Annotated in this window: 47 protein-coding genes and 1 pseudogene (1 of these 48 cut by a window edge); 12 read left to right on the top strand and 36 right to left on the bottom strand. The window is 69.0% G+C overall.

Annotated features, from left to right (window positions below):
- The 4 genes and pseudogenes from BMY22_RS23720 to BMY22_RS07695 form a co-directional block, all read left to right on the top strand.
- Positions 1-106: pseudogene (locus tag BMY22_RS23720) on the top strand (catechol 2,3-dioxygenase); the annotation flags it as partial.
- A 25-nt stretch (positions 107-131) separates the two neighbouring features.
- Positions 132-1592 (top strand): 2-hydroxymuconic semialdehyde dehydrogenase, encoded by a 1461-nt coding sequence (locus BMY22_RS07685; RefSeq protein WP_090620906.1) that lies wholly within the window; start codon positions 132-134, stop codon positions 1590-1592.
- 199 nt (positions 1593-1791) lie between these two features.
- Positions 1792-2841, top strand: a complete 1050-nt coding sequence (gene dmpG, locus BMY22_RS07690) for a 4-hydroxy-2-oxovalerate aldolase (RefSeq protein WP_090620908.1) — start codon at positions 1792-1794, stop codon at positions 2839-2841.
- Positions 2842-2938: 97 nt separating this feature from the next.
- Positions 2939-3388: a GlcG/HbpS family heme-binding protein gene (locus tag BMY22_RS07695; protein WP_090620910.1), complete on the top strand. Its 450-nt coding sequence runs from the start codon at positions 2939-2941 to the stop codon at positions 3386-3388.
- Between the two features lie 53 nt (positions 3389-3441).
- Here the strand turns inward: BMY22_RS07695 and arfA are convergent, their stop codons facing one another.
- From arfA to leuS, 4 genes are all read right to left on the bottom strand, one after another.
- The gene (gene arfA, locus BMY22_RS07700) at positions 3442-3603 is read right to left on the bottom strand and encodes an alternative ribosome rescue factor ArfA (protein WP_090620911.1); all 162 of its coding nucleotides are present in this window, start codon (positions 3601-3603) and stop codon (positions 3442-3444) included.
- A gap of 83 nt (positions 3604-3686) precedes the next feature.
- Positions 3687-4727 carry a DNA polymerase III subunit delta gene (gene holA, locus BMY22_RS07705; protein ID WP_090620913.1) on the bottom strand — a complete coding sequence of 347 codons (1041 nt, stop codon included), beginning with the start codon at positions 4725-4727 and terminating at the stop codon, positions 3687-3689.
- A 40-nt stretch (positions 4728-4767) separates the two neighbouring features.
- Positions 4768-5394 (bottom strand): LPS-assembly lipoprotein LptE, encoded by a 627-nt coding sequence (locus BMY22_RS07710; RefSeq protein WP_090620914.1) that lies wholly within the window; start codon positions 5392-5394, stop codon positions 4768-4770.
- 49 nt (positions 5395-5443) lie between these two features.
- Positions 5444-8101, bottom strand: coding sequence for a leucine--tRNA ligase (gene leuS, locus BMY22_RS07715; protein ID WP_090620916.1), 2658 nt, complete (start codon positions 8099-8101; stop codon positions 5444-5446).
- Between the two features lie 208 nt (positions 8102-8309).
- Between leuS and BMY22_RS07720 the strand changes: the two genes are divergently transcribed.
- Positions 8310-8717 carry a hypothetical protein gene (locus tag BMY22_RS07720; RefSeq protein ID WP_425265964.1) on the top strand — a complete coding sequence of 136 codons (408 nt, stop codon included), beginning with the start codon at positions 8310-8312 and terminating at the stop codon, positions 8715-8717.
- Positions 8718-8743: 26 nt separating this feature from the next.
- The gene (locus tag BMY22_RS07725) at positions 8744-9505 is read left to right on the top strand and encodes a YdcF family protein (RefSeq protein WP_090620919.1); all 762 of its coding nucleotides are present in this window, start codon (positions 8744-8746) and stop codon (positions 9503-9505) included.
- Here the strand turns inward: BMY22_RS07725 and lnt are convergent.
- The 5 genes from lnt to miaB all read right to left on the bottom strand — a co-directional run bounded on the left by lnt (position 9496) and on the right by miaB (position 14969).
- Positions 9496-11049, bottom strand: a complete 1554-nt coding sequence (gene lnt / locus BMY22_RS07730) for an apolipoprotein N-acyltransferase (protein ID WP_090620920.1) — start codon at positions 11047-11049, stop codon at positions 9496-9498. The genes BMY22_RS07725 and lnt overlap by 10 nt on opposite strands.
- Before the next feature lie 118 nt (positions 11050-11167).
- Entirely contained in the window at positions 11168-12010 is an 843-nt protein-coding gene (locus BMY22_RS07735; protein WP_090620922.1) for an HlyC/CorC family transporter, read from the bottom strand.
- A complete protein-coding gene (gene ybeY / locus BMY22_RS07740) occupies positions 12007-12498 on the bottom strand; it encodes an rRNA maturation RNase YbeY (RefSeq protein ID WP_090620923.1) in 492 nt (163 codons plus the stop codon). The genes BMY22_RS07735 and ybeY overlap by 4 nt, the downstream gene beginning before the upstream one ends.
- The gene (locus BMY22_RS07745; protein WP_090620925.1) at positions 12491-13504 is read right to left on the bottom strand and encodes a PhoH family protein; all 1014 of its coding nucleotides are present in this window, start codon (positions 13502-13504) and stop codon (positions 12491-12493) included. Before BMY22_RS07745 ends, ybeY begins: the two co-directional genes overlap by 8 nt.
- Before the next feature lie 136 nt (positions 13505-13640).
- Positions 13641-14969: a tRNA (N6-isopentenyl adenosine(37)-C2)-methylthiotransferase MiaB gene (gene miaB / locus BMY22_RS07750; RefSeq protein ID WP_090620926.1), complete on the bottom strand. Its 1329-nt coding sequence runs from the start codon at positions 14967-14969 to the stop codon at positions 13641-13643.
- 863 nt (positions 14970-15832) lie between these two features.
- Here miaB and BMY22_RS07755 point away from each other — a divergent pair.
- Both BMY22_RS07755 and BMY22_RS07760 read left to right on the top strand, forming a co-directional pair.
- A complete protein-coding gene (locus tag BMY22_RS07755) occupies positions 15833-17578 on the top strand; it encodes a fatty acyl-AMP ligase (RefSeq protein WP_090620928.1) in 1746 nt (581 codons plus the stop codon).
- A 565-nt stretch (positions 17579-18143) separates the two neighbouring features.
- Positions 18144-18404: an acyl carrier protein gene (locus BMY22_RS07760; protein WP_090620929.1), complete on the top strand. Its 261-nt coding sequence runs from the start codon at positions 18144-18146 to the stop codon at positions 18402-18404.
- A gap of 282 nt (positions 18405-18686) precedes the next feature.
- Here BMY22_RS07760 and BMY22_RS07765 read toward each other — a convergent pair whose 3' ends face one another.
- The 4 genes from BMY22_RS07765 to BMY22_RS07780 all read right to left on the bottom strand — a co-directional run bounded on the left by BMY22_RS07765 (position 18687) and on the right by BMY22_RS07780 (position 22266).
- Positions 18687-19232 (bottom strand): tetratricopeptide repeat protein, encoded by a 546-nt coding sequence (locus BMY22_RS07765; RefSeq protein WP_090620931.1) that lies wholly within the window; start codon positions 19230-19232, stop codon positions 18687-18689.
- Between the two features lie 154 nt (positions 19233-19386).
- Positions 19387-20676 carry a glutamate-1-semialdehyde 2,1-aminomutase gene (hemL, locus tag BMY22_RS07770; RefSeq protein ID WP_090620932.1) on the bottom strand — a complete coding sequence of 430 codons (1290 nt, stop codon included), beginning with the start codon at positions 20674-20676 and terminating at the stop codon, positions 19387-19389.
- Between the two features lie 59 nt (positions 20677-20735).
- Positions 20736-21365 carry a thiamine phosphate synthase gene (thiE, locus tag BMY22_RS07775; protein WP_090620934.1) on the bottom strand — a complete coding sequence of 210 codons (630 nt, stop codon included), beginning with the start codon at positions 21363-21365 and terminating at the stop codon, positions 20736-20738.
- Positions 21366-21468: 103 nt separating this feature from the next.
- On the bottom strand, positions 21469-22266 hold the full coding sequence (locus BMY22_RS07780; RefSeq protein ID WP_425265965.1) for a bifunctional hydroxymethylpyrimidine kinase/phosphomethylpyrimidine kinase: 798 nt from the start codon (positions 22264-22266) through the stop codon (positions 21469-21471).
- Between the two features lie 112 nt (positions 22267-22378).
- Here BMY22_RS07780 and BMY22_RS07785 point away from each other — a divergent pair, with 112 nt between their 5' ends.
- A complete protein-coding gene (locus BMY22_RS07785) occupies positions 22379-24022 on the top strand; it encodes an acyl-CoA dehydrogenase family protein (RefSeq protein WP_090620937.1) in 1644 nt (547 codons plus the stop codon).
- Here BMY22_RS07785 and BMY22_RS07790 read toward each other — a convergent pair.
- From BMY22_RS07790 to BMY22_RS07850, 13 genes are all read right to left on the bottom strand, one after another.
- Positions 24019-25035, bottom strand: coding sequence for a family 8 glycosyl hydrolase (locus BMY22_RS07790; RefSeq protein WP_090620939.1), 1017 nt, complete (start codon positions 25033-25035; stop codon positions 24019-24021). The genes BMY22_RS07785 and BMY22_RS07790 overlap by 4 nt on opposite strands.
- On the bottom strand, positions 25025-25495 hold the full coding sequence (gene bcsD / locus BMY22_RS07795) for a cellulose biosynthesis protein BcsD (RefSeq protein ID WP_090620940.1): 471 nt from the start codon (positions 25493-25495) through the stop codon (positions 25025-25027). Before bcsD ends, BMY22_RS07790 begins: the two co-directional genes overlap by 11 nt.
- A complete protein-coding gene (locus BMY22_RS07800) occupies positions 25492-29478 on the bottom strand; it encodes a cellulose biosynthesis protein BcsC (RefSeq protein ID WP_090620942.1) in 3987 nt (1328 codons plus the stop codon). Before BMY22_RS07800 ends, bcsD begins: the two co-directional genes overlap by 4 nt.
- A gap of 13 nt (positions 29479-29491) precedes the next feature.
- On the bottom strand, positions 29492-33871 hold the full coding sequence (bcsA, locus tag BMY22_RS07805) for a UDP-forming cellulose synthase catalytic subunit (protein WP_090620943.1): 4380 nt from the start codon (positions 33869-33871) through the stop codon (positions 29492-29494).
- 28 nt (positions 33872-33899) lie between these two features.
- Positions 33900-34694 carry a cellulose biosynthesis protein BcsQ gene (bcsQ, locus tag BMY22_RS07810; protein WP_090620945.1) on the bottom strand — a complete coding sequence of 265 codons (795 nt, stop codon included), beginning with the start codon at positions 34692-34694 and terminating at the stop codon, positions 33900-33902.
- Positions 34685-35131 carry a hypothetical protein gene (locus BMY22_RS07815; protein ID WP_244158824.1) on the bottom strand — a complete coding sequence of 149 codons (447 nt, stop codon included), beginning with the start codon at positions 35129-35131 and terminating at the stop codon, positions 34685-34687. Before BMY22_RS07815 ends, bcsQ begins: the two co-directional genes overlap by 10 nt.
- 315 nt (positions 35132-35446) lie before the next feature.
- The gene (locus BMY22_RS07820; RefSeq protein WP_090620946.1) at positions 35447-36637 is read right to left on the bottom strand and encodes a type III PLP-dependent enzyme; all 1191 of its coding nucleotides are present in this window, start codon (positions 36635-36637) and stop codon (positions 35447-35449) included.
- Positions 36628-38388, bottom strand: a complete 1761-nt coding sequence (locus BMY22_RS07825) for an IucA/IucC family protein (RefSeq protein ID WP_090620948.1) — start codon at positions 38386-38388, stop codon at positions 36628-36630. The genes BMY22_RS07820 and BMY22_RS07825 overlap by 10 nt, the downstream gene beginning before the upstream one ends.
- The gene (locus BMY22_RS07830; RefSeq protein WP_090620949.1) at positions 38385-39527 is read right to left on the bottom strand and encodes an MFS transporter; all 1143 of its coding nucleotides are present in this window, start codon (positions 39525-39527) and stop codon (positions 38385-38387) included. Before BMY22_RS07830 ends, BMY22_RS07825 begins: the two co-directional genes overlap by 4 nt.
- Complete coding sequence (locus BMY22_RS07835) at positions 39512-41290, bottom strand: IucA/IucC family protein (protein ID WP_090620951.1); 1779 nt, start codon at positions 41288-41290, stop codon at positions 39512-39514. The genes BMY22_RS07830 and BMY22_RS07835 overlap by 16 nt, the downstream gene beginning before the upstream one ends.
- A complete protein-coding gene (locus BMY22_RS07840) occupies positions 41287-42486 on the bottom strand; it encodes an ATP-grasp domain-containing protein (protein WP_090620952.1) in 1200 nt (399 codons plus the stop codon). The genes BMY22_RS07835 and BMY22_RS07840 overlap by 4 nt, the downstream gene beginning before the upstream one ends.
- Before the next feature lie 80 nt (positions 42487-42566).
- A complete protein-coding gene (locus tag BMY22_RS07845; protein ID WP_090620954.1) occupies positions 42567-44693 on the bottom strand; it encodes a TonB-dependent receptor family protein in 2127 nt (708 codons plus the stop codon).
- A 6-nt stretch (positions 44694-44699) separates the two neighbouring features.
- Positions 44700-45476 carry an HpcH/HpaI aldolase family protein gene (locus tag BMY22_RS07850; RefSeq protein ID WP_090620955.1) on the bottom strand — a complete coding sequence of 259 codons (777 nt, stop codon included), beginning with the start codon at positions 45474-45476 and terminating at the stop codon, positions 44700-44702.
- Between the two features lie 190 nt (positions 45477-45666).
- Between BMY22_RS07850 and amn the strand changes: the two genes are divergently transcribed.
- On the top strand, positions 45667-47139 hold the full coding sequence (gene amn / locus BMY22_RS07855) for an AMP nucleosidase (protein ID WP_090620956.1): 1473 nt from the start codon (positions 45667-45669) through the stop codon (positions 47137-47139).
- Positions 47140-47269: 130 nt separating this feature from the next.
- Here the strand turns inward: amn and ureG are convergent, their stop codons facing one another.
- The 3 genes from ureG to ureE are packed head-to-tail and all read right to left on the bottom strand — an operon-like array spanning position 47270 to position 49071.
- Complete coding sequence (gene ureG / locus BMY22_RS07860; RefSeq protein WP_090620957.1) at positions 47270-47884, bottom strand: urease accessory protein UreG; 615 nt, start codon at positions 47882-47884, stop codon at positions 47270-47272.
- A 15-nt stretch (positions 47885-47899) separates the two neighbouring features.
- Positions 47900-48574, bottom strand: a complete 675-nt coding sequence (locus BMY22_RS07865) for an urease accessory protein UreF (RefSeq protein ID WP_090620959.1) — start codon at positions 48572-48574, stop codon at positions 47900-47902.
- Complete coding sequence (gene ureE, locus BMY22_RS07870; RefSeq protein WP_090620961.1) at positions 48571-49071, bottom strand: urease accessory protein UreE; 501 nt, start codon at positions 49069-49071, stop codon at positions 48571-48573. The genes BMY22_RS07865 and ureE overlap by 4 nt, the downstream gene beginning before the upstream one ends.
- 225 nt (positions 49072-49296) lie before the next feature.
- Between ureE and BMY22_RS07875 the strand changes: the two genes are divergently transcribed.
- A complete protein-coding gene (locus tag BMY22_RS07875; protein WP_167363710.1) occupies positions 49297-50160 on the top strand; it encodes a DMT family transporter in 864 nt (287 codons plus the stop codon).
- A gap of 31 nt (positions 50161-50191) precedes the next feature.
- On the opposite strand, the gene BMY22_RS07880 is transcribed toward BMY22_RS07875, so the two are convergent.
- The 7 genes from BMY22_RS07880 to BMY22_RS07910 form a co-directional block, all read right to left on the bottom strand.
- Positions 50192-50641: a tellurite resistance TerB family protein gene (locus BMY22_RS07880; RefSeq protein ID WP_090620962.1), complete on the bottom strand. Its 450-nt coding sequence runs from the start codon at positions 50639-50641 to the stop codon at positions 50192-50194.
- A gap of 204 nt (positions 50642-50845) precedes the next feature.
- Positions 50846-51334, bottom strand: a complete 489-nt coding sequence (locus BMY22_RS07885; RefSeq protein WP_090620964.1) for a YMGG-like glycine zipper-containing protein — start codon at positions 51332-51334, stop codon at positions 50846-50848.
- A 280-nt stretch (positions 51335-51614) separates the two neighbouring features.
- The gene (locus BMY22_RS07890; RefSeq protein WP_090620965.1) at positions 51615-52562 is read right to left on the bottom strand and encodes a lysylphosphatidylglycerol synthase transmembrane domain-containing protein; all 948 of its coding nucleotides are present in this window, start codon (positions 52560-52562) and stop codon (positions 51615-51617) included.
- A 421-nt stretch (positions 52563-52983) separates the two neighbouring features.
- Positions 52984-54684 (bottom strand): urease subunit alpha, encoded by a 1701-nt coding sequence (gene ureC, locus BMY22_RS07895; protein ID WP_090620967.1) that lies wholly within the window; start codon positions 54682-54684, stop codon positions 52984-52986.
- Positions 54685-54781: 97 nt separating this feature from the next.
- The gene (locus BMY22_RS07900) at positions 54782-55087 is read right to left on the bottom strand and encodes an urease subunit beta (protein ID WP_090620968.1); all 306 of its coding nucleotides are present in this window, start codon (positions 55085-55087) and stop codon (positions 54782-54784) included.
- 10 nt (positions 55088-55097) lie between these two features.
- Positions 55098-55400: an urease subunit gamma gene (gene ureA, locus BMY22_RS07905; protein ID WP_090620970.1), complete on the bottom strand. Its 303-nt coding sequence runs from the start codon at positions 55398-55400 to the stop codon at positions 55098-55100.
- Positions 55401-56240, bottom strand: a complete 840-nt coding sequence (locus tag BMY22_RS07910) for an urease accessory protein UreD (RefSeq protein WP_090620972.1) — start codon at positions 56238-56240, stop codon at positions 55401-55403. It lies immediately after the preceding gene.
- A gap of 174 nt (positions 56241-56414) precedes the next feature.
- Here BMY22_RS07910 and BMY22_RS07915 point away from each other — a divergent pair, with 174 nt between their 5' ends.
- Positions 56415-56890, top strand: partial view of an ethanolamine ammonia-lyase subunit EutB gene (locus tag BMY22_RS07915; protein ID WP_090620974.1) — the start only. The gene runs 919 nt beyond the window's last position; 476 of the gene's 1395 nt are visible here — the first part of the coding sequence; its start codon is at positions 56415-56417; the stop codon falls past the right edge of the window.

Below are 56890 nucleotides of genomic sequence, written 5' to 3' on the forward strand. Positions count from 1 at the left end.
CTACCCGGACCATCCGCCGGTGACCTGGACCGCCGACCAGCTGGGCAAGGCGATCTTCTACCACGACCGCCAGCTCAACGAACGCTTCCTCACCGTCCTGACCTGATTCCAGATTTCACGAGATTGAGCCCATGAAAGAGATCAAGCACTTCATCAACGGCCAGTACGTCGGCTCCGCCAGCGGCAAGCTGTTCGACAACGTCAACCCGGCCAACGGCCAGGTGATCGCCAAGGTCCACGAAGCCGGCGAGGCCGAGGTCGACGCCGCGGTCAAGGCCGCCCGCGCCGCCCTCAAAGGCCCCTGGGGCAAGATGAGCGTGGCCGAGCGCACCGAGATCCTGCACCGCGTCGCCGCCGGCATCACCGCGCGCTTCGACGATTTTCTCGAGGCCGAGTGCCAGGACACTGGCAAGCCGAAATCGCTGGCCAGCCACATCGACATCCCGCGCGGCGCGGCCAACTTCTCGGTGTTCGCCGACCTGGTGAAGAACGTGCCCACCGAGGCCTTCGAGATGGCCACCCCGGACGGCAGCGGCGCGCTCAACTACGGCGTGCGCCGGCCCAAGGGCGTGATCGGCGTGATCAGCCCGTGGAACCTGCCGCTGCTCTTGATGACCTGGAAGGTCGGCCCGGCGCTGGCCTGCGGCAACACCGTGGTGGTCAAGCCGTCCGAGGAAACCCCGAGCACCACCGCGCTGCTCGGCGAGGTGATGAACGCCGCCGGCGTGCCGGCCGGCGTCTACAACGTGGTGCACGGCTTCGGCGGCGATTCGGCCGGCGCCTTCCTCACCGCCCACCCGGACGTCGACGGCATCACCTTCACCGGCGAAACCGGTACCGGCGAAACCATCATGCGTGCCGCCGCCAAGGGCGTGCGCCAGGTGTCCCTGGAGCTGGGCGGCAAGAACGCCGGCATCGTCTTCGCCGACGCCGATCTGGACAAGGCCATCGAGGGCACCCTGCGCTCGGCCTTCGCCAACTGCGGCCAGGTCTGCCTGGGCACCGAGCGGGTCTACGTCCAGCGGCCGATCTTCGACGAATTCGTCGCCCGCCTGAAGGCCGGTGCCGAGGCACTGACGATCGGCGAGCCGAACGATCCGAAGGCCAACTTCGGCCCGCTGGTCAGCCACAAGCACCGCGAGAAGGTGCTCTCCTACTACCAGAAGGCCCAGGACGAGGGCGCTACCATCGTTACCGGCGGCGGCGTGCCGGAGATGCCGGCACACCTGGCCGACGGCGCCTGGGTGCAGCCGACCATCTGGACCGGCCTGTCGGACGACTCGCCGGTGGTCACCGAGGAAATCTTCGGGCCCTGCTGCCACATCCGCCCGTTCGATACCGAAGAGGAAGCCGTCGAGCTGGCCAACAGCCTGCCCTACGGCCTGGCCTCGGCGATCTGGACCGAGAACGCCTCGCGCGCCCACCGCGTCGCCGGGCAGATCGAGGCCGGCATCGTCTGGGTCAACAGCTGGTTCCTGCGCGACCTGCGCACCGCCTTCGGCGGCGCCAAGCAGTCGGGCATCGGCCGCGAGGGCGGGGTGCACTCGCTGGAGTTCTACACCGAGCTGAAGAACGTCTGCGTGAAGCTGTAAGAACCTGTTCACGATCTCGCGAGCTAGAGATGAACGGTGGCGAAAACGGCCGAGGAAGCGGAGTTTACGAGGTGTAAATGAGCATTCCGAGGTCGTTTTCAACGCCGTTTAGCCGACGCGCAGCAGGTCGTGGACAGGTTCTGAGGCAGTTACCCGTCAAAGAAAGCGGCGCCCGTGGCGCCGCCCGAGGAGAGCCAAGATGACTTTCGATCCGAACAAGAAGCTGTACATCTCCGACGTGACCCTGCGCGACGGCAGCCACGCCGTGCGTCACCAGTACTCGATCAAGAACGTCCAGGACATCGCCCGCGCGCTGGACAAGGCGAAAGTGGATTCCATCGAGGTCGCCCACGGCGACGGCCTGCAGGGCTCGAGCTTCAACTACGGCTTCGGCGCCCACAGCGATCTCGAATGGATCGAAGCGGTGGCCGAGGTGGTGACGCACGCGAAGATCGCCACCCTGCTGCTGCCCGGCATCGGCACCGTCCACCATCTCAAGGAAGCCTACGAAGCCGGCGCCCGCGTGGTCCGGGTGGCGACCCACTGCACCGAGGCCGACGTCTCCCGGCAGCACATCGAGTACGCCCGCGAACTGGGCATGGACACCGTGGGCTTCCTGATGATGAGCCACATGACCACCCCGCAGAACCTCGCCGTCGAGGCGAAGAAGATGGAAAGCTACGGCGCCACCTGCATCTACGTGGTCGACTCCGGCGGCGCGCTGAGCATGAGCGACGTGCGCGACCGTTTCCGCGCGGTCAAGGACGTGCTCGACCCTTCGACCCAGACCGGCATGCACGCCCACCACAACCTGTCGCTCGGGGTGGCCAACTCCATCGTCGCGGTGGAGGAGGGCTGCGACCGCATCGACGCGAGCCTCGCCGGGATGGGCGCCGGCGCCGGCAACGCGCCGCTGGAGGTGTTCATCGCTGCGGCCGAGCGCCTGGGCTGGAACCACGGCACCGACCTCTACACCCTGATGGACGCCGCCGACGAGATCGTCCGTCCGCTGCAGGACCGCCCGGTGCGGGTCGACCGCGAGACCCTGGCCCTCGGCTATGCCGGCGTCTACTCGAGCTTCCTGCGCCATGCCGAGGTGGCGGCGAGCAAGTATGGTCTGAGCACCGTGGACATCCTCGTCGAGTTGGGCAAGCGGCGCATGGTCGGCGGCCAGGAAGACATGATCGTCGACGTGGCGCTGGATCTGCTGCGCCAGCAGGGCGAGGCTGCCCGCCAGGCTTCGGCGTAACACGCCAACCGGTCCGCCCGGCTTGGCTGTGGCGGTTTTTGAGCCTGGGGGCGGTTTCGCTCCCGGGCTTTTTTTGCCGAGACAGGACGCGAACCCGATGAAACCTTCTCTCCGCCGTACCGATAGCATCAACCTGGCCCTGGCCATGCAGGCCCTGCAGGCGGCGCTCGATCAGGCCGCGGCGCTGTCGGTGCGGGTCAGCATCGCGGTGGTCGACGCGGCAGGGCTGCCGATCCACACCGCACACATGGACGGCGCGCCGCTGCAATGCCGCGACATCGCCCTGAACAAGGCGCTGACCGCCGTCGGTTTCGCGGCGCCGACGCGGGTCTGGGAAGAGCGCCTGGCCGGAATGTCCGACGCCGTCCGCCAGGGCCTGCCGCTGCAGCCGCGCATGGCACTGTTCGGCGGCGGCGAACCCTTCCTGTTCGAGGGGACGGCGGTGGGCGCCATCGGCATCTCGGGCGCTTCCGAACAGCAGGACGAGCAATGCGCCCAGGCGGCGGTGCGCGCCGTGCAGCAGGTGCTGAAGGCATTTTCGGCGTAGCGGCGAGGGCGATGGAGCGGGGCGAAGAGGGGGGAGCGCGGGGCGGTGGTTTTTTAGGCCGCCAGAAAGACAAAAGCCTCCCGGTCGTCGGACCGGAAGGCTTCGCGGCGGTAGCTGCCCTTGCCTTTCTTCGCTGCTTCCTGGCGGCAGCGGAACAGCGGTTGCGCGACCAGGGATTTGGCCTTGTTCGGCCGGGAGCGGGATTTCTTGCCCATCGGATTCCTCCTGCGAGGCCTGCCCCGTGCAGGCGCGGGCATCATGCGCGGCTGTTCAAAAGATGTCCAGTCGCTCCGGCACTTCAGGCTTCCGGCGGCAGCTGCAGGCGCTGACCGGCGATGGCCAGGGTCAGCCGGGCGAGGCCGCTCCACGGCTCGCCTTCGGCTTGGCCCTTGATCTGCGCGTCGATCAGCTGGGCGTCGCGCAGCAGCTGGTTCCAGCGCGCCGCCGGGTGGCGCTGCAGGGCCTTGGCGAGCAGCGGGCGGCGCTTTTCCCAGACCGGCGGGCGCGCCTGCGCGAAAGCCTTCTCCAGCGGCACGCCCTGGGCGTACTGCTGGGCGAGCGTGGCCAGCAGGCGCAGTTCGCGAGCCAGCGCCCAGAGGATCACCGGGGTTTCCGCGCCTTCGCCGCGCAGCCCCGCGAGCATGCGCAGGGCATGGGCGGCCTGGCCGGCGAGGGCGGCGTCGAGCAGGCCGAAGACGTCGAAGCGGGCGCTGTCGGCCACTGCGGCCTGCACGGTGTCGACCGTGACCTGCTGGTCCTCGGCGAGCAGCTTGAGTTTCTCGATCTCCTGGGCGGCGGCCAGCAGGTTGCCCTCCACGCGGGCGGCGATCAGCTCCACCGCCTCCTGGCTGGCGGCCAGCCCGGCCTGGGCCAGGCGCTGGCGGATCCACTGCGGCAGCTGGGCGGCATCGACCGGCCAGACCTGCACGAACTGCACCTGCGGGGCGTCGAGCAGCGCTTTGGCCCACTTGCTCTTCTGGGTGGCGGCGTCGAGCTTGGGCAGGCCGATCAGCAGCAGGCTGTCCTCGGCGGGACGGGCGAGGTATTCGAGGATCGCCGCGGCGCCCTTGTCGCCGGGTTTACCATTGGGAATGCGCAGTTCCAGCAGGCGCTTCTCGGCGAACAGCGACAGGCTGGCGCCGGCCTCGTAGAGCTTGTTCCAGTCGAAGTTGGCGTCGGCGTCGAACACCTGGCGTTCGCTGAAACCCTGGGCGCGCGCGGCGCCGCGGATGGCGTCGCAGGCTTCCTGGCAGAGCAGCGGCTCGTCGCCGCTGACCACGTAGACCGGCGCCAGGACGTCCTTGAGCTGCTTGGGCAGTTGGGCGGAGGAGAGTTTCATGCGGCGGGAAGGGGCGGGACCGTGGCCCCGCCCGGCGACCTCAGGGGGTTTCGGTGGGTAGATCGAGCGGCGACTGCTGCGGCTCGTTCTGCTGCTCTTCCTGGGCGCGTTGGGCCGCCTCCGCGGCCTGCGCTTCGGCCCGGGCGCGTTCCTGGGCCTGCTGCTCCATCTGGGCGAGGCGCTCCGGGGTGAGCTGCTGCAGGCGCAGGATCAACTGCTGGACCATCTCGCGGCGCATTTCCTCGCGCAGCTGCAGGGCTTCCTGGGTCGAGCCGGTGATGTTGTTCTGGTCGTGGACGTAGACCTTCTGCACCGTCAGCTCGTTGCTGCCGAGCTGCAGCTTGCGGGTATCGAGCAGCTCGTATTCGAGGGTGGTGCTCAGCTCGTATTCCATGCTGCGCGAGGTGCTGGTGTAGCTGGCGGTGCGGCGTTTCTCGGTCTCGCGGGTCAGGACCAGCTCGTAGGGCGCGCCGGCGTATACCTTGACGCCGTTGGCCTCGAGCTGGCTGCGCAGCAGCCGCTGGGTCTCGCCGTAGGCGTTGCGGGCGGTCAGGTTGAGTTCGCTGAGGGCGATGCGCGTGCTCTCGCCGCCGGTGCCGCGCAGATGGAAGCCGCAGGCGCCGAGCAGGCCGGTCAGGGCGACGAGCGCGAGGCTCCGTTTGATCATCTGGTTTCCCCTTCGGTGACCGGCGGCCTCTTGCCGCCGGGACGGCGCATCAATTGGCGACGATGTTGACCAGCTTGCCCGGCACCACGATGACCTTGCGGATGGCGAGGCCTTCGGTGAAGCGCAGCACGTTCTCGTTGGCGCGGGCGGTGGCCTCGACCTCCTCGCGGGAGGCGGCGGCCGGCACCTGGATTTCCCCGCGCAGCTTGCCGTTGACCTGCACCACCAGGGTCAGGGTGTCCTGCACCAGGGCCGACTCGTCCACCGCCGGCCAGGCGGCGTCGATGATCAGGCCGTCCTTGCCGAGCGCTTCCCACAGCGCGTGGCAGATGTGCGGGGTGATCGGCGCCAGCAGCAGGGCCACGGTTTCCAGGCCCTCCTGGAGCAGGGCGCGGTCCTGTTCGCTTTCGGCCTTCGCCTTCTCCAGCACGTTCATCAGGGTCATCACCTGGGCGATGGCGGTGTTGAACTTGTGGTGCTGGCCGACATCCTGGCTGGCCTGCTTGATGGCCAGGTGGATGGCGCGGCGGATCTCTTTCTGCGCGTCGTTCAGGCTGCCGGTATCCAGTGCGCCCGGCAGGCCGGCGCTCACATGGCTCTGGGCCAGACGCCAGACCCGGCGCAGGAAGCGGCTGGCGCCCTCGACGCCGGCGTCGGACCATTCCAGGGAGAGTTCCGGCGGAGCGGCGAACATCATGAACAGGCGGCAGGTGTCGGCGCCGTAGGCATCGATCATCGCCTGCGGGTCGACGCCGTTGTTCTTCGACTTGGACATCTTCTCGGTGCCGCCGATCTCCACCGGCAGGCCGTCGGACTTGAGCTTGGCGCCGATCACCTTGGCCTTGGCGTCGCGCTCGACTTCCACGTCGGCCGGGTTGAACCAGTCCTTGCCGCCGTTTGCCAGGGGGCGGTAGTAGGTCTCGGCGACCACCATGCCCTGGGTCAAGAGGTTCTTGAACGGCTCGTTGGAGGACACCAGGCCCTCGTCGCGCATCAGCTTGTGGAAGAAGCGCGCGTAGAGCAGGTGCAGGATGGCGTGCTCGATGCCGCCGATGTACTGGTCCACCGGCAGCCAGTGGTTGGCCGCCTGCGGGTCGACCATGCCCTGCTCATAGGTCGGCGAGGCGTAGCGGGCGTAGTACCAGGACGACTCGACGAAGGTGTCCATGGTGTCGGTTTCGCGCTTGGCCGGTTTGCCGCATTTCGGGCAGCTGCATTCGTAGAATTCCGGCATCTTCGCCAGCGGCGAGCCGGCGCCGTCCGGGACCACGTCCTCGGGCAGCGTCACCGGCAACTGGTCTTCCGGCACCGGCACGTCGCCGCAGCTGTCGCAGTGGACGATCGGGATCGGGCAGCCCCAGTAGCGCTGGCGGCTGATGCCCCAGTCGCGCAGGCGGAACTGGGTCTTGCGGGCACCGTGGTCGCCGGCTTCCAGATCGGCGACGATGGCATCGAAGGCGCCATCAAAGTAGAGGTCGTTGTACTTGCCGCTATTGATGGTCACCAAGTGTTCTTTCCATGCGTACCACTCTTGCCACTGAGCGGGATCCACATGTTCTTCTTGATCTTCAGGATTACGCTCTCCGCGGGGCTGATCCTTGATGAAGATCTTCTTGTAGACCGGCTTGATCGGCAGGCCGTACTTGTTGGCGAACTCGAAGTCGCGCTCGTCGTGGGCCGGTACGGCCATCACGGCGCCCTCGCCGTAGCCCCACAGCACGTAGTTGGCGACGAACACCGGGAGCAGGGCGCCGGTCAGCGGGTGGACGACGAACTGGCCGGTGGCCAGGCCCTTCTTCTCCATGGTGGCCATGTCGGCCTCGGCCACCGAGCCGGCCTTGCACTCGGCGATAAAGGCCTGCAACTCGGGATTGTTCGCGGCGGCGCGCTGAGCCAGCGGGTGTTCGGCGGCGACGGCGACGTAGGTGGCGCCCATCAGGGTGTCCGGACGGGTCGAGTAGACCTTCAGCTGGCCGGCCTCGCCGACGCTGGCTTCGTCGTAGTCGAAGACGATGTCGGCGCCGAAGCTCTTGCCGATCCAGTTGCGCTGCATGGTCTTGACCTGCTCGGGCCAGCCGGTCAGCTCGTCGAGGCTCTGCAGCAGTTCTTCCGCGTAGGCGGTGATGCGGAAGTAGTACATCGGGATCTCGCGCTTCTCGACCAGTGCGCCGGAACGCCAGCCGCGCCCGTCGATGACCTGCTCGTTGGCCAGCACGGTCTGGTCCACCGGGTCCCAGTTGACGGTGCCGTTCTTGCGGTAGATCACGCCCTTCTCGAACAGCCGGGTGAACAGCCACTGCTCCCAGCGATAGTAGTCCGGCTTGCAGGTGGTGACTTCGCGCGACCAGTCGATGCCCAGGCCCAGGCTTTTCAGCTGGGATTTCATGTAGGCGATGTTCTCGTAGGTCCATTTGGCCGGCGCCACCTGGTTCTTCATCGCGGCGTTTTCCGCCGGCATGCCGAAGGCGTCCCAGCCCATCGGCTGCAGCACGTTCTTGCCCTGCATGCGCTGGTAGCGGGCGATCACGTCGCCGATGGTGTAGTTGCGCACGTGCCCCATATGCAGCTTGCCGCTGGGGTAGGGGAACATCGACAGGCAGTAGAAGGTGTCCTTGCCGGGCTGCTCGCGCACCTCAAAGGACTTCTGGGCATCCCAGAGGGACTGCGCGGCGGCTTCGATCTCGCGGGGCTGATACTGTTCGTGCATGGTCTGCTGGCGCTGGAAAAGAGGGCTTTGGAAGACCCGTTAGCATACATGAGGGGCCGCGGCCATGGGAAACGCCGGGCCGGTGCGGAACGGCCGCCGCTGGTCGCGGCGGCAGGCTGCGGCGGGGACGGGGGCTAAGCTCAGGGGAAGGGTGTCGTTTCTCCCGGTGTCGAGGTGTGGGATGGGCGAGGCGAGAGCGGGTGGCGGATTGTACCGGCGACTGATCGAGCGGATCGCCTGCGCCCTCGCCGGAGCCGAGGCCGTGCGCTGGCGCGGCGGGGCGGAGCCGGGCGTGCTGGAGTTGCACGATCTGTCGCCCGCCGAGCGGGCGCTGATCCGCGCTTGGCTGCGCCAGGACCTGCAGTGGCTGCGCGGCTGGCAGGCGGCGGCCGAGGAACTGGCGCTGATCGAGCGCCAGGAGCGTGCCGCCCGCGCCTTCGTGCCGGTCGACAGCCTGGCCGGATCGCGCAGGCTTCGCCCGTTGGGTCATCCCCGGCTGTTCTGCGCGCTGTGCGGACGGGCCGTGCGGCAGCGCCGCGCGGGCTGCATTGCGGCCTGTCCGGCGTGCGCTTCGCGGTTGTTCCTGGTCGGCCGGCGGCGCCGACCGATCTGCTAGGCTGCATGCCTCCTGCTGAGGTATTCATGCCGCTTCGCTACCTGTTCAAACACCTCCTGCTGCCGCCGTCCGGGCTGTTGCTCCTGCTGGCGCTCGGCTGGTGGTTGCGCCGCCGCGCGCCGCGGGCGGCCGGGCTGTGCTTCGCCGTCGGGCTGGGCGGGCTGTGGCTGCTCAGTCTGCCGGTGACGGTGGAGTGGGCGGCGCGGGCCCTCGAGCGCGAGCCGGCCCTGGCCGAAGTGCAGTGGCCGCAGCTGGCGCAGCGCGCCGAGGCCATCGTGGTGCTGGGGGGCGGGCGCGAGCGCGGCGATCCGGCCTGGGGCGGCGACCAGCCGAGCCCGCTGGCGCTCGAGCGGCTGCGCTACGCCGCCCGTCTGGCGCGGGCCTCGGGCCTGCCGCTGCTGGCCAGCGGCGGCCTGCATTTCGGCGCGCCGCCCAGCGAGGCGGCGCTGCTCGGCGAGGTGCTGGAGCGCGACCATGGCTTGGCGCTGCGCTGGCGCGAGGAGCGCAGCCGGACGACCTGGGAAAACGCCCGCTACAGCGCCGAGCTGCTGCAGCGCGAGGGTATCCGCCGGGTGGTGCTGGTGACCCAGGCCTGGCACATGTCGCGGGCCCGCTGGTGCTTCGAGCGGGCCGGCTTCGCGGTGCTGCCCGCTCCGGCGGGCTTTCTCGGCGTGCCCAACGCTCGTCCGCTGGGCGGCTGGCTGCCCGAGGGGCGGGCGCTGTGGCAGAGCGGCCTGCTGCTCAACGAGGCGCTGGGGCAGCTGCTCTATCCGTTGCTCTACCGCTGAGCCTCGACGGCCGGTCCGCTTGCCGCGGACTGCTCGGTGCGCCGGCGCAGCAGCGCCCAGCCGAGCAGCAGGACGGCGAGGGTCGCCAGCGGCCAGACGCGCCACTGCAGGTAGGGGGTGAGTCCCTGCATCGGCGTCACTTCGCCGTAGAGCACGGCGCGCTGGAACTGCGGCAGCTGCTGGGTGACCCGCCCGAAGGGGTCGATCAGCGCGGTGATACCGTTGTTGGTGGTGCGGATCATCCAGCGGCCGGCTTCCAGGGCGCGCATCCGCGCCATCTGCAGGTGCTGCAGGGGGCCGATGGAGGTGCCGAACCAGGCGTCGTTGCTGATGGTGAGCAAGAGGTCGCTCTGTGCGGCCAGGCCGGCGGCGAATTCCGGGTAGACCACCTCGTAGCAGATGTAGGGGGCGATCCGCCAGCCGCGGGCCTGCAGCGGCGGCTGGTCGGCCGGGCCGCGGGCGAAGTCGGACATCGGCAGGTCGAAGAAGGCGATCAGCCCGCGCAGCAGCTCCTGCAGCGGCACGTATTCGCCGAAGGGCACCAGTTTTTGCTTCAGGTAGGTGCCCGAGCCTTCGCCAGCCACGACGATGCCGTTGTAATAGCGCGGCTCGCCCTGGGCGTTGCGCTGGCGAATCGGTACCCCGGTGAGCAGCGCGAGGTGGCGCGGGCGGGCGTAGCGGTCGAGGCCGGCGAGGTAGTCCTCGGCGTACTCCTTGAGAATCGGCACGGCGGTTTCCGGCCAGACCACCAGGTCGACCGCGGCGGCGCGCTGCAGGGTGAGGTCGCGGTAGAGCATCAGTTGGGCGCTGAGCTGTTCCGGGTCCCACTTGAGGCTCTGCGACACGTTGCCCTGCACCGCGGCGATCTTCAGCGGCGCGTCGGCGGGGTGGGTCCAAGCATGGCCCTGGAGCGCCAGGCCGAGTCCCCAGGGGGCGAGCAGCAGGCCGAGGGCGCCGGCCAGCGCCAGCGGCCGGCGGATCAGGCGCGGCAGGTTGATCGAAAGCGCCGCGGACAGCGCCAGGACGAAGGAGAGCAGCCAGACCCCGCCCAGCGGCGCCAGCCCGGCGAGCGGCCCCTCGGTTTGGCTGTAACCGGCGTAGAGCCAGGGAAAGCCGGTGAGGAACCAGCCGCGAAAGCCCTCCAGGGCCAGCCAGAGGGCGGCAAAACCCAGGGCGTCGGCCAGCGGCGCGGCGTCCCGGCGCAGCCAGCGGCTCCATAGCCAGGCGGGCAGGGCGAAGAAGAGCGCCAGGGCGAGCATCAGGGCGAAGGTGAGCAGGCCGGCCAGCGGCACCGAGGCGGCGCCGTAGTCGTGGATGCTGATGTAGATCCAGCCGGTGCCGGCGGCGTAGAGGCCGAAGCCGTAGCACCAGCCGCGCCACAGCGCGGCCCGCGGCGCCAGCTCGCGCAGGCCCAGGTAGAACAGGGCGATCGACAGCAGCGCCAGCGGCCAGAGGTCGAACGGTGCCTGGGCGAGAGGGGTCAGGGCGCCGGCGGCCAGGGCCAGCAGATTGCCCGGCCAGCCGGGGCGGGTGATCCAGCGCATCGGGAATCCTTGCTTGAAAAGAGGCGGCGCAAGCTTAATGGAGCGGCTCGCGGCATGCCATGGCGGTCCGTTGAGAGGGCCGGGCACGGCGCGCACCGCGCCGTGCCCGGCCGAGGGCTCAGTGGCGCGGGAGGGTCAGGCGCAGCAGGTGGATGCGCCGGCTGTCGGCGTTCAGCACGCGGAAGCGGAAGTCGCCGATGTCGATGGTCTCGTTGCGCTTGGGCAGGTGGCCGAAGGCATTGGCCACCAGGCCGCCGAGGGTGTCGAACTCGCTGTCGGAGAGTTCGCTGTCGAAGTGTTCGTTGAAGTCCTCGATCGGCATCAGCGCCTTGATCACGAAGTCGCCGCTGGGCAGCTCCTTGATGTAGCTGTCCTCCTCGACGTCGTGCTCGTCCTCGATATCGCCGACGATTTGCTCGAGCACGTCCTCGATGGTCACCAGGCCGGCGACGCCGCCGTACTCGTCGATGACGATGGCCATGTGGTTGTGGGTGCTGCGGAGTTCCCGCAGCAGCACGTTGAGGCGCTTGGATTCGGGGACGAAGGTCGCCGGGCGCAGCAACTGCTTGAGCTCGCAGGCACAGCTCTCGCCGGTGTTGCGCAGCAGCAGCGGCAGCAGGTCCTTGGCGAGCAGGACGCCGACGATGTCGTCGAGGCTTTCGCCGATCACCGGATAGCGCGAGTGGGCGGCGTCGATGATCGTCGGCAGGAATTCCTGGGGTGTCTGGCCAGCCTTGACGGTGATCATCTGCGAGCGCGGGACCATGATGTCGCGCACCTGCAGGTCGGCGACCTGGATGGCGCCCTCCACGATGGTCAGCGCCTCGCTGTCGAGCAGCTCGTTCTCGTGCGCTTCGTGGAGGATTTCCAGCAGTTCCTGGCGGTTGCGGGGTTCGTGGGCAAAGGCCTGGGTGAGCTTGCTCAGCCAGGATTGCCCATTGCTCGATCGATCTTCGCTCATCTTCCTTCGCTCGTGGTGCCCACGGGATCGGGCAGGTCGTCGCTGTCGTAGGGGTCGGGGTAGCCCAGTTCAGCCAGCAAGTCCCGTTCCAGGTTCTCCATTTCCTCGGCCTCCTCGTCCTCGAGGTGGTCGTAGCCGAGCAGGTGCAGGCAGCCGTGGATCGTCAGGTGGGCCCAGTGGGCATCCAGCGGCTTGCCCTGTTCGGCGGCCTCGCGCTCGACCACTGGTACGCAGATCACCAGGTCGCCGAGCAGCGGGATGTCGAGCAGCCCGTCGGGAATCTCGGCGGGGAAGGACAGCACGTTGGTCGGGTAGTCCTTGTGCCGCCAGGTGCGGTTCAGCTCGCGGCCTTCCGCCTCGTCGACCAGGCGGATGGTCAGCTCGGAGTCGGCCGTGCGCTGGCGCAGGGCCAGTTCGCACCAGCGGCGAAAGTCGCTCTCGGCGGGCAGCGGCCGTTCGCTGGCCAGTTGCAGGTCCAGTTCAAGCATCGCGGCGTCCTTCCTGGCGCGACTCGCCCTGGGGGCGGGCCGGATGGCGTTCCTCGAAGCGCTCGTAGGCCTCGACGATCCGCTGCACCAGGGGGTGGCGCACCACGTCCTTGGGCTGGAAGTGGGTGAAGCTGATCCCCGGCACGTCGCGGAGCACCTCGATCACGTGGGCCAGCCCCGATTTGGTGCCGCGCGGCAGGTCGACCTGGGTCACGTCGCCGGTGATCACCGCGGTGGAGCCGAAGCCGATCCGGGTGAGGAACATCTTCATCTGTTCCAGGGTGGTGTTCTGGCTCTCGTCGAGGATGATGAAGCTGTTGTTCAGGGTCCGCCCGCGCATGTAGGCCAGCGGGGCGATCTCGATCACCTGCTTCTCGATCAGCTTGGCCACCTGTTCGAAGCCGAGCATCTCGTAGAGCGCGTCGTACAGCGGGCGCAGGTAGGGGTCGATCTTCTGCGCCAGGTCGCCGGGCAGGAAGCCGAGTTTCTCGCCGGCCTCCACCGCCGGACGCACCAGCAGGATGCGTCGTACCTGTTCGCGCTCCAGGGCGTCCACCGCGCAGGCCACGGCGAGGTAGGTCTTGCCGGTGCCGGCCGGGCCGATGCCGAAGTTGATGTCGTTGTCGAGGATCGCCTTGACGTAGCGTTGCTGGTTGGCGCCGCGCGGGCGGATCAGTCCCTTGCGGGTGCGCAGGGCGACGCTGGCTTCGGCCCGGGGGTCGACCAGCGCCTCCATGCCCGACTCCTGGAGGAACAGGTGGACCAGGTCCGGCGACAGGTCGGCGCCGTGGGTTTCCCGGTAGAGGCGGCGCAGCAGCTGTTCGGCGGCCTGGGTATGGTGCGGCTCGCCGAGCAGTTCGAACTGGCTGCCGCGGTTGCGGATCTCGATGGCCAGGCGCTGTTCGATCAAGCGCAGGTGCTCGTCGAATTGTCCGCAGAGGTTGGCGAAGCGGCGGGCTTCGAAGGGTTCAAGGGTGAAGCGACGGGGTTCTGTGGGTGCGTTCAAGGGCTTTCGGGTACGGCCGTCTCGCGGTGGAATGATGAGGGAAGAATAGCGCCGTCGGCGGCGGGGGGGAAGTCGACGCCGGTCGGGGGCGCGGCGGACCCGGCGGAACGCCGCCCGCCGGGCCGTTCGCGGGGGATCAGTCGAGCAGGCTGCCGCGCAGCGAGTGGGGCAGGGCGTCGTCGATGCGCACCAGGGCGAACTGGCCGATCAGCCGCGGGTTGGCCGAGGGGAAGTTGACGATGCGGTTGTTCTCGGTGCGGCCCTGGAGCATGCCGGGGTCCTTCTTCGAGTAGTCGCTGACCAGGATGCGTTGGGTGCTGCCGACCATCCGTCGGCTGATCTCGAAGCCCTGCTGGGAGATGCGCTGCTGCAGGATCGAGAGGCGCTGCTTCTTCAGCTCTTCCGGGGTGTCGTCGGGCAGCTCCGCCGCCGGGGTGCCGGGGCGCGCGCTGTAGACGAAGGAGTAGGAGAAGTCGAAGCCGACTTCCTCGATCAGCTTCATGGTCTGGGCGAAATCCTCCTCGGTCTCGCCGGGGAAGCCGACGATGAAGTCCGAACTGATGCTGATCTCCGGCACAGCGGCCTTCAGCTTGCGAATCCGCGACTTGTACTCCAGGGCGGTGTGGTTGCGCTTCATCGCCGCGAGGATTCGGTCGGAGCCGGACTGCACCGGCAGGTGGACGAACTTCACCAGTTCGGGAATCTCCGCGTGGGCCTGGATGAGGGCGTCGGAGAACTCCAGCGGATGGCTGGTGGTGTAGCGCAGGCGGTCGATGCCGTCGACGGCGGCCACCAGGTAGAGCAGCTCGGCGAAGTCGACCAGGCGCCCGTCGGTGGCGGTGCCACGGTAGCCGTTGACGTTCTGGCCGAGCAGGGTGACTTCGCGCACGCCGTTCTCGGCCAGGTGGATGACCTCGGCGAGCACGTCCTCCGGCGGCCGGCTGACTTCCTCGCCGCGGGTGTAGGGCACCACGCAGAAGCTGCAGTACTTGCTGCAGCCTTCCATCACCGAGACGAAGGCGCTGGGGCCGTCGACCCGCGGCTCGGGTAGGCGGTCGAACTTCTCGATCTCCGGGAAGGAGACGTCCACCTGGGGCTTTTGCGTGGTCCGCGCGGCGTCGATCATCTCCGGCAGGCGGTGCAGGGTCTGCGGGCCGAACACCACGTCGACGTAGGGCGCGCGCTCGCGGATCGCCGCGCCTTCCTGGCTGGCCACGCAGCCGCCGACGCCGATCACCAGCGCGGGGTTGTGCTTCTTCAGTTCGCGCCAGCGGCCCAGCTGGGAAAACACCTTCTCCTGGGCCTTTTCGCGGATCGAGCAGGTATTGAGGAGGATGACGTCGGCTTCCGCCGGGTTTTCGGTGAGTTCCAGAGCCTGGTGTTCGCCCAGCAGGTCGGCCATGCGCGAGCTGTCGTACTCGTTCATCTGGCAGCCGTGGGTTTCGATGAAAAGCTTCTTGGCCATGGGGGTTCGGTCTGGGTGATTCGAAGGACCGCGCATTATAGGTAGGCGCGAAAGGCTCGGCCAGAGATGCCGGGCGAGCGGCCAGGGCAATCGCGCGACCAGCCTCTGGCGTTGGACGAGGATTGAGCGGTGGCGAGTGGGGTTTTCCACACTTCCCGCCCTGCCTCGTCGACCCGCGCCGCGAAGCCCTCCGCCCTGCAGGACAGCGCGATGATCGCCCGCTGCTCCCTTCTGCGCGGCTATGACCCCGCCGGGTCGAAAAACCAATGTGCAACTCCGAACCACGGTCGAATACCCGTTTCGGGCGATCATGCACCCGTTCGCGGGCGTGAGGATGCACTTCCTCGATATAGCGAAAAGTGCCGCGCAAGTACCGATCTGAAAAAATAGATATAACCCGGCAAATCCAGGGTTGAATTGAAATGGCTCGACTGTTTTTTCATGTTTTATTGACGGTTATTTGATGGGCGATTTGTTATTGAAATATATATGGAGTATTGGTGGCGTGCTTGATTGGTTCGATGAGTCGATTTCGGCACGCGGGGCCCGATAGGGCGTTGCCGCTTCTCGCCACGGCTTTGCCCAGGCGATCCGTCTATCCGATTAAATTAACAAACCAACCGCTCAGGCCGCTAGTCATGGCGGATTTGCGGCTCGCAGTGCAGTATTCCCGATTGCCCACATGCATCTCTTTCGCGGTGTCTCGTTTTGAGGGAATTTGACCGGTAAGAATGGACTACGCTGACCGAGAGTCGAATGATCGTCGACTTCGTTGGTTTTAATGATTCAGTACGCTTCCAGCCTCGTCGATCGGTTCGCTGCAGTGAGTAGCTGTTGCGCTGAAAGATTTAAGGATCGAACTAATGGCCAAGCTTTATATGTCTGCAACGCTTTCCCGGCACGTTTTTCCCCAGCGGTTGGCCGACTTTTCGACACTGGCGGAAGCCCTCGATTACGCAGCGCGTGGGCATACCGGTTTGAATTTCTACGATGGCCGCTGCCGTCTGACGGCCGTCGTCCAATATGCCGCCCTGAGGCGGGAGGCGCTGGCCGTGGCCAGGCGCCTTCACGGGCTTGGCCTGCGCAGGGGCGATCGGGTCGCCTTGATCGCCGATACCGAGCCGGGGTTCATGGAAGCCTTCTATGGCTGTCAGTACGCCGGCTTCATACCGGTGCCGCTGCCCATTCCGTCAGGCTTGGGCTGCCATGTCTCGTACGTCGAAAAGCTCGGCGCTCTGCTGAAAAGCTGCGAGCCGACCGCCATCCTGGCCCCCTCGGAGTGGCTGCCGCTCGCGCAGGAGGCTGCCGGCTCGTGCGGCGCGCTGTTCGTCGGCTCGGTCAAGGAGATCAAGACCCGGGCGGTTCCGCCCGTGGAACTGGAGCCTTCCCGGCCGGATGAGGTGGCCTACCTTCAGTACACGTCCGGGAGTACCCGCTTTCCCCGTGGCGTGGTCGTTACCCAGCGCGCGGTAATGGCCAACCTGCAAGGGATGATTCGGGACGGGCTGGGCGTGCGCCCGGGGGACCGCTGCGTCTCCTGGTTGCCGTTCTATCACGACATGGGGCTGGTCGGGTCCGTACTGGGCCCGATGGCGGCGCAGTTGTCGGTGGACTATCTGCGCACCCCGGACTTCGCGATGCGGCCGAGGCAGTGGCTGAACCTGATCGGCCAGAATCGGGGCACCATTGCCTTGGCCCCGCCCTTTGGTTACGACCTGTGCTCCCGGCGTGCCCGCGAGGGCGAGGTAACGCGTTTCGATCTTTCCAGCTGGCGTATCGCCGCGATCGGCGCGGAGCCGATTCGCGCCGAGGTGCTGGAGCGGTTCGCGGAGCAGTTCGCGCCGGCGGGCTTCGATCGCACGGCCTTCGTGCCTGCTTATGGCCTGGCGGAAAGTACCCTGGGCGTCAGCTTCGCTCGCCGCGGTGTCGGAGTTCAGGTGGATCGGGTCGATCGCTGGGCGTTGGAGCATCGGTCGACGGCCGTGCCGTCCCGCGGCGAGGGAAGCAAGGCCAGTACCTTCGTCAACTGTGGTGCGGCCCTTCCCGGACACCGGCTCGAAATACGCGACGAGGCCGGACGTCCCTTGCCGGAGTGCCGGGTCGGGCGGATAACCCTGCAGGGACCCAGCCTGATGTCGGGCTATTTCCGCGATGAGGAATCCACGCAAGCCCATATGGACGGCGACTGGCTCGATACCGGCGACCTCGGCTATCTGCATAACGGGGAGCTGTTCATTACCGGAAGGCAAAAGGATCTGCTGATTGTCCGGGGCCGAAACATCTGGCCGCAGGACGTCGAATACCTGCTCGAGTCCCAGCCCGAGGTTCGCTCCGGCGACGTGATCGCTTTCCTGGTCCCGGCGGAAGCGGACCCGCGAGTGGTGGTGCTGGTCCAGTGCCGTGCAACCGATCCGGAAAAACGGGAGAGCTTGGTGCGCACCCTGGCCGGATTGATCAACGGCGAGTTCGGTTTTACGGCAACGGTTGAACTCGTTCCGCCGCATTCCCTTCCGCGGACCTCGTCGGGGAAGCCCTCGCGGGCCGAAGCGCGCAAGCGTTTCCTGGCGCAAAGACAGTCCGAATCAGGGCTGTCGGTGGCTTTCGGGTAGATCCGCCTTGAACCGTTGTCGGGGATGTTTCGTGGCGGGTACCGAACGGGTGCGGGGCGCCGAACGATGGCGAGGCGCCGGCACGGAGACGATCATCCGTTGCGCCGGAGGGGTGCATGGCAGCTTCGCCTTTCAAGCGGATCAATATCGACGGCAGTGGGCGCCTGACCGAGGCCATACTGAAGAGTGGCTGTTGCAAGCGTTTACCATTGATGTCCTCGCGGGCTGCGCGACATCCGGAATTGTTGTGGTATACCTCTTCGAAGTTCAGGGACGAGCATCAGGTGAGGCGAGTGGCCAAGGATATCGCCGTGGCTGTTTTCAGGAGTAGGACGGTGCGGCGGTGTACGGGCCTGGTGATCTTGATGAATGCGGCCCTTGTTCGAATGGTTGCTTCGCGGATGGCTGCGAAGCCCTGGAACAGAACGATGCGCGGCTCACCTTCCTTCGCGGGGAGGATCTGGCCAGCAGCCGTGCTGCAGTGGCTGCCCCATAAATCTTGCTGAGAAGAGCCTTGCAGGAGCGCTGGCGCAAGGCAAATCCAGGAGTCAAGAGAGAGTTGCCCATGATTTCCCAAGAGAAAATACTGGAACGGCTATTTTTCCACTTGGATCGCCTGGCTTTTCCCGGAGAGTCGATCCACCCGAGCGTCGATTTGATCGAGGAGCTTGGCCTCGACTCTATCAATGCCATGGATCTTGTGATGGAACTCGAAGACGAATTCGACATTTCCATCCCCTTGAACGTGTTGACCGACGTGCATACGCCGACCCAGCTGGCGCAGGCGGTCTTGTCGATGATGGAGCATGCCGACGATGTCGCTTGATGGATTCTGAAATCGCGACGATCCCGGACGAGCCAGACCCGGTGCTGTGTCAACCGTCAATAGACGGATAAAGCCTGCGCCGTTTGACCCGGGCATCCGGTGGTAAGCGGACGGTCGACCGTGGCGCCCCGGGTTGTCGCAGTGCCGCTGCCAGGGTGCCGCTCCGGCGCGTCAGGTCTCGATGCGGTCGGTCGCCGCGTGGCCCGGCCATGTCGGCCCGTTGCCGTGCGGGGACGTGTGTAGACGAACTCGAGTCAGGCTCCGGCTCTTCGCCGCGCCGCGCTAAGGCAGCGGCGAAAACGGCGAGCGGCCTTCGAGGGCCTGGAGTTCCATGAGGTAGTTGCGGAAGATCTGGCCGAGCACCTGGGTGGCGATTTCCAGCTCGTCGCGGCTCATCTGTTCGGCGACCAGGTCGGCGCTGTCCAGCGCTTCTTCCGAGCCGTTCACCGCGGCCATCTTCAGCACGATGTAGGCCTGCACGTTGTTGGCCGGCACCCCTTCGCCGCGAAAGAACATCAGCCCCAGGCGGTGCTGGGCTTCGGCGTGGCCGTGCAGCGAGGCCTGCTCGAACCAGTTCAGCGCACGGGACAGGTCGCGCGGGGTGCGCTTGCCTTCGTAGTAGAACTTGCCCAGCTCGTACTCCGCCTGCAGGTCGCCGCCCTGCGCGGCCTGTTCGCAGCGCGACAGCGCCGCGGGAAGCTCCTCGGCAGGGCTGTCCAGGGCGCAACTGCCCGGTGCCGGGATCAGCAGGGTGTTCTCCCCGGCCCAGGCCGGCAGGGAGGCGGAGAGTAGCAACAGGCAACCCAGGGTCAGGTTACGGCGGATCATGGAATCGCTGCGCCTCGAGTCGGAGCGGGCGGTCGCCCGGCCGGCGAAGTGTGCCGGCCGGCACATTATGAATAAGCGGCGCCGGCCTTACAAAGCCTTTGCCGCCCCTGTCTCCCCCGAAGCCGGCAAACCGCCGCGGGCCGTGGCCTGCCGTTCAGTCCTTGGCGAGCGTGGCGAAGGCGCGCTCGGCGGCGTCGAGGGTGATCGAAAGCTCCGCCTCGCCGTGGGCGATCGAGGTGAAGCCGGCCTCGAAGGCGGAGGGCGCCAGGTACACGCCGCCCTCCAGCATCCGGTGGAAGAAGCGCTTGAAGCGCTCGGCGTCGCTGGCCATCACGTCGTCGAAGGTGACGATTTCTTCGGCTTCGCTGAAGTACAGGCCGAACATGCCGCCCGCCTGGGTGGTGACGAAGGGGATGCCGGCGGCATCGGCGCGCTGCCGCAGGCCGTCGAGCATGCGTGCAGTGTAGTCGCTCAGCTCGGCGTGGAAGCCCGGCCGGCCGATCAGCCGGAGGGTGGCGAGGCCGGCGGCCATCGCCAGCGGGTTGCCGGAGAGGGTGCCGGCCTGGTAGACCGGGCCCAGCGGGGCGATGCATTCCATGATCGCTCGCTTGCCGCCGAAGCAGCCGACCGGCATGCCGCCGCCGACGATCTTGCCGAAGGTCGAGAGGTCCGGAGTGACGCCGTAGTGGGCCTGGGCGCCGCCCAGGGCGACGCGGAAGCCGGTCATCACCTCGTCGAAGATCAGCACCACGCCGTGCGCATCGCACTGTTCGCGCAGGCCTTCGAGGAAGCCCGGCGCCGGCGGCACGCAGTTCATGTTGCCGGCCACCGGCTCGACGATGATGCAGGCGATGTCCCGACCGACTTCGGCGAGGGTCTTTTCCACCGCGCCCAGGTCGTTGTAGGGCAGGGTCAGGGTGTGCTTGGCGAAGGCCGCCGGCACGCCGGGCGAACTCGGCACGCCGAGGGTCAGGGCGCCGGAGCCGGCCTTGACCAGCAGGCTGTCGGAGTGGCCGTGGTAGCAGCCCTCGAACTTGATGATGCTGTCGCGGCCGGTATAGCCGCGGGCCAGGCGGATCGCGCTCATGGTCGCCTCGGTGCCGGAACTGACCATGCGCACCATGTCCATCGACGGCACCAGACTGCAGACCAGCTCGGCCATCTCGGTTTCCAGGGCGGTCGGCGCGCCGTAGGAGAGGCCGTGCTCCAGCTGCTTGCGCACCGCGTCGAGCACTTCCGGGTGGCTGTGGCCGAGGATCATCGGGCCCCAGGAGCCGACGTAGTCCACATAGCGCTTGTCGTCCTCGTCGATCACGTAGGCGCCTTGCGCGTGCTTGAAGAACAGCGGGGTGCCGCCGACGCCGCGGAAGGCGCGCACCGGCGAGTTGACGCCGCCGGGGATGTGCTTCTGGGCGTGGGCGAAGAGGGTTTCGGAACGGGACATGCGAGGGCCTCTGCAAGCTGGGGGGAAGCCCGCCGCGCGGGCTCCACCGTGAGGGGGAATCAGGAGTCGGCGAACAGTTGGCTGAAGGCCTGGGCGCGGCGCTCGACCTCGGCGGGGTTCTCGGCGGCGAACAGCGCATGGATCACCGCGACCATGGCGGCGCCGCGGGCGATCAGCCCGGGGGCGTTGTCCAGGGTCACGCCGCCGATCGCCACCAGCGGCTGGGAAAAGCGCGCACGGGCCTCTTCCAGCAGTTCGGGCGAGGCCGGCGGCGCGCCGGGTTTGGTCGAGGAGTCGAAGAAGCGGCCGAAGGCCAGGTAGCTGGCGCCGTCGGCGGCGGCCTGCTCGGCCAGTTCCAGTTGCCCGTGGCAGGTGGCGCCGATGACCGCTTTGGGGCCGAGCAGGGCGCGGGCGGCGGACAGCGAGCCGTCCTGCTGGCCGAGGTGCAGGCCGACGCCCAGGCGCATGGCCAGCTCGAGGTCGTCGTTGACGATCAACTGCGCACCGTGGCGCAGGCAGAGGTCGCGCAGCGCCTCGGCCTCGCGCAGCCGGCGGGCATCCTCGTTGGACTTGTCGCGGTACTGCAGCAGCCGGGCGCCCCCCTTCAGCGCGGCTTCGACGTAGGGCAGGAGCTTGCCGCCCTGCAGCAGCTGGCTGTCGGTGATGGCGTAGAGACCGCGTAGCTTCATGATGGATTCGCCTCGTCTGCGAAGGGCCGGCGGAAGTCGCCGGGGGCCGGCTGTCCCCGGCCAGTCAAGCCGCTGCGCCCGGCCTGTGCCGGGCGACGCCGGATCAGTTGCCGAAATCCAGCGGCAGGCGGCGCGGCACGTACTGGCCGCGGCCCGGTGCCTCGGCGTCGCGCAGGGTGCGCCAAGTGTAGTCGAGCGCCGAGCGCACCGCGCTGGCCAGTTCCTCGCCGAGGGCCAGGCGGCCGGCCAGGGCGCTGGCCAGGGTGCAGCCGGAGCCGTGGTAGCTGCCCGGCAGGCGCACGCAGGTGAAGGTCCGGGCGCCGTCGCCTCGCGAATACAGGCGGTTGTGCACCTCGGCCTCGTCGCCGTGGCCGCCGGTGATCAGCAGATGCTCGCAGTGCTCGAGCAGCCGCTCGGCGCAGGCATCGGCGCTGCCCTCGGGCAGTTCGGCGAGAATCCGCGCCTCCGGCAGGTTCGGCGTGGCGATGCGGCAGAGCGGCATCAGGCGCTCGCGGATCGCCTGGCCGACCTCGTCCTGGCCCAGCGCGCCGCCGCCGCCGGCGCGCAGCACCGGGTCGCAGATCAGCGGCACGCCGGGCAGGCGCCGGGCGATCTCGGCCGCGGTGTCGACCATCTCCCGCGAGCCGAGCATGCCCAGCTTGATCGCGGCGACCGGCAGGTCGGCGAGCACCGCCTCGGCCTGGGCGAGTACCCAGGCGCGGTCGAGGACGCGGAAGTCGGCGACGTTGCAGGTGTCCTGCACGGTCAGCGCGGTGACCGCCGGCGCGGCGTGGCAGCCCTGGGCGAGCAGGGCCTCGATGTCCGCCTGCAGGCCGGCGCCGCCACTGGGATCGTGGCCGGACAGGCAGAGGACGACGGGACGAAAGTTCGGCATGTTCATGGCGTGCGAGCTTACCACTAATCGCCCGGGCCGAACCCCCGTCGGATGCGTCCGCCGCGCGGCATCCGGCGTGCTTCACTCAACGGGGCACCCGCCGCCGAGGAGCGCCGCCATGCAGCTGCACCAGTACGCCGAAACCCACGAGGTGACCAACCAGGTGCCGCCCCTGGACGGCGCCAACCTCTACCGCATCGACCGGCCGTTGCAGGAGTGGGTCCGCCGCTACGACGGCGGCTGGGCGGAGGCGCGACTGGAGGCCTATGGCGCGCTGGCCGGCGGACCGCTGCTGGCGGCGGGCTTTGCCGCCAACGAGCACCGCCCGGTGCTGCGCAGCCACGACCGCTACGGCCATCGCATCGACCAGGTGGACTTCCACCCCGCCTATCACGAACTGATGCAAACGGCCATTGCCCATGGCCTGCCGGCGTTGCCCTGGCGCGAGCCGCGCCCCGGCGCCCAGGTCGCCCGCGCCGGGCTGATGTACCTGCACAACCAGGTCGAGGCCGGCAGCGCCTGCCCGCTGACCATGACCTTCGCCGGCGTGGCGGCGCTGCGCCAGCAGCCGGAAATCGCCGAACGCTGGCTGCCCGGAGTGCTGGCCGGCGAGTACGACCCGCGCAACCTGCCGATGGAGCGCAAGAGCGGGCTCACCCTGGGCATGGCGATGACCGAGAAGCAGGGCGGCACCGACGTGCGCGCCAACACCACCCGCGCCTGGCCGGTCGGCGCGGCGGGGCCGGGGCAGGCCTACGAGCTGCTCGGCCACAAGTGGTTCTGCTCGGCGCCGATGAGCGACGCCTTCCTGACCCTGGCCTGGAGCGACGGCGGGCTGTCCTGCTTCCTGCTGCCGCGCCACCGCCCGGACGGCGGGCGCAACCAGCTTTACGTCCAGCGCCTGAAGAACAAGCTGGGCAACTGGTCGAACGCTTCCGCCGAGGTGGAGTACCGCGGCGCCCTGGCCTGGATGGTCGGCGAGGAGGGCTGCGGGGTGAAGACCATCCTGGAGATGGTCGGCCTGACCCGCTTCGACTGCATGATCGGCTCCAGTGCGCTGATGCGCCAGGCGCTGACCCAGGCGCTGCACCACTGCGCGCACCGCCTGGTCGGCGGCCAGGTGCTGGTCGAGCACGCGCTGATGCAGAACGTGCTGGCCGACCTGGCCCTGGAGAGCGAGGCGGCGCTGGCCCTGACCCTGCGCCTGGCGCGGGCGCTCGACCATGGCGAGGACGAACGCGAGCGGCTGCTCGCCCGGCTGCTCACCGCGATCGGCAAGTACTGGATCTGCAAGCGCGCCCCGGAAATGATCGGCGAGGCCGCCGAGTGCCTGGGCGGCGCCGGCTACGTCGAGGAGAGCATCCTGCCGCGGCTGTACCGCGAGGCGCCGGTCAACTCGATCTGGGAGGGTTCGGGCAACGTGCAGTGCCTGGACGTGCTGCGCGTGCTCGGCAAGGAGCCGCAAGCGCTCGAGGCGCTGTTCGACGAGCTGGACGGCGGCCATGGCGACGCGCGGCTCAAGGCGCGCATCGAATGGCTCAGGAAGGCGCTGGCCGACCGCACCGAGATCCACTACTGCGCCCGGCGGCTGGTCGAGGAGCTGGCGGTGACCCTGCAGGCCGGGCTGCTCCTTGAGGCCGGCAACGCGGCGGTGTCGGACGCCTTCATCCACAGCCGCCTCGGCGAGGGCGGCCGGGTCTACGGCACCCTGCCGCGCGGTCTGGACGTGGCGGCGCTGCTGGCGCGCAGCGCGCCGCTTTAGGGCGTCCGTTCCCGCTGGGCCAGGCGGGCCAGCAGCAGCAGGGACATCGAATAGTAGTCCTCGTTTTCGGCTTTTTCGGGGAAGGCGATGAGCGCGCTTCCCTCCCCGATCAGCACGGCGATGGCTCTGACGCCCGTGGAGGCGGGATAGGGCGACAGCTCGCCCGAACGCAGGTCCACCCAGGCATGGGGCTGCTCGCAACAGGCCCAGAAGTCGGCGAAGGGGCGCAGCGACGCCGAGCCGGGGGGGCTGCCGTCCCAGGCCAGATAGAGCGGCACGCGTACCGCATCGAAGCCGAAGCGCGCAGGCCAGGCCGCGGCGGGCTGCAGGGTGCCGTCCGCCCGCAGGGCCAGCCAGTCGGGGGGCAGGCGGTAGTGTCCGAAGCGGGCCCTTTCCAGCAGGGTTTGGCCGTCGTCCAGCAAGCGCCGCCAAGCGGCTTGCGGCTCGACCTCGGCGAAGGCCCGGATGGCCGGCATCACCAGGTAGGAGGGGTTCAGGATCAACTGGTCGTTCTGCTCGAAGCCGTCCAGGCCGGGCAGAAGAACGGCAAGGCCGGCATATTCCCTGACCAGTCGGGCGGCGATCGCCTGGCGGATCTTCGCCGAGGCTGCCCGGTAGTCGTCGGAGTCCCAGCGCTGGGCGGCGCGCAGCAGGGCCCAGGCGATCAGCAGGTCGCCGTCGGTGGCGTTGTTGGTGTCCTGTACCGGCGGTGACGACGAGGGATCGTAACGCCATGAGAACAGGGCGATATCGGGGCGCAGCAGATGCTGGCGGGTCCAGTTCCACAGTCGGTCGAAAGTCTGGCGGTCGCCGTTGGCCTCGGCCAGCAGCATGCCCCAGCCTTGCCCCTCCGAATGGCTGACGTCGCGGTTGCCGGTATCCAGCACGCGGCCGCCGTCGATGTAACGGGTCCGATAGCGCGACCAGTCGTCGTCCTGAGCGGCGCAGGCCGGCAGGCCGAGCAGCAGCAGGGCGATCAGGGCCGCCATGGGGCCGAGGCGTTCAACCGCCACAGCTGAATACCAGCGCGCCGTGCTGGGCAATGTCGATGCATTTCACCGACAGCCGCACTTCCTCGTTCTGTGCCTGGATCCAGTGCTCATGCATGCCTTCGAGTACGGCGGCGATCGCCTGGTGCCAGGAGTCGGAGGTTTCCAGAATGCCCGGATAGGCACCGTGCACGATGCGAATCGAGCGGTTGTCGGTGCTCAGGCGCACCCAGCCCCAGTCCAGTTCGCCGAGTATCCCGTTCAGCGCCGCCTCCAGGGCCTGGAGGCTGGGCTGCTCCTTGAGCGGATTGGCGGCGGCGATGCGCGAGCCGACATGGCGCAGGAAGCTGCAGGCATCGACGGAGCCGGCAGTGCTGTACATCTCGGTGATCAGCGTCAGAACGAACTGCCGCCACTGCTTGTTGTTGTGGCGGTCGCCGTAGTAGGCCAGGTTGCTGGCCTGGATGTCGCTTTCCGCTATCAAGGGAGGTTCTCCAGGGCATGTTTGAAATAGATCGAGCCGGTCGTCTCCGTGTAATTGCCGAAGCTGTCGTAGCCGATCGTGCCGCCGACCTTCGTCTGCTCGCCCAGGCTGTATTCGAGCGTGGCACCGCCGTTGATAGCCAGGCCGCTTTGGCTGTCGGATTTATAGTAGGACTCGATGGTCGGGGTGGATGCGGACAGGCCGGCGGCGGTGAGCTCGCCGGACATGTTCGTCACGTCCTTCTGCAACTGCTCCAGCTGGTTCTGCAGGGCCTTGTCCTCGGGGAAATAGGGGGCGCGCTCCTGGGTGAAGGACTGGAAGCCCGCCGCCGCCCGCAGTTTCATGTTCCAGCGGTTGGCGTTGTAGGCGTACTGCACGGGGAAGGCGATGCCGACGAAGCTCTCCGGGCTGAAGTAGCCGCCATGGCCCAGCGTGTAGCCGCTCAGGTTCTTGTCGAAGCCCATCCAGTTCAGATGAACCCCGGTCTGCAGCTCCTGGGTCCGGTTGCTGATCGGCCGCATGTAGGCGCCCGTGTGGAGGCCGGCGGAGCTGTTGTTCGCGACGTTGTCGCCGCGGTAGACATGGTAATCGCCGCCGGCATAGAAGCCGGCGTCGCCATTGTCGTAGGCGTATTGGACATTGACGCCGGTCTTGGTCACGCCCCCCCAGGCCTTGCCGGTGATCGGGTCCCTGGTGCCGGCATAGGACAGCAGGCTGTCGGTGACGGCACGCCGCTCGACGCCGAGCGTGGCGGTTCCGTTCTGCCCGACCCGCGGCGTCCATTTCGCGCCGCCGACGATATTGGTCTTTTCGAAGCCCTGCGGCGTCGTGCCGATGTCCGCCTGGAAGCTATCCGTCTTGATGCCCAGGTTCAGGGCCGCACCGCTGTCGCGCTGGGACTCGGACTTGAGCGCCGCGACCGCCGCTTGCTGGGTAGCGTTCAGCCGGGTGGCGGCAGCGATCCGTTTCTGGTCGTTGTCCAGGGTCGGGTCCGACAACGCCGCCAGCGCCTCTTTATAGCCCGAGTCGAGTGTCTGGGCGACCGACAGGGAGGTGGTGCCGAAGCGGCGTGAGCTATCCGTTCCGGGGGTACCCGCGTCGAGGTGGGTGGGCGTGAGCGTCACCTCCACGCGTGCGTTGTTCAGCGGCACCATGGAAAGCTGCAGCGGTGCCTTGACCTCGGTCAGTTGGGAGAGTCCGTCCTCGCCGTCGCGCACGCGTAGGCTGGTGCTGGCGGCCAGGAGGGTGGCGGTTTTTTCGCGCAGGGCGTTCAGCCGGGTTTCGATCTCGCTGGCCAAGGGATCGGCGGGTGTGTAAGAGGGGCGACTGGCAAAGGTCCTGGAGAGCGGTATCCCGGTCAGGGGCGAGGCCGTGCGCGGCTCCGCCGGTTCCGTCGCGCCGGAATGGCGGGCGTCGGCGAGAACCAGGGGCGGAACGGCGTCGCCGGGGGCGCGGAAGGGATTGCCCCGGGCGACGAAGGCCGGTACGCCGTTCGGCACCGACTCTGCGCGCGCTCCGGCGGCGGCCAGCCGCTTGCGCCTGGCGCTTTCGAGCAGGGCGATCGCCCGGCGGTTATCGCCCTTCGCCTCGGCCACGCGCGCGGACAGGAGCAGGGCCGTGGGTTCGTCGAGCGACGGGCCGGCCCGGTCGAGCAGTTGCGCGGCGCGCTTCGGATCGTGGCTGCCCAGGGCCGCGTTCACCGCCCCGCGCACGCCTTCGGGGTGGTTGGGCGAGTCCTGGAGAACCTTGGCGTAGATGGCTTCCGCCTCCTTGTACATTTTGCCGGAATCGTACAGCCGCCCCATGGCCAGCAGCAGATCCTTGTCGCGGGGCGATTCGTCGACGCTGGCGATCAACGTGTCGTAGGCGCCGGCCAGATCGCCGCTCTGCCGCTGCCGGTCGGCCTGGGCGACCGCGAAACCGTTGCGCAACCGTTGCAGGCCCTCCAGGTCGTCCGCGTTCAGGCCGCCGCGCTGTTCGAGCCGGTGCATCAGGAGGTCGGCTTCGGACATCTGTCCGGTCTTGACCAGGACGGCGACATGCCCGAGGTAGTCGGAGGCGTTGGGGCCGGAAAGGTCGCGCAGGTCCTCGCGGACCAGAGTCAGCGCCGCCGCGGGATCGCCCAGCTCCGCCAGAGCCAGTGCCGTCTCGCCACGCGCTGTAGGGGTGGCGGGCGTTTCGTCGTACAGCTTGCGCAGGGCCTGGCGGGCGACCACCCGGTTGCCGCCGGCCACGGCACGGCGCGCCTCGGCGATCCGCGCCCCGGTCTGCACGCGCTGCCCGAGTGCCTGGAGTTCCGGGCCGCTCTGCCGCTCCGGCGGAATCCGCTTCAGGTAGCCGGCGGCGTCGTCCCAGCGGCCCTGGTCCAGGGCGAGCAGCGTGGCGGCGTGCAGGACCTCGGCATCGGCGGGGCCGGTTGTCAGCGGCTCCATCATCTGCCTGGCCTGTTGCGGATCGTTGCTGGCGTCGAGCAGCCGTGCATAGGACAGGCGTATCCAGGGGTTCTGCGGCGCCAATCTCAGGGCCTCGCCGAACAGCCTGGCCGCTCCCTCGTTGTCGCCTTGCCGGCGTAAGGCTTCGGCGCGGTCGCGCAGGGCCAGGGCTTCGACCTGTTGCAGGCCGCCGTGCAGGGCGTCGGACAGGCCGGGATGGCTGCGCAGCAGGTCGCTGGCGGCCTGGCGTTTGTCCTGCTGCAGCAGGCTGCCGTAGAGGCCCGCCAGGGCCGGGCGATTGTTGGGGTCCTCGGCAAGCAGGCTGCGGTAGAGCGGCTCGGCGGCGGCGGCTTTTTGCTGGCGTATCAGGATGTCGGCCAGCAGCAGCTTGGCCGCCCGCGGCCGTTCGCCGCTGCCTTCGGCGAGCTGCCGGGCGAGCGTTTCGGCGCTCTCCAGATGACCGTCGTCGCGTTGCAGCCGGGCGGCCTGCAGTTTTTCGTAGAACGCGGCATCGGCCAGCGCCTTTGCCCATTTGTCGCGTGTGGCGGGGGCCAGCTCGCCGGCCTTGAGCAGGCTATTGCGGGCGTCCCGGTAGTTTTGCGCGCGCAATTGCGCGACGCCCAGTCCCCCCCAGGCTTCCGCGTCGCGCGGATTGTGGTTCAGCGCCTGCCTGAAGCTCTGCAGGGCGGCAGCGTTGTGCAGGCTTCTGAGTGCATTGAAGCCTTCGTTCCGGGCGTTGTCGCCAGGATTGCCGCGGCCGGCCGAGAGGGCGGTCTGGAAACGCGCCGGTACCTCTGCGTCGGTCGGGTTGGCCTCGCTGTAGCGGACATACAGCGCTTCGTCGCGGGCTCCCGCATCCAGCCAGAGCAGTGCCTGGCGCCAGGCCGGTCGGGCTTCCGGCAGCCGTGGCGCGAGTTCCGCCAGCATGTCGATGGCCTGGCGCCGCGTGGCTTCCCGATAACTCAACACCGAGGCCAAGGCGAGTTGCACGCGTGGATCGTCCGGTTGCCTGGCCCGGAGCCTTTCCAGCCCTTGCCGGGCTTCCTGCCAGTGTTCGTCCTGGCCGGCCAGCGTCTGGTAGTACTCCAAGGCCAGCTCCGGAGGGGGCTGTTTGCCGTTGAACAGCTCGCGGTAGCCTTGCGCGGCCTGCGCCGAATCGCCCTGTTCGGCCGTGAGGCGAATCCGTGCAAGCCTGGATTTATCGAGGCTCCGGCCCTGCAGGGCGAGCTTGAGATCGTCGATGCGCGGACTGCCGGGATGGCTGTCGGCCAGTCGCTGCAACCAGGCGCGGCTGGCCTTTTCGTCGTCGGGCAGGGCGATCAGGCCCAGCCGGTAGAGGACTTCCTCGGCGTCCGGTTGGACCTGCAGGGCGCGTGCCAGGGTTTCCCGGGCCAGGTCTGGGCGGTTGTGCGATTGCCAGAATTCGGCCTGCTTGAGCAGGGTGGTCATGGCCGCGTCCGTCGCCTCGGCGAAGGCAGCGGCCGGGAGAGCGACTCCGCCGATGGCGCACAGCATGGCCAGGGAGAGTTTTTTCAGGGCTGCGGAGGTCATGGGGCGCTCCCTTTTAGCTCAGCCGTCGTGCCGCACGCGCACGAAGCAGGGGGTGAAGTGCGGCCGCGATCAGTGCCGCCGAAACCAGCAGCAGCGACATCAGGACCAAGGGCCGCTCGCCGAGCAGCCAGCGGATGTGGATGTACCAGGGGAGAGCGCCGTAGGCGAACAGTGGCCCGACGCGAAAGCTGCGGACTCGCTCGGCGCTCTCGAAGTGGGTCAGGTCGCCGCGGATCTCCGCATTCACCGCGGGCCGGCGCAGGCTTTCGACGAGCGGCGGCAGCCGGTGCGGTTCGCTGGCCAGGGCCAGCACCAGCACCCGCGAAGGGTCGAAGGGCGAGCGCCGGCTGACCAGCCCCTGGAACCGCGAGTCGCCGGAAAGGTAGCGCTCGGCTTCGGCCGATTGGCTGCTCCAGTCGCCCTGGGCGATGCTGCGTAGCTGCCCCTCCGGCGAGCGCGGAGCGATGCGCAAGCGCCCTTCGGCCACGCGGAAGTCGGAGCCGGCGAGCAGGGACGGCAGGTTCAGGCGCCCGTCGAGCGACCCGACGACCAGCAGGTCGCGCCGCTCGACCGAGGGCAGACGCGCCGTGCCGGCGAGCACGTCGACGCCCAGGGCCGGGTAGCCGGTGGCTTCGCCGAAGCGCCCGAGCAGGCCGAGCATCGCCTCGATTTCCGCCGGTTGGGGGGCGTCCGGCAGCACGACCGCCGTTTCGGAGAGGTCGGCCATCCGGGTGAACGGGAAGCCCGCACCAACGAAGAACGACAGGTTGGGCAACTGGGTGAAATGCCGGGCATGGCTGAAGTCGATGAAGGAGTCGCCGTCGATCAGGCTCACCGCCTGCTCGGGCAGCTCCAGCGAGCAGTCCGGGTCGTCCCGGGATTGCAGGTTGAAGTAGAAGTCCAGCCGGTTGTCGCCGTAGATCAGGTAGGCGGGGATAGCTATCGAGGCCTCCTCCTGGCGGGTCTGCAGGCCGAAGTAGTTCCTGATCTTTTCCAGCGCACCGCCCTTCAGTACTGGCAGGGAGGCCAGGTAGCGGCCATTGAGGATGACGTCCAGATGGCTGCGGGAGGCATCGAGCCAGTCGCCGTCCGGAAAGCGGTAGCGGACATGCAGCGGGATGCTCGCGGCGTTCCACAGGAAGGTGTCCGGAGCTGCCCGGAAGCCGAGGCTCAGGCCCGCCGGCGAAGCGCCCTGGGTCGCCAGGGGCCTGTCGGTCAGCTCGGCGAGGCGTGTCGGTCCGCTGGCGGGAATCCAGCGGGGGGCGTCGTAGGGGATGCGCCGCGGCATGGCGAGCGGTCCGGGCTGGATGCTGGGACCCTTCAACTGGGCAGAGCGCAGCGCCAGATTGAGTACCGCCGTATGCTGCTCGTCCGGGGTTCGCCCGGCGATCAGCAGCAGCTTGGCGGTCGGGTCGCGGGGGTTGTCCAGGACGGCCAGGGTCGGCCCCTCGATCGCGGGCAGCGCGATGCCTTCGATGCGCTGGTCGGCGAGGGCGAACAGGAGGGCATTGCCCAGCGGCAACTGGCCGATCAGCACCGGAAAGCTGGCGCCGCGGTAGCCGGCGAGGGCGCCGAAGTGGGAGGCCGCTATCGCGGCATGGCGCAGGGTGTCTTCGCTCGGCTGGCTGGCCATGACTACCGGCAGGCGGATTGCGCCGATCCGCGCCTCGTCGAAGAACGGCGCGGGCAGGAGTGCCAGCTCGTTCGCCAGGGGGATCTGCTGGAGCTGCAGGGAGAGGGTGGAGTCGCTGCCGATGTCGACCTGCAACGGCGACTGGCTGGGGTTCTCGCAACGCCGGGCATCGTTTTGCAGTTTCAGGTTCAGGCTGTTGTAGGGCACCAGCAGCAGAGGGTTGATGGGGATCTCGACGAAGGTGTCGGCGGCCGAGCCGGCGTCGAGCCGGATATCGCCGATCTCTTCGCCGTTGATCTGGACATTCAGGCGGGTACCGGCCGGCAGCTTGTCGCCGTGCCGGACGTGCAGGTCGAGGCGTGCCTCGGAGACGATCTGCTGGCGACCGACGGAGAAGGGGATACCCGCTTCGGCACGTCTCCCCCGCAACGTCATTCCGTCCTTGACGCCCAACTGCTCGAAGCGCAGGACCTCGATCTGCCCAGGGTCCGGCAGTGCCGCGCTCGCCTGCGCCGGGAGGGGCGGGAATGCGAGTTCCCGGCCTTGCAGGGGCGGGGCCGCGACGAGGCAGAGCGCCGATAGCGAGAGCAGAACCAGCAGGGTGCCCGGCGAGGTCGTGCCCGCCGGCAGGCGCGGACCCGTTTCGCCGGCCCTGGGGGGTGCGGGCGAAGGGGGGCTCCTCTTCCCGGCAGGCCCGCGCAGCAACGACAGGGCGTTTCTCAGCACGCTCCAGAAGGCGCGCAGGGGGTGGTCCGTTCGCCTCGTGCCGTTGGCAAGCCAGGCATCTGCCCGCCCCATGACGATGCGTACCAGTTCGCGCCGTTGCCCGATGTCGAGCGGGCCGAAGTACAGTCGCAGTTCTCGTCCGTCGCCCTCGATCGCTTGCGCGGGAAACACGACCGTATGTCCGTGGCAGGCGATCTCGATGGCCTCGAGGCGGCCCGGCAACTCCCGGCCGGCCTGCAACGGCCGGACCTTGAGGCCGCTCATGGAGATGTCGAGCGTTTCCGCCTGCCGGCTGCGCCCGCTGTCGAAGTGCAGGATGGCCGGTAGCTTCAGCTCCTGCCGGGTGGCGCCGCGCAGCTGCCGGCTCTCCATGGCCACCGCGGCGGCGGCCAGCAGGATGATCAGGTTGAACAGCGACCAGGCGACGTTCAGGGCGAGCACCTGGGGGTCGGAGGGGAACCAGTCGATCCAGTAGTGCTGGATGAGGCCGACGGCGATCGCGAGCAGCAGAAGGACGGCGGCGCCCAACTGCGGCTTGACCAGCTCGAAATCGAAGAAGCTCCGGTCGAGCAGATGGCCCTTGTCGGTCACGTTGAACTTGCCGCGCGTGGGGTCGAGCAGGGTGACCAGGGTCGGCTTGAGGATGTGGAACGCCAGCACCGTTTCGTAGATCTCTCCCCAGAAGGAGTGGCGATGCTGCCCCTGGATCCTGGCGTTGGTCACGATCGCGTGCGCGAGGTGCGGGAACGCATAGGCGAAGACCGCACTGGCGGAGGCGGCGATGATGTTCTGCCCGAGCATCAGGTAGGCGATCGGTGCGCTCAGGAACACGATGCGGGGCAGGGCGAACTGGAAATGCATCATGGCATTGAGATAGCAAAGCCGCTGCGGCAGGCGCAGGCCGCCTCCCAGCAGGGGATTGTCGCGGCGGAAGATTTGCGTCATGCCGCGTGCCCAGCGCATGCGCTGGCCGATATGCTGGGCCAGCCGCTCGGTGGCCAGGCCCGCCGCCAGCGGCACGGCCAGGAATGCGGTGTTCCAGCCCCGGCGCTGCAGCTTGAGCGCCGTGTGGGCGTCCTCGGTGACGGTTTCCACGGCGAAGCCGTCGATCTCTTCCAGGGCGCTCCGGCGAATCACCGCGCAGGAGCCGCAGAAGAACGCCGCGTTCCAGAAGTCGTTGCCCTGCTGCACGGGGCCGTAGAACAGCTCGCCCTCGTTGGGGACTTCCTGCCCGGTGGAGAGATTGCGCTCGAAGGGGTCCTCGGAATAGAAGTGGTGAGGCGTCTGGACCAGGGCCAGCCGGGGGTCGTGCAGGAACAGCCCCACCGTGGCCTGCAGGAAGGCGCGGGTACTGACATGGTCGCAGTCGAAGATGCAGATCAGTTCGCCGTCGGTCCGGCCCAGGGCGTTGTTCAGGTTGCCGGCCTTGGCGTGCCGGTTGTCGGACCGTGCGATATAGCCGGCTCCCGCCGCGGCGGCGAAGGCGCCGAATTCGGGGCGCCGGCCGTCATCGAGCAGATAGACGCGCAGCTTGTCCGCCGGATAGTCGATGTTCTGGGCGGCGAGGACGGTGTCCTGCACGACGTCGAGGCTTTCGTTGTAGGTCGGTATGTAGACGTCGACCGTCGGCCATCGCGAGATGTCCTCGGGCAGGGGATGGACGGGCCTTTTCAGCGGCATGATGCTCTGGAAATAGCCCAGCATCAGGATCAGCCAGGCATAGATCTCTGCCAGGTAGAGGCCGATGCCCAGGAAGGCTTCCAGCCCGTTGGAGAACACCAGCGTCTCGGTGGTCCGCCAGTACAGGTAGCGGGTCGAGGCGGCTGCCGAGACGATGACCAGCATCAGCGTGATGCCGTAGGACTTGATCCGGTTCAGCGCCAGCATGACCAGGATCAGGCCCGATCCCATCAGCATCTGCGTGGGTACGTCGAGCGGTACCACAACGAACAGCAGCAAGGCCGGGCAGGCGACGAGCATCAGGAGCAAGGCCGACAGCCGTTCCAGTCTCGTTCCCTGAGGGGGGTGGCGCATGATGAGTCCCCTGCGAGGTGTCGACCGTCTATCCCTGGAGGCGGATACCGGAGGAGGTGCGCGGTTTCAGGCTACCGATCGTCTGCCCGAGCTGGCGGGCGATCCGGTCGAGTTCGTGGGCGGACGCGGAGCCGGGATCGAAGGCGAAAATCGACAGCTGCGAGGCGAGGGCCTCGGCCAGGGCCTCGTCCCGGTGCACCAGCCCGAGAAGCGATGTCTTGAGCCGCGAGCACATGAACTCCGTGGTGTCGGCGCTCAGGCGGCGACGCCGGTCGACCTGGTTGAGAATGTAGAGGACCGGCACGCTACTTCCGGCACCCTGCGCGGGGTAGAAGAAGCCCTGCTCGATCTGCGGAAGCAGCGAGGCGGAAGCGGCATCGGCCAGCAGGACGGCGATGCGGATGTCGGCGATGGCGTTCAGGGCGTCGAGCGCCGGCGAGGGGCCCGGTGGCGTATCGGCCAGCACCACCATGTTGGGGATCGCCAGAAGCCCCCCCAGGGCCTCCTCCAGCATGCGGGGCGCTTCGGCGAGGCGGGCCTCGAAGCGCAGTCGCTGCGCCGTGCTGGCCGCCCCGTAGGGCAGCACCCGGATTCCGTTGGGCGTCTGGAGCGCCAGACGCTGCCAGTCGTGCTGCTCGGCGTGGGCCACGTACCCTCGCGGATCGCCGAGGGGGATGGCGAAATGCAGGCGCAAGGCGTTCTGCACATCGAAGTCGATGACCGAAACCGGGTAGCCGAGCCTCTGCAGGGCGAAGGCGAGGCCCGCGGTGAGCGTGGTCTTGCCCACCCCGCCCTTGGGAGAGGCGATGCAGATCAGCGGCATGAGCCGATTTCTCTCAGCAGGCTCTTCAGGGAGCCCTCCGCTTTCTCGCGGTGCGCGTCTCCGCCGTTTGCCGAGGCGTTTCGGAAGAGCTTCCCGAAGGGGTTGCCCGCCGATTCCTGGGGGCGCTCCGGAATGCCCTGGGCCGGCGAAACCGCGGTCGGCGGCAGGGGGGCCGCGGTGCGCGGGGAAAAGGAGGATTCGGCCGGTGCCGTGGCGGGAGCGTTGCCGACCGCCAGGTGTGCCGGGGTCGGCCAGGATGCGGTCTCCGGGAGGGCGGGCGTCGGGGCCGGCGCCTCGGCGCTGCCGTCGGTGTGCAGCACGGCCTGCAGCAACGTCCAGGGTGAGGCCTGGCCGGCCGTGGCACTACCCGCGAACTCTCGATAGGCGCTCGGCGAGTTGTCTATTTGCTGCATCAGTCGTCTTACATCGTCCTTCATGGTCACTGTCAACTCCACGTTCATGCCTGGGCATCGAGGCTTGAAGAGATTCGTGAATACACGAGTTGGTCGTAGGAAGCCGTCGTCGGGGCGTAATTGGCGACGAGGTTTTGACGGTTGTTTTGGATGGTGCTGTATGGTGTCAAAATTACATTATTTTGCCTATGCGAACAATGGTTCCAGAAAGCGTCCGCAGGTTGCGTGCGTTTTTGCCGCATCGGCCGCGTGCAGGCCGAGGATGGGACGCTGGCCCCGTTTCTCGGCTTGGTCGCGGCGGCTCAAGGCTGGGGCGTGTGGCTGCGCAGAGCGGTGTCTCTACGGCTCCAGAAAGAGCATCTGCGGCGGCTCGTGCATCAGAAAATGCTGGTGCGAGATGTTCCAGGCGTAGGCGCCGGCCAGGGTGAACACCAGCAGGTCGCCGACCGCCAGGGCGGCCACCGGCTGCTGGCGGGCCAGCACGTCCTTGGGGGTGCACAGTTGGCCGACCAGGGTCACCGGCTGGTTTTCCAGCTCCGCCGGGCGTTCGCCGCGGACCACCACGAAGGGATGGTCGTGGCCCTGGGCCGCCGGGGTGCGGAAGTGGTGGGTGCCGCCGCGGGCCACGGCGAAGTACTGGCCGTGGTTGCGCTTGATGTCCAGCACCTCCATCAGGTAGTAGCCGCAGGCGGCGCTGAGGAAGCGGCCGATCTCGAAGCGGATGCGCGTCCCGGCCATGCCTTCCTCGGCGATCAGCGCGGCAAGCCCCGCGCAGAAGCCCGGCCAGTCGAAGGAGCGGGCGTGGTCCCGGTAGTCGATGCCCATCCCGCCGCCGACGTTGAGCAGTTCCAGCGCCAGGCCGTGGCGCGCGTTCAGCTGGCGGAAGCAGCGGAAGTAGCTGCGCATCAGCTGCAGGTGGGCGGCGCTGTCCAGCTGGTGGGAGAGCAGGTGGAAGTGCAGGCCCCGAAGCTTCAGCCAGGGCTCGCCGGCGAGCAGTGCCAGGGCCTCGTCGAGGGCCTCCTCGTCGAGGCCGAAGGGGGTCGGCTTGCCGCCCATCACCAGGCGGCTGTCCGGCGCCTCGTCGAGCTTGAGGTTGAGCCGCAACAGCACCGGGGCCGGGCGGCCGTGGGCCCTGGCGACGACCGCCAGGCGGCGCAGCTCGCCGATGCTCTCCACATGGAAGGCGGAGATCCCGCAGTCCATGGCGGCGGCCAGCTCGCTGTCGAGCTTGCCGGGGCCGCCGAAGATCAGCGGCTTGTCCGGATGGCGCTCGTGGAGCCAGCGCAGCTCGCCGCCGGAGGCCGCCTCGAAGCCGTCGACCCAGGGCGCCAGGGTGCGCAGGATCGGCGCCTCGGGATTGGCCTTGGCGGCGTAGAACAGCTCGCAGTTGGCCGGCAGCGCCGCGCGCAGGGCGCGGGCGTGGCGCGCCAGCGCCGGCAGGTCGTAGATATAGGCGCACAGCGGCTCGGAGCGGGAGCGGCGCAGCCCGGCGATGGCCTGCTGGACGGAGGCGGGCAGGCTCATCGGCACTCTCCACGGCAGGCGGCGGTCAGCGGGTTGGGCAGGGCGGTGTAGCCGGCCTCGCGGTCGGCCTTCATCAGCAGGCGGGTCATGAAGTTCTCCTTGCTCGGCAGGGGCGCGCCGGCGCACAGCTCGCGCAGTGCCTGCGGGTCGCCGAGCGGCGCGCGCTGCGCTTCGAGCACGCTGGCGATCTCGCGCCACAGGCGCTTTTCCAGCGCCGCGTCGCCGTTGGCGACATGGAACACCGCCTCGCCGAGGTTGTTGACCAGCGCGCAGTAGGCGACCCGCTTCCAGGCCTTGTCGGCGTCGTAGTGGAGCGAGGCGCGGGTGCGTTCGTCGAGGTGGGCCAGGCGCTCGGCCGGCCACTGCTCGGGAACCAGCTTGGTGCCTTCCAGGTCGCGGATCCACACCCGACAGGGCAGGCCCTGCGCGTCGAAGCCGAGCAGGGTGTTCTGCAGGTGCGGTTCGAGCACCACGCCGTGGCGGAACAGGCAATCCAGGGTGCCGCCCAGCAGCCGCTCGGCGTAGGCACGCAGCCACTGCACGGCGGCCTCCGCCGGCGCCACGCCGAGGCTGTTCGCGCAGCGGGCGAGCAGGCCCTGGCAGGCACTGACCCCGTCCAGCGTCCAGGTGAACAGCGCCATGGCGACCTGCGGCCGGTAGCGTGCGCGGCTGGCCGCATCGAGGTTCTGCCGGTAGAGGATGCCGAAGCACTCGGTGACTTCGCGGGCCTCTTCCGCGCTGCCGTGGGCGGAGAGGTCGAGGGTGCTGGCGGCCGGTTCGGGCATCAGCGCGAAGTCCGGCCGGCGCTCGGCCTGCTCGGCCATCAGCGGGGCCAGCAGGCGGGTCAGGGCGACCGCACTGTCCAGCTCGTACCAGGCATTCTTGCGCACGCAGTTGGTCAGCCGCACGTGGATCGAGAACTTCAGGAAGTGGCTCAGCTCGGGGTGATAGAGGGTGCGCACCGAAGAGGTCGGGTAGAGCGCCAGGCCCTGCGGACCGAGGTATTCGAGCAGGCCCAAGCCACGCACCCGCTCGACCAGCGGATCGGCCAGCACCCGCGCAACTTCCCAGGGATGGCAGGGGTAGAGATGGTCGGCGCCGGCGATCTGCACGAGCAGGTCGCGCGGGTCGTCGCCCAAGTGGCGGATCAGCGACGGGTCGACGCGGAACCAGTGCAGCGGGAACTGCGCGCCGACTTCCGGCGAGCAGGCCAGCAGGTCCGCCTCGGAGACGCCGTCGCGGCTCTTCGGCGTGGGGTGCAGGGCGTGGCCCCAGACCTGGCCCTGCTCGGAGCGCAGGAGCGTGTCGGCGGGGTCGTGGTTGGCGGCGCGGGCGTGGGTGAGGAAGGTGCGGGTGATCCGCAGGCTGTTGTCGATCTGCTCGAGCAGCTCGCCGTGGCGCTCCGGGCCGTTCATCGGGGCGAGCAGCAGGCGCGCCAGCTCGGCGGCGTCCAGCGGCCGCCAGCCCTGGCCGTGGCCCTTGAAGTAGGGCGCGCTGACGAAGCGGCAGCGGCCGAGCACGCTGGTGCGGTCGGCGAGCAGCGCCAGGCGGCTGCCGTCGGCCAGGTGGATGCCGATGCGCCGGCCCTCCACCTGGCGCAGGCCCATCGGCAGGTCCTGCGCCTGGCAGTCGAGGGTCGCCTCGCCGCGGGGCAGGGCGTACTCGCGCAGGTAGCAGTTGAGCAGGCAGTCGATGGCGTGGCGCTGGGCCTCGCCGTCCAGGGTGCGTTCGTGGGGGGAGCGGGCGACACGGGTCATGGGGCAATCTCCGGCGAACCGATGAGGAGGGGGTGGGCCACGGCCAGCGCGGCGAGCGCGGCCAGGCAGGCGATCAGGAAGGGCATGGCGACGCCGTAGTGCTGGCAGGCCAGGCCGGCGACCAGGCCGGCGGCGGTGCCAGCCCACTTGCCGCTGGCGTCGAACCAGCCGAACAGCCGTCCGGCGCCGCCGGCGCGGCGCCGTGCGGCGAGGCAGCGGTGCAGGCCGACGAAGGCGAGCAGCATGCCCAGCCCGGCGAGCAGGCGCAGGGCGACCAGCAGCTCGGCCGGCAGGCGCAGGAACTGCAGCAGGTTGCCGAGTGCCAGCAGGGCGAGCCCGGCCGGCAGCAGCGGGCCGGCGCGGCGCTGGACCCAGGGCAGGGCGAGCAGGTAGACCAGGTGCGGCAGGCTGTAGAGCAGGCCGATCAGCGCGTCGTTGGCGATTCCCAGGGCCTCGCCGTAGGGCACGAAGTAGGGGAAGGTCACCACCATCGCGAAACTGAACAGGAACTGCACGGCGAGCAGGCGCAGCAGGTCCGCCGGCAGTTCGGCGGACGCGGTCGCGTCGCGTGCGGCGGCGGGCGGCTTCGGGGCATCGGCCGGCAGCGGCAGCACCAGCACGAAGGCCAGCACGGGCAGCCAGGCCAGGTAGCGGTACATCTCCAGCCCCAGGCCGGCGCTCGCCAGCAGGCCGACCAGCACCGGGCCGCTGAGCATCGCCAGGCGCGCCGAGTACTGGGTCAGGTTGAGGGCGCGCGACAGGCCTTCGCCGTCGAGCTGGGTCGCCAGGTAGGCGTTCGACGCCGCCATGGCGCCGCCGAAGGTGCCCTGGACGATCAGCGCGAGGGTGAAGACCGCCAGGTTCGGGCTGAACCCGGCGAGCAGGAAGCCGGCGGCGAGGCCGGCATGGGCGCGCAGCAGCGACAGCCGGCAGCCGTGGCGGTCGGCCAGGCGCCCCCAGAGCGGCGCCGCCAGCGCGGTGCACAGCGTCGGCAGCACGTAGAGCGCGCCGATGCTCCAGGTCGGCGCCGGCGCGCCCAGGTCGGCGAGGATGCGCGGCAGGAACAGCGGCGCACCCAGGGCGGTGAAGGCCGACAGGTAATGGCCGAGCAGCACGCTGGCGGTCAGTCGCCGGGACATGGGGCCGTATCCAGCAGGAAGTTCGCCGCGCTGTAGCCGTAGAACTTGTTGATGTCCGCCGCGCCGGAGTACTCCTTGCTGAACAGGCTGCCGGCGCTGAGCAGGTACTTCACCGGCAGTTTCGGGCTGTCGAGCAGGAAGCGCCGGGCTTCGTCGACCGCCACGCCCTCGTCCGCCAGCGCATCGAGAGCGGCGCGCTGGCGCTCGCGCAGGCAGGCGTAGAGCGCCTCGCGCCCGGCCAGCCCGGCCGCGGCGATGGCTTCCAGGGGCGCGACGATGTTCAGCTGCAGGGTGATGGTGCAGAACATCTCGGCCAGCGGCTGCACCGCGTCGACGCGAATCCGCTCGTCGAGCAGCGCCGCGAGGCGTTGCGCCAGGTCCGGGCAGGCCGCGGCGAAGCGCGGCGGCCAGAGCCGCGCGGCGTCGTTGTCCTTCATCAACAGGCGCAGCGGGCGGCCGGCCTCGAAGAGCAGCACGGCGTTCTGCTGGTTGGCTTCCAGAGCGATGCCGTAGACCAGCCAGAGGCGCAGGTGCACGGCGAGCAGCAGGTCGAGGTAGGCCTGCCACCAGGCCAGCAGATCGCCGCCGTGGAAGCGCTCGACCAGCGCTGCGACCAGCAGCCGGCCGTCGGGCAGGCGGCTGGCCAGGGCGGCGACCGGCACCAGGCTCGCCTGCTCCAGGCCCGCCGGGTAGCGGCGCACGATGTAGGCCAGATGGCGCTCGCCGGCGGCATGGCCGCCGTGCTGCTCGTCGACGTGCACATAGCGCGCGCCGAGCTGGCCGTCGCGGGCGGCGAGGTCTTCGAGGACGGTCTGGAACCAGTGGCCGTCGTACAGGGTGCTCGGCTTGATCAGCCGCAGGTTGCGCGCGCCCAAGGTGCGTACCAGCAGCGGCAGCTTGATGTGGCAGCGCGGGTCCTCGACGCACATCACGGTGCGCACCGAGAGGGTCGGCTCCACTTCCAGCGCGCGGTGCGGCGCGCGCCGGCAGCCTTCCGGCAGGCCGTGGGCGTCCAGCTCGGGCCAGGTCAGCGGGTGCACCGGCAGCAGCGCATGGCTGGCCTCCAGCGCGGGGTCCAGGCCGATTTCGGCGAAGCTCGGCCAGAGCGCCGGCGGCGCGCTGGTCCGTTCGAGGAGCGCCCTGGGCACCGCCAGCCAGTGGAGGCGAAAGCGCGGCGCGAATTCCGGGGCATGGCCCTGCAGGGCTGCGGCGTCGAAGCCGCTCTTGGCCCGCGCGGTGGGGTAGAAGGGATGGTCCAGGTAGCTGGCCAGGCGGTCGATGCCGAGCAGGCGCCGGCCCCAGTCGGGCTCGGCGAGGATCTCGCCCAGGTCGTTGGCGTGCGCGGCGTAGGCCTCGCGGCACAGGCGGCGGTGCTCGACCGCGCAGTCGGCTTCCGCGGCGTAGTCGGCGAACAGCGCCAGGCTCTCGGCATCCAGGCCGGTGGCCAGGTGTTCGAGCCAGCGGCGGTAGCCCTGCTCCAGACGCACTTCGGCGCCTCGGCGGTGCAGCCAGCGGTCGCCGACCGCGCTCCAGTCCTGCAGCGGCGCGCCGTGGCGCACCGGCAGCCAGAGTTCGCCCTCCGTCAGGTGGTCGATGCACAGCCAGTCCGGCTCCGCCGGCTGCGGCCAGTGGGCGGCCAGTTCCGTCGGCAGGGCGGCCGGCCGGGCTCGGCCGACCAGCGCGCGGATGTCCTCGCGCAGGCAGCAGTCGAGGATGCGCTGGCCGATGGCCGCGTGGTCGTGGTCGGCAGCGTGCGGATTCATGCCAGCTCCCAGCGCAGGTTGCTGCGCGCGGCATCGAAGCGCACCTGCAGCGCGGCGGCGTCGGGGGCGATCAGGCGCAGCACGCCCAGATAGTCCTTGTTCGAGTGGCTCAGGCGGATCTCCTCGCCGACCTCGCGTAGCGCGCAGTAGTCGGTCCAGTGGCCGTCGTCCTCGTCGCGAAAGCTCGGGCTGGCCGCCAGCAGACGGCCGGCGTGCGGGGCGACCAGGTAGTGCACCAGGGCCTCGGCGCTGCTGCTCTCGGTGTCGTCCAGCGGCTCGCCGAGGTGCAGGGCGAGGATGCGCTCGAACCAGCCCTGCGGCAGCAGGCGGTCGAGGAGGAACTCGCGGCCGTCGCCGATGCTGCGGTAGTTGATCTCCACCAGCACCGGACCGTCGGCGGTGAGGATGAATTCGCTGTGGCAGACCCCGAAGTTGACGCCGAAGGCCGCCACCTGGGCCAGCGCCGCGTTGCGCGCGGCCCGGCTCAGCGGGCCGTTCCAGCGCGCTTCGAGTTCGACGAAGTGCGGCGGCGGCGAGAGGGTCACGTCGAAGCCGCCGATGGGCTGCAGGCTCTGGCCGTCGCCGAGGGTTTCCAGGGTGAACAGCGGGCCCTGCAGGTAGGCCTCGAGGAGCAGCGCGCGGTTCGGCTGACGCTGCCAGAAGGCCGCGCAGTAGTCGGTCAGCTCGGCGGCGTCGCGGCACAGCTGCACGTCCAGGCTGGCGACGCCTTCGCGCGGCTTGGCGACCACCGGGAAGGGCACGTCCGCCGGCAGCGCCGCGCCGGGGGTCAGCACCCGGAACCAGGGGCCGGGCAGGCCGAGGCGCTGCAGGCGCTCGCGCATCTCCGCCTTGTTCTTCGCCGCGTGGCAGATCCGCCAGTCCTTGCCGGGGCAGTCGAAGGCCTCCGCCACCAGGGCGCAACTGGTCTGCAGGTGGTCGCTGTTGGAGAACACCGCCCGCGGGCGCTGGCCGTGGGCGTGCAGCAGTTCGATCACCGCCAGCGGGTTGAACACGTCGCACTCGAGGATTTCCAGGCCGTCGACCGCGATGCCGGCGTCGGCGAGGTGGCGCCAGTGGCCCTGGGCGTGGTCGGTGATCAGCAGCAGGGGATGCCCGCGCCGCTGTGCGGCAGGCAGGAAGCCTTCGCAGACGGCATGGGTGGCGACGTGACTGAGAATGACGATGGGCCTTTGCACGGGCGTTCTCCGGGCAGGAGCCGTCCGGCCGTGAGGCTGGACGGCGATGCCTGCAATGCAGTGGGTGGAAGGGGGTAGGCTTAGAAGCGGTAGTTGGCGGCGACCGTGACGGTGCGGCCGGGCGCCGGCTGTCGACCCCAGGGGCTGGTGTCGATGCCGCGGAAGTAGTACTCGTGGTCGAACAGGTTGTTGACGCCGATCGAGGTGCTCAGCTCGTCCTCGCCGCCGTTGAGCTTGAACTTGCGCTCCAGGGAGGTGTTCCAGACCCAGTAGGAAGGCAGCCGGCCGACCTTGCCGGCGGCATCCTCGTCGTGGGTGTTGGCTTCGTCCGAGTAGGCCGCGCTGACGAACAGGCCGTCCAGGGTGTAGGTCCAGCCCTGGGCGAAGCGCCAGCGGCCGTCGACGGTGAGCTGGCTTTGCGAGGCCATCTTCAGGTCGTTGCCCTTGTTCACGCCGGAGCGGTACTCGGCGTCGAGGTAGGCGTAGCCGGCGTGCAGGTCGAGCGTGGGGACGACCGCCGGGGTCCAGAATATCTCGGTCTCGAAGCCCTGGTGGCGGGTCTTGCCGACGTTCTCGTACTTGGTGGTTCTGGAGTTGTATTCGATCTGGTCGTCGAAGTCGATGCGGTACAGGTTGAAGTCGAAGCGCAGGTTGGATTGCGGGGTGTAGCGGAAGCCGGCCTCGTAGTTCCAGGCGACTTCGGCGCCGACTTCGCCATCGTAGACGATGGAGGTGATCTGCGGCACGCGCAGCGAGCGCTGGGCGTCGCCGAAGAGGAACCACTGGTCGGTGAGCTGGTAGCCCGCGCTGATGCCGGGCAGCCATTCGTCGTTGAGGTTTTCGGTCTTCTGGCCGGTGACCGCGTTCGAATAGTCCATGTGCACGCGCTCGTGGCGGATGCCGGGGGTGACGGTCAGGCGGCCGTCGAGCATGCTGATGGCGTCGCTGATGTAGGTGGCCTTGCCCTCGGTGTCGAAGTCCCAGTCGCGGACGGTGCTCTCCAGGTTGGTCTTCAGGTTTTTCTTGAGCACCTTGAACTGGGTGTCCTCGCGGACGTAGCGGCCGCCGATCAGCCAGGTCTGGTTCACCTTGTCGCCGTAGAGGGTGAAGCTGACGCGCGGTTCGATCCCCCACACCTGGTAGGAGCGCGGCGCGTCCTGCAGGTAGGCCGGGTCGGCATCCGGGGTGAACTGCGACTTGGAATCCAGGCCGACGTAGAAGTTGCGGTGGCTGTGGTGGCCGAAGCTGGTGAGGCTGAACTCCACGTCGTCGGCGAAGCCGAGGCTGCCCAGGTACTGCTTGTAGGTGCCCCACAGGCGGTTGGTGTCGCCCTCGAACTTGTCGAGCTGGCGGGTGGAGTCGCGGCGGTCGTGTTTGTAGTCGGCCTTGCTGAGGGCGCCGGAGAGGTCCATGTCGGCCTCGTAGCGCTGGACGCCGAAGCTCAGGCTGCGGTTGTCGTCGATGTCCCACTGGCCGCGCAGGCGGATGTTCTCGACGTCGGTGTCGGAGTGCTCGCGGTCGTAGTGGCCGTTCTTGGTGTTGTACTCGAAGAACAGGCCCAGGCTGTCGGTCACCTGGCCGCCGGTGCTCAGGTAGCTGTCGTAGAGCTGGCGTCCGGCGGGAGAGAAGGTGATGCGCTCGCCGAGGTTGTTCTCCCATTTCTTCGGAATCGGCTTGCTGATGAAGTTGATCACCCCGCCGACGTTGTTCGGGCCGTACTGGACGGCGGCGCCGCCGCGCACGATGTCGATCCGCTCGACGGTCGCGAGGGTCTGCGGGAACAACGAGAGGCTGGTCTGGCCATAGGGCGACAGGGACAACGGAATGCCGTCGGAAAGCACCTGGACGCGGCCGCTGCGGCTCTCGTAGAGGCCGCGCACGGAGATCTGCGGCAGCACGCCGGTGCCGGTCTCGTCGAAGACCTTGACGCCGGGGACGCGCTGCAGGGCGTCGTCCAGGCCGCGCACGCTGGCCTTCTCCAGGTCTTCCCGCTTGACCACGCTGCGGCTGCCCGCGTAGGTGCGGACTTCCTCGTCGGTGGCCTGGCCCAGCACGTCGCCCTTGATCATCGTGGCGGAGAGCGAGACCTTCTCCTTCTTGGCGGTCTCGTCTTCCGTGCGCTCCTCGGCACGCGTGGGCTGGGCCAGTGCCACGGCCACGGCAAGCAGGCTGAGAGGCCAACTGAACTGGCGAGTGATGCTCTTCATGGATGGTCAGACTTCTGTGAGTGATTGAAAACTGTTCAGGCGGCTCTTCAGGGCGTTGAGCAGCAGGCCGCGGTCTTCCCCGGCGAGGAAGCTCTTGATGCCCTGGTCGCGCCAGTGGCGGATCTGCTCGGGGGTGCGCGGGTTGGCGCAGAAAGGCACGCCGGCCGCCGCGCAGGCGGCGGCCATCGACTGCAGCGCCTGCCAGACCTGCGGATGGGTCGGCTCGGGGCCGAGCTGCAGGTCGAGGGCCAGGTCGAGGGCGCCTTCCAGGACCATGGCGACGCCCGGCAGGGCGAGGATCTCCGGCAGGGCGGCGAGGCCGGCGGCGCTTTCGATCATCGGCACGATGCGCGGCTCGCCGTTGGCCAGCGCGATGTAGTCCGGCAAGGCCAGGGCGCCGAAGCCGGTGACCCGCCCGCCGCTGATGCCGCGCCGGCCGCGGGGCGGGAAGCAGGCGGCGGCGATGGCCCGCTCGACCTCGGCAGCGCTTTCCACCCGCGGCAGCACGATGGCCTCGACGCCGGCGTCCAGGGCCCGGCCGATCAGTTTCTCGTCCGCTTCGGGCACCCGCAGCCAAGGCGCGAGACCGGCGCTTTCGCAGGCGCGCAGGCAGTGCATCAGCTCGTCGCCGGAGCGCAGCAGGTGCTCCATGTCGAGGATCGCGAAGTGATAGCCGGCGGCGGCGATCATTTCGCAGAGCAGGGGGGAGGGCACCGAATTGAGCAAGCCAAAGACTTCGTCGCCCTGCCGGAGCCGGGCGAACACAACGGATTGTCGGAGCATGATTGGGTGTATGTATGTTTGGTTGTTCTTTAATGAGAATTGTTATTGTTTTGAGTGTCAAACGTCAAGCGTTACTTTTCGTATTGGTCGAGGGCGCGCGAGCCGGCGTCCGGGCACATGGCCGCCCGGCTATCGCCCGAAGCGCAAATGCGGGCAAGATAGGCGGCGACAAAAGACAGAGAGTCCGATCGTGAATACCGACGCCGAAGCCTTCATCGTCGCGGCCACCGCCGAGGAGGCGGTGGACCGTCTCGCCGCCCTGCACCAGCGCGCCACCTCCGCCCTGCGCCAGGCGCTCATGCGCTATCTGACCGAGCGGGTCGAGCCGGATGCCGAGCAGCGCAGGTTGTTCCGCTATCCCGAGCTGCGCCTGACCCACCAGCCCCAGGGGCGGGCGCCGTCCATCGTCCGCGCCTACGCCCGGGTCCAGGCGGCGGGCGCCTACAGTGCCACCGTGACCCAGCCGCAGGCCTTCCGCCGCTACCTGCTCGACCAGCTGCGGCCGCTGATGAACGACTTCAACGTGCGGGTCGAGGTCGGCGTCGGGGAGCAGGACATCCCCTATCCCTATGTGGTGGAGCAGGGCGACGAGCTGGCCGGTTCGGGGATCACCGCCGCCGAGCTGGCACAGGTCTTCCCCAGCACCGACCTGGCCGCGGTCTCCGACGACGTCGCCGACGGGCTGCTCGCCTGGGCCGGCGCCGAGTCCTTCCCGCTGGCGCTGTTCGACGCAGCAAGGGTGGACTTCTCCCTGCGCCGCCTGGTGCACTACACCGGCAGTGACTGGCGCCACGTGCAGCCGTGGATCCTCTTGACCAATTACCACCGCTACGTCGACCAGTTCGTCCGCCACGGCCTCGAGCGCTTGCGCGAGGACGGCCGCTTCGTGCGCCTGGTGCTGCCGGGCAACGTGGTGATCGAGCGCGGCATGGCGGAAGACGAAGCCCGGGCGCTGGTCGAGGGGGTGGTCTGGCACCGCTACCAGATGCCGGCTTACCACCTGATCGCCGAGGACGGCCACGGCGTCACCCTGGTGAACATCGGCGTCGGCCCGTCCAACGCGAAGAACATCACCGACCACCTGGCGGTGCTGCGCCCGCACTGCTGGCTGATGATCGGCCACTGCGGCGGCCTGCGGCAGTCGCAGACCATCGGCGACTACGTGCTGGCGCACGCCTACATGCGCCGCGACGGCATCCTCGACCGCGTGCTGCCGCCGCATATCCCGCTGCCGGCGCTGGCCGAGGTGCAGCAGGCGTTGCAGGAGGCCGCCGCGCAGGTCACCGGCGAGCAGGGCGAGGCGCTCAAGCGCCGCCTGCGCACCGGTACCGTGCTGACCTACGACGACCGCAACTGGGAGCTGCGCTGGGCCCAGGAGCGGCCGCTGATCAACCTCTCGCGGGCGGTGGCGGTGGACATGGAGAGCGGCACCATCGCCGCCCAGGGCTATCGCCTGCGGGTGCCCTACGGGACCCTGCTGTGCGTTTCGGACAAGCCGCTGCACAGCGAGATCAAGCTGCCCGGCGCGGCGAATGCCTTCTACGAGCGGGCGGTGAGCCAGCATCTGCGCATCGGCATCGCCGCCCTCGACCTGTTGCGCGGCCAGCTCGACACCCTGCACTCGCGCAAGCTGCGCAGCTTCGACGAGCCGCCGTTCCGCTGAGTGCCGCGGCCTGCAGCCGTAGGGTGGAAAACGACCGCAGGTCTTTTCCACCTGTCGGCCATGGAGGCGCTTGTGGTGGAAAACGCTGCGCGGTTTTCCACCCTACCCGAGCGTGACGGGCACGCCGGGTTCAGACCGCGCCGAGCATGCCCTGCTTTTCGATGAAGGCGATGATCGCGTCGAGGCCCTGGCCGGTCTTCTGGTTGCTGAACACGAACGGTCGCTCGCCGCGCATCTTGCGGGCGTCGCGCTCCATCACCTCCAGCGAGGCGCCGACCAGCGGCGCCAGGTCGATCTTGTTGATCACCAAGAGGTCCGACTTGCAGATCCCCGGGCCGCCCTTGCGCGGCAGCTTGTCGCCGGCGGAAACGTCGATCACGTAGATCGTCAGGTCGGAGAGTTCCGGGCTGAAGGTGGCGGAGAGGTTGTCGCCGCCGGACTCGACGAGGATCAGCTCGAGGCCGGGGAAGCGCCGGTTGAGCCGGTCGACCGCCTCCAGGTTGATCGAGGCGTCCTCGCGGATCGCCGTGTGCGGGCAGCCGCCGGTTTCCACGCCGATGATCCGCTCCGGCGCCAGCGCCTCGTTGCGCACCAGGAACTCGGCGTCCTCCTGGGTGTAGATGTCGTTGGTCACCACGGCGAGGTTGTAGCGCTCGCGCAGGGCCCGGCACAGCGCCAGGGTCAGGGCGGTCTTGCCGGAACCGACCGGGCCGCCGATGCCGACGCGCAGGGGGTGGCTGTTCATGTGTGATTTCTCCAGTCAGGAACGGAAGAGACGGCTGTACTGGCGCTCGTGGGCCATGCTCGCCAGGGCCAGGCCGAAGGCGGCGCTGCCCCAGCCGTCGGGTTCGATTTCTTCGGCCGTGCGCCGAGCCTGCGCGAGCGCCGGCAGCAGCGCCGAGGTCAGGCGCTGGGCGGCCTGCTGGCCGAGCGGCAGGGTCTTCATCAGCACCGCCAGCTGGTTCTCCAGCCAGCCCCACAGCCAGGCCGCCAGGGCGTCCGCAGGCTCGATCCGCCAGGCGCGCGCGGCCAGCGCCCAGGACAGCGCCAGGCCGGGCTCGGCGATCCGTGCGAAGCAGGCCCGCGAGGCTTCGTCCAGCTCCGGCAGGTCTTCGAGCAGCTGGCGCAGGGAATAGCCCATCTGCCGGCTCTCCTGGCACAGCTCGCGGGTTTCCCGGCTGGCGGCGTGGCGCTCGGCGAGTTCGTGCAGGGCATCCCAGTCGCCGGCCGCGGCGGCCGTGCAGTGGGCGAGCAGCAGCGGCGCCTCGAAGCGGGCGAGGTTGAGCAGCAGCTGATCCTCCAGCCAGCGCCGGGCGCTCTGCGCGTCCGCCACCAAGCCCCGTTCGATGGCCAGCTCCAGAGCCTGGGAATAGCTGTAGCCGCCGATCGGCAATTGCGGACTGGCGAGGCGCAGCAGCGCCCAGGTCGCGTTCACTTGCGCACGCCGAACTGGTGGAGCTTCGGCGCGTAGCTGAACTCGGCCTCGCCGGCGTGGGAATGGTGGTGGCCGCCGCCGTAGGCGCCGTGCTCGGGCTGGAAGGGTGCCTCGATGGCTTCGACGCCGGCGCCGAGCTGGTGCAGCATGTCCTTCAGCACGTAGTCGTCGAGCAGGCGCAGCCAGCCGTCGCCGAGCTGCAGGGCGACATGGCGGTTGCCCAGGTGGTAGGCGGCGCGGGTCAGCTCGAAGGCGCTGGCGCAGGTGACGTGCAGCAGCCTTTCGGGGCGGGCGCGGACGCGGACGATGCGACCGTCGCCGGCCAGCAGGCAGTCGCCGTCGGCCAGGGGCGGCTGGCCGCGTTCGAGGAACAGGCCGACCTCCTCGCCGCTCGTGGTGACGCAGCGCAGGCGGCTCTTGCTGCGCGCCTCGAAGGTCAGTTCCAGTTCGGCGTCCCATTCGGGGCGCGGCGCGGTGCGTTGGCGAATCGTCAGCATGGGCGGAATCCGTCGAGGGGCGGTCTCGGGCCGACTGTAGGGCCTGGCGGCGCGTTTTTCCAGAACCATGGCCGCTTCGGCCAGACCGCCCGCGACGCCGGCGCGTTGGGCATGGTTCCGAGGCAGCGCTGTCTGTTCCGGCGTTTTTGCGCTTGATGCTTATCGAGAATAACGCTTAGGCTGCTTTCATTCCCCGCCGACCCTTTCCCTGCCGAGGGCTCCTCCTTGAACACCGCTTCCCATCCGTTTCACGGGATACTGCTGATTCTCGCCGCCGGACTGATCCTGGCCAGTCACGACGGCATCGCCAAGTACCTAGCCCTGGGCCATCCGCTGATCCTGGTGATCTGGGGCCGCTATCTGTCGCAGAGCGTCGTGATGCTGCTGCTGTTCGGACCGCGCCGGGGGCTGGACATCGTCCGCACCGAGCGCCCTGTGCTGCAACTGGTGCGCGGGCTGTGCCTGGTCGCGGTCAGCCTGCTGTTCGTCTCCGGGTTGCGCCATATCCCGATCGGCGAGGCGACCGCAGTGCTGTTCCTGGCGCCGCTGTTCATCACCGGGCTGTCGGCGACGCTGCTGCGCGAGCGGGTCAGCGCCGGGCAGTGGGGAGCGGTGGTCCTCGGCATGCTGGGAGTGCTGGCCATCGTGCGGCCGGGCGGCGCGCTGTTCACTCCGGCGGCGCTGCTGCCGCTGGGCGCGGCCCTCTGCCTGGCGGTCTTCATGCTGCTCACCCGGCGTCTCAGCGAAACCGACGATCCGGTGACCTGCAACTTCCTCTCCAGCCTGGTCGGTTCCCTGCTGATGAGCCTGCTGGTGCCGTTCTACTGGGAGACGCCCGACCTGCACGACGGCCTGTTGCTCTCCGGGGTGGGCGGCGTGGCGATGTGCGGGCACCTGTTGCTGAGCCATGCGTACCGCTACGCCAGCGCCGCGACCCTGGCGCCCTTCACCTACTCGCAGCTGGTCTTCGCCGTGCTGGTCGGCGGCATCGCCTTCGGCCACATGCCGGACGGCGTTGCCCTGCTGGGCATCGCCGTGCTCATCGCCAGCGGGGTGCTGTCGGTGTGGGTACAGCGGCGGGCGGCCTGACCGCTCGCCACTGCCTTCCGGCGCGGGAGGGTCAGAGTCCGAAGTCGTCCGGGCTCAGACCCAGTTCGGCGCAGATGGTCCGGCAGACGGCACGTTCGCTTTCGTCGAACTCGCCGTCGGAGTTGCCGATCGCGCAGCAGACGCGCACCAGCAGGCGGGCGGCGTCGTCCTTGCCGCGCAGCTTGCAGACCGTGCGCAGCGCCTCGGCGCGGCCGATCTCGGCGTCGAATTCGAACTTGAGGCAGATGTCGGTGAAGGCCTTGATGACGTCCTGGAGATCGAACACCTTCAGTTCGTTCGAGTTCTGGATGAAGCCGATCATCTTCTGCTTTTCGCGGCTGTTGATGTCGCCATCGGCTGCTGCCACCAGGGCACAGCCGGCGACCACCGCCTCCATGAACTCGCGGTTGCGGAACTTGCTCACCTCGAGGGCGAGTTTTTCCCGTGCCGCGGTCGCGTTGTTTTTCAGCCAGTCGAGCATTGGATTCTCCTGATTCAAGTGTTCCCGGGGTCGGCGGGCGACTATCGTCGATCCGCATCCGTTTGACCAGTGCCGTGCCCGGGCGGCGTCCGCGCCGCGGCACTGCAGCCCGCGCCGGGCGGGGCGCCCGGCGCATGCAATGGATATGTATCCGGATTTTGGCGTTTCAAGGGCTGCGCCCGCTTCGGCGGCGGCCGTGCCGAATCAGGGGGCGATCGAGTAGCCGCGGGCGCTCATGCAGTTGGCATAGGCCTGCTGCGCGTTGGCGTTGTTCTGCTCGTTGCTCTGCTCCTCCTTGCGGTCCGCACGGCGCTCCTGGCGCTGCTGGGAAGCCCCGACCGCCGCGCCGGCGGCGGCCGTCTGGCGGGCCTGTTCCTGCCGGTATTCCTGCTTGGCTTCGTCGCTGGCCTGGTCGTAGAGTTCCTCGTGCTGCTTGCCGCGCACCTGGGCGGCGGCCGCACCGGCCACGGCGCCCTTCGCCGCACCGCGCGCCCGCCCGCCGGTGTGGGACTCCTCGCTCGTGGCGGGCGTGCTCGCCTGGGTACCGGCCTGGGACTGGCAGGCGGCGGTGTCCGCCTGGATCTGCTCGGGGGTCTGGCCCTTCAGGGGAATCACGGTCGCGGCCTGGGCGTCGAGCAGCGCGCTGGCCAGCAGCAGTCCCGCGAAGACGTGTGCGGCAGTGAGTCGGGGCATGGGGCAGTCCTCCAGAGGTTCGCCGGGGCGTGGCGCTCCCTCCAGTCTGGACCAGCCCCGGCGCTCCTGCACGGCGCCGGCGCGTCGCCCTTCGGAAGAGAAAATAGCGCGGCGAGTGGCAGCACTCGGCGGGTTCGCCCCCGCGCAGCTGGCCGGCGGCCTTAGCCTGCCTGGTAGTGCCGCGGGGCGACTTCGATCCGCGGGGGCCGTTGTGGATCAGGTGCTTGTTCTGCAGCCCGAGCCGCTCCGGTATCCCGGTGACGGCACCCGTCAGGTCGACTCAACTGTCGCCGACGGTGTTGCGGCGGGCCTGCCACTGGCTCCATTCGAAGCCCAGCACCACCAGCAGCGACAGGACGAAGGGTATCAGCAGGTAGAAGCCGCGGAAGACGAGCAGTGCGGCCAGCACGTCCGCCGGATCGAGTTCCGGCAGGGCGGCGAGGAAGGTCACCTCGAGCACGCCGAGGCCGCCGGGGGCGTGCGACAGCAGGGCCAGGGAGAAGGAGGCGAGGAACACGCCGAGCACTGTCAGGTAGCCGGGGCTGCTTTCCGCCGGCAGGGCGAAATAGATGATCGCGGCGGCGCAGAGCAGCTCCAGCGGTCCGGCGAGCAACTGGCGGCCGACGATCGGCAGGCTCGGGTACTCGATGTGCAGCTTGCCCAGGGTCCAGGGCTTGAACTGGCGCCAGGAACCGAGCACGTAGAGGGCCACCAGCGACAGCAGGGCGCTGCCGATGGTCACCGAGAGCGGCGGCGGGATCTCGACCAGGCGCTGGATCAGCGAGGGCTGCAGCACCAGCACGCAGCCGCCGGTCAGCAGGGTGCCGAGGGCGAAGGTCAAGGAGCAGAAGACGATGAGGATGCCGATCTCGTGGGGCGACAGGCCCTTGGTGCGGTAGGCGCGGTAGCGCACCATGGCGCCGGAGAACACCGAGGCGCCGATGTTGTGGGCCAGGGCGTAGGTGGTGAAGGAGCAGAGGGTGATGAAGCGCCAGGGGATGCGCTTGCCCAGGTGGGCGATGGCGATACGGTCATACCAGGCCAGCGCCCAGTAGGCGCCGCAGGTGGCCGTCGAAGCCATCAGCCAGCCACTGGCGGGGATCGCCCGCAGGCTGTCGGCGATATCCGCCAGGGAAATGTTGCGCAGCTCGCGGTAGAGCAGGAAGCAGGACAGCACCACTGCTCCGAGACCGATCAGCGTCCAGATGAGATCGCTTCGTTTTTTCAAGGGGATGGCTCCTTAATGCTTTCGGCAGCCGTCCCATACGACGCCTTTTTTTATGGTTATTGTGCGGCCAGCTTAACGCATGGCGCCGCGCAGTATCCCGAAGCCGACGACGGGGCTCAACCCATCTGCTCGTCATGGGCGTTACCGGACGTGTCATGTCCAGGCCGGGGGCCGTGGAGCGCCGACATCCCGCTCGACAGGCGACCACGGGCATGGCGCGCGTACCGGCCCGGGAGCCCTGCCGAGCCTCTGGGCCGGTCTGCTCCAAGTGCCCTTCAGCCATGTCCGGATCGTCAGCGCCACCCCGCGTGGAGTGGCGCTGTGCTTTCGGCCGTCGGCCCGCTCGGACCCTGCTCGGCAGGGCGATTGTCGCGGCCAGCGATGATAGCAATAAGCCTTTACCGGAGGGCTGGCCGAGAGGTTAGAAGAGGAAGTAGCGCTGCGCCAGCGGCAGCACCTCGGCCGGTTCGCACCAGAGCAGCTGGCCGTCGGCCTTGACCTGGTAGGTCTGCGGGTCGACCTCGATCTGCGGGGTGGCGTCGTTGTGGATCAGATCCTTTTTCTGCAGGTTGCGGCAGCCCTTGACCACGCCGATCTTCTTTTTCAGCCCGAGCTGCTCCGGCACCCCGGCGGCCAGCGCCGCCTGGCTGACGAAGGTGAGGCTGGTGGCATGGCGCGCGCCGGCGAAGCTGGCGAACATCGGCCGGTAGTGGACCGGCTGCGGGGTGGGGATCGAGGCGTTGGCGTCGCCCATCAGGCTCGCGGCGATGGCGCCGCCCTTGAGGATCAAGGACGGCTTGACGCCGAAGAACGCCGGGCGCCAGAGCACCAGGTCGGCCCACTTGCCGACCTCCACCGAGCCCACCTCGTGGCTGATGCCGTGGGTGATCGCCGGGTTGATGCTGTACTTGGCGACGTAGCGCTTGACCCGGAAGTTGTCGTGGCCGGCGCCGTCCTCGGGCAGCGGGCCGCGCTGCCTCTTCATCTTGTCGGCGGTCTGCCAGGTGCGGACGATCACCTCGCCGACCCGGCCCATGGCCTGGCTGTCGGAGCTGATCATGCTGAAGGCGCCGAGGTCGTGGAGGATGTCCTCGGCGGCGATGGTCTCGCGGCGGATGCGCGATTCGGCGAAGGCCACGTCCTCGGCGATGCTCGGGTCGAGGTGGTGGCAGACCATCAGCATGTCGAGGTGCTCGTCGATGGTGTTCTTGGTGAACGGCCGGGTCGGGTTGGTCGAGCTGGGCAGTACGTTGGGGAAGCCGCAGGCCTTGATGATGTCCGGCGCGTGGCCGCCGCCGGCGCCCTCGGTGTGATAGGTGTGGATGGTGCGGCCCTTGAAGGCGGCCAGGGTGGTCTCGACGAAGCCGGACTCGTTGAGGGTGTCGGTGTGGATCGCCACCTGCACGTCGTACTGGTCGGCGACGGACAGGCAGTTGTCGATGGCCGCCGGGGTGGTGCCCCAGTCTTCGTGGAGCTTGAGGCCGATGGCGCCGGCCTCGATCTGCTCGATCAGCGGCTGCGGCAGGCTGGCGTTGCCCTTGCCGGTGAAGCCGAGGTTCATCGGGAAGGCGTCGGCGGCCTGCAGCATGCGCGCGATGTGCCAGGGACCGGGGGTGACGGTGGTGGCGTTGGTGCCGGTGGCAGGTCCCGTGCCGCCGCCGATCATGGTGGTGATGCCGCTCATCAGCGCCTCTTCGATCTGCTGCGGGCAGATGAAGTGGATGTGGCTGTCGATGCCGCCGGCGGTGAGGATCATCCCCTCGCCGGCGATCACCTCGGTGGCGGCGCCGACGGCGATGGTCACCCCCGGCTGGATGTCCGGGTTGCCGGCCTTGCCGATGGCGGCGATGCGCCCGTTCTTGAGGCCGACGTCGGCCTTGACGATGCCCCAGTGGTCGAGGATCAGCGCGTTGGTGATCAGGGTGTCGACCACCTCGGCGGCACACCGCTGACCCTGGCCCATGCCGTCGCGGATCACCTTGCCGCCGCCGAACTTCACTTCCTCGCCGTAGACGGTGAAGTCCATCTCCACCTCGATCCACAGGTCGGTGTCGGCCAGGCGCACCCGGTCGCCGACCGTGGGGCCGAACATGTCGGCGTAGGCTTGTCTGCTGATCTTCATCCGATTTCCTTTTCCGTAGGGTGGGCAACGCTTCGTTTGCCCGCCGATGAACATGAAAGGTGGAAAAGCCTGCGGCGTTTTCCACCCGACCCATGCCTCAGAGCTCGCCCATCACCCGTCCGGCGAAGCCGTAGACGCGGCGCAGGCCGGCCAACTCGACCAGCTCGACCTCGCGACTCTGCCCCGGCTCGAAGCGCACCGCGGTGCCGGCCGGGATGTTCAGGCGCATGCCGCGGGCCTGGGCGCGGTCGAAGAGCAGGGCGTCGTTGGTCTCGAAGAAGTGGTAGTGGGAGCCGACCTGGATCGGCCGGTCGCCGCTGTTGGCCACGGACAGGGCGAGGGTGCGGCGGCCGGCATTGAGTTCGATCTCGCCGTCCTGGATCTGGTATTCGCCGGGGATCATCGCGGGTTCCTCATGCGATCGGTTGGTGCACGGTCACCAGCTTGGTGCCGTCGGGGAAGGTGGCTTCGATCTGGATCTCCGGGATCATCTCCGGCACGCCCTCCATCACCTGCTCGCGGGTCAGCAGGGTGGTGCCGGCGTGCATCAGCTCGGCCACCGTGCGGCCGTCGCGGGCGCCTTCGAGCAGGGCGGCGGAGAGGTAGGCCACGGCTTCCGGATAGTTGAGCTTGAGGCCGCGGGCCAGGCGCCGCTCGGCCACCAGGCCGGCGGTGAAGATCAGCAGCTTGTCTTTCTCGCGGGGCGTCAGATCCATTCAGGTGCTCCAGATGCGGGGGGGAAGGGCGTCGCGGCCGAGCAGGGCGGGGCGCAGCAGACGCCAGAGGTCGATCAGCCAGGCCCGGGCGTGCAGCGCCTGGTCGGCCAGGCAGCGGCCGACCAAGAGATTCGGCAGTTGGGTGAGGTCGCCGCGCACCCGGGCGGGCAGTTCGCGGCAGCGCGCCAGCAGCGCGGCGTCGATCTCGCCGGTGACCAGGAGGGTGGCGAACACCGGCGCGCCGTCCAGGCCGATCGGCGAGTCGAGCAGGCCGTCGCCGCCGTCCAGGCGCTGGCGCTCGTGCCAGAGCAGGCGGCCGTCGCGGTGGATGTCCAGGGCGGCGCGGTAGCGGCCGGCGGCGAAGCGCTCGCCGCTGGCCGGGCGGCCGAGGGCGACGATGTCCCAGTAGCACAGCCGGGCGTCGCCCTCCAGTTCGATCCGTGTGTCCAGCTCGGCCTGGGCAGCGGAGTAGACGATGCTTTCCTGGGGCAGCCATTCCAGGGTGGCGCCGGCCGCCACGCGCAGCCGCAGCCGCTGCGTGGCCGGCGCGGCGGCGCGGTACCACTTGGCCGCGCCGGGGCTGGTCAGCTGCGCCCAGGCACCGGCGCCGACCTCGGCGGCGATCTCCAGGCGGTCGCCGCCGGCGATGCCGCCCGGCGGATGGACGAGGATGTGCTGGCAGACCTGCGGCCCTTCCGGGTAGAGGTGCTTCTGCACCCGCAGCGGCCCCGCGTGGCGGCGCCGCACCGGGCGCGTGGCATCGCCGGCGCGGGCATAGGCGAGGTCCAGCTCGGCGTGCCAGGCGGGGCTGAACGGGGCGGGGGCCGTGGGCGCGTTCATCGGGGGTCTGCCGTGGTCGTTGAGCGGCCAGTGTAGCGTGGCGCCGAGAGCCGCTCTAGGCTGCCGGGGTAGGCCGGCGGCCGCGGCTCTGCTTCAATGGCGCCGGGGCGTCCCGTCGGGGCGAGGGGCGCGCGAAGGTTTCCGCACACGACCTTTTTCCGGGAGGGGATTCCCATGAGCGGTTTTGCCCATGCCGTCGGCGGCCAGACCTGGCGCTTCGGCAGTCTTCGCGAACTGCTGGCCAAGGCCAGCCCGGCGCGCTCCGGCGACTACCTGGCCGGGGTGGCGGCAGAGAGCGACGCCGAACGGGTGGCGGCGCAGATGGCGCTGGCCGAGGTGCCGCTCGGGCACTTCCTGAACGAGGCGGTGATCCCCTACGAGGCGGACGAGGTCACCCGGCTGATCCTCGACGGCCACGACGCCGCGGCCTTCGCCCCGGTGGCCCATCTCACCGTCGGCGGCCTGCGCGACTGGCTGCTCGGCCCTGAGGCTGACGAGGCCGGTCTGCGCGCCCTGGCGCCGGGGCTGACCCCGGAGATGGCCGCCGCGGTGTCCAAGCTGATGCGCGTCCAGGATCTGGTGCTGGTGGCGCAGAAGATCCGCGTGGAGACGCGCTTTCGCAACAGCCTCGGGCAGCGCGGACGGCTCTC

It is taken from the genome of Azotobacter beijerinckii (genome assembly GCF_900110885.1).
Taxonomy (GTDB): Bacteria; Pseudomonadota; Gammaproteobacteria; order Pseudomonadales; family Pseudomonadaceae; genus Azotobacter; species Azotobacter beijerinckii.

What these genes read in the sequence shown, in the direction of transcription:
- ureE (WP_090620961.1), bottom strand. Translation starts at nt 49,071, where the DNA reads ATGCTGACGATTCGCCAACGCACCGCGCCGCGCCCCGAATGGGACGCC.
- BMY22_RS07900 (WP_090620968.1), bottom strand. Translation starts at nt 55,087, where the DNA reads ATGATCCCCGGCGAATACCAGATCCAGGACGGCGAGATCGAACTCAAT.
- BMY22_RS07885 (WP_090620964.1), bottom strand. Translation starts at nt 51,334, where the DNA reads ATGCCCCGACTCACTGCCGCACACGTCTTCGCGGGACTGCTGCTGGCC.
- miaB (WP_090620926.1), bottom strand. Translation starts at nt 14,969, where the DNA reads ATGGCCAAGAAGCTTTTCATCGAAACCCACGGCTGCCAGATGAACGAG.
- bcsQ (WP_090620945.1), bottom strand. Translation starts at nt 34,694, where the DNA reads ATGCCGCTGATCTGCATCGCCTCTCCCAAGGGCGGGGTGGGCAAGACC.
- ureC (WP_090620967.1), bottom strand. Translation starts at nt 54,684, where the DNA reads ATGAAGATCAGCAGACAAGCCTACGCCGACATGTTCGGCCCCACGGTC.
- BMY22_RS07910 (WP_090620972.1), bottom strand. Translation starts at nt 56,240, where the DNA reads ATGAACGCGCCCACGGCCCCCGCCCCGTTCAGCCCCGCCTGGCACGCC.
- BMY22_RS07765 (WP_090620931.1), bottom strand. Translation starts at nt 19,232, where the DNA reads ATGATCCGCCGTAACCTGACCCTGGGTTGCCTGTTGCTACTCTCCGCC.
- ureA (WP_090620970.1), bottom strand. Translation starts at nt 55,400, where the DNA reads ATGGATCTGACGCCCCGCGAGAAAGACAAGCTGCTGATCTTCACCGCC.
- dmpG (WP_090620908.1), top strand. Translation starts at nt 1,792, where the DNA reads ATGACTTTCGATCCGAACAAGAAGCTGTACATCTCCGACGTGACCCTG.
- BMY22_RS07760 (WP_090620929.1), top strand. Translation starts at nt 18,144, where the DNA reads ATGATTTCCCAAGAGAAAATACTGGAACGGCTATTTTTCCACTTGGAT.
- hemL (WP_090620932.1), bottom strand. Translation starts at nt 20,676, where the DNA reads ATGTCCCGTTCCGAAACCCTCTTCGCCCACGCCCAGAAGCACATCCCC.
- BMY22_RS07815 (WP_244158824.1), bottom strand. Translation starts at nt 35,131, where the DNA reads ATGAAGGACGATGTAAGACGACTGATGCAGCAAATAGACAACTCGCCG.
- holA (WP_090620913.1), bottom strand. Translation starts at nt 4,727, where the DNA reads ATGAAACTCTCCTCCGCCCAACTGCCCAAGCAGCTCAAGGACGTCCTG.
- BMY22_RS07755 (WP_090620928.1), top strand. Translation starts at nt 15,833, where the DNA reads ATGGCCAAGCTTTATATGTCTGCAACGCTTTCCCGGCACGTTTTTCCC.
- BMY22_RS07780 (WP_425265965.1), bottom strand. Translation starts at nt 22,266, where the DNA reads ATGAACATGCCGAACTTTCGTCCCGTCGTCCTCTGCCTGTCCGGCCAC.
- thiE (WP_090620934.1), bottom strand. Translation starts at nt 21,365, where the DNA reads ATGAAGCTACGCGGTCTCTACGCCATCACCGACAGCCAGCTGCTGCAG.
- BMY22_RS07710 (WP_090620914.1), bottom strand. Translation starts at nt 5,394, where the DNA reads ATGATCAAACGGAGCCTCGCGCTCGTCGCCCTGACCGGCCTGCTCGGC.
- ureG (WP_090620957.1), bottom strand. Translation starts at nt 47,884, where the DNA reads ATGAACAGCCACCCCCTGCGCGTCGGCATCGGCGGCCCGGTCGGTTCC.
- BMY22_RS07880 (WP_090620962.1), bottom strand. Translation starts at nt 50,641, where the DNA reads ATGCTCGACTGGCTGAAAAACAACGCGACCGCGGCACGGGAAAAACTC.
- leuS (WP_090620916.1), bottom strand. Translation starts at nt 8,101, where the DNA reads ATGCACGAACAGTATCAGCCCCGCGAGATCGAAGCCGCCGCGCAGTCC.
- BMY22_RS07845 (WP_090620954.1), bottom strand. Translation starts at nt 44,693, where the DNA reads ATGAAGAGCATCACTCGCCAGTTCAGTTGGCCTCTCAGCCTGCTTGCC.
- BMY22_RS07830 (WP_090620949.1), bottom strand. Translation starts at nt 39,527, where the DNA reads ATGTCCCGGCGACTGACCGCCAGCGTGCTGCTCGGCCATTACCTGTCG.
- lnt (WP_090620920.1), bottom strand. Translation starts at nt 11,049, where the DNA reads ATGCGCTGGATCACCCGCCCCGGCTGGCCGGGCAATCTGCTGGCCCTG.
- bcsA (WP_090620943.1), bottom strand. Translation starts at nt 33,871, where the DNA reads ATGCGCCACCCCCCTCAGGGAACGAGACTGGAACGGCTGTCGGCCTTG.
- BMY22_RS07785 (WP_090620937.1), top strand. Translation starts at nt 22,379, where the DNA reads ATGCAGCTGCACCAGTACGCCGAAACCCACGAGGTGACCAACCAGGTG.
- BMY22_RS07685 (WP_090620906.1), top strand. Translation starts at nt 132, where the DNA reads ATGAAAGAGATCAAGCACTTCATCAACGGCCAGTACGTCGGCTCCGCC.
- BMY22_RS07825 (WP_090620948.1), bottom strand. Translation starts at nt 38,388, where the DNA reads ATGACCCGTGTCGCCCGCTCCCCCCACGAACGCACCCTGGACGGCGAG.
- BMY22_RS07695 (WP_090620910.1), top strand. Translation starts at nt 2,939, where the DNA reads ATGAAACCTTCTCTCCGCCGTACCGATAGCATCAACCTGGCCCTGGCC.
- BMY22_RS07735 (WP_090620922.1), bottom strand. Translation starts at nt 12,010, where the DNA reads ATGAGCGAAGATCGATCGAGCAATGGGCAATCCTGGCTGAGCAAGCTC.
- BMY22_RS07800 (WP_090620942.1), bottom strand. Translation starts at nt 29,478, where the DNA reads ATGACCTCCGCAGCCCTGAAAAAACTCTCCCTGGCCATGCTGTGCGCC.
- BMY22_RS07835 (WP_090620951.1), bottom strand. Translation starts at nt 41,290, where the DNA reads ATGAATCCGCACGCTGCCGACCACGACCACGCGGCCATCGGCCAGCGC.
- BMY22_RS07850 (WP_090620955.1), bottom strand. Translation starts at nt 45,476, where the DNA reads ATGCTCCGACAATCCGTTGTGTTCGCCCGGCTCCGGCAGGGCGACGAA.
- BMY22_RS07725 (WP_090620919.1), top strand. Translation starts at nt 8,744, where the DNA reads ATGCCGCTTCGCTACCTGTTCAAACACCTCCTGCTGCCGCCGTCCGGG.
- arfA (WP_090620911.1), bottom strand. Translation starts at nt 3,603, where the DNA reads ATGGGCAAGAAATCCCGCTCCCGGCCGAACAAGGCCAAATCCCTGGTC.
- ybeY (WP_090620923.1), bottom strand. Translation starts at nt 12,498, where the DNA reads ATGCTTGAACTGGACCTGCAACTGGCCAGCGAACGGCCGCTGCCCGCC.